This window comes from Micromonospora eburnea, from assembly GCF_900090225.1.
Lineage (GTDB): Bacteria > Actinomycetota > Actinomycetes > Mycobacteriales > Micromonosporaceae > Micromonospora > Micromonospora eburnea.
The window spans coordinates 6345209-6402379 of record NZ_FMHY01000002.1; the positions used below are offsets into that span (position 1 = coordinate 6345209).

Genomic DNA, 57171 nt, shown 5'->3' on the forward strand with positions numbered 1-57171 from the left:
CCCAGCGCACCGGCCGCGAAGACCACCTGGTCGGCGTGGATCACCTGGCGCCGCCGGCGCAGCCAGGCTCCGGTGCGTTCGGTGTGCACCGCGTACCCGCCGTCGGTAGCCGGCCGTACCGCGGTCACCGTGGTCAGCGGATGCACCCGGGCACCCAGCCGCTCGGCCAGCCAGAGGTAGTTCTTGACCAGGGTGTTCTTCGCGCCGTACCGGCAACCGGTCATGCACGAGCCGCAGTGGGTGCACCCGGCGCGGTCCGGCCCGGCCCCGCCGAAGTACGGGTCGGCCACCCGCTCGCCGGGCCGGCCGATGTGCACGCCAACCGGGGTGGCGTGGAAGGTGTGCCCCACCCCCATCCGCTCGGCCACCGCCCGCATCGCCCGGTCCGCGCCGGTGACGATCGGGTACGTGGTGACGCCGAGCATCCGCTTCGCCTGGTCGTAGTGGCGGGCCAGTTCGTCGCGCCAGTCGGTGATGTCCCGCCACTGCGGGTCGGCGTAGAACGCGTCGAGGGGCTCGTAGAGGGTGTTCGCGTAGACCAGGGAGCCACCGCCCACCCCCGCCCCGGAGAGCACCAGGACACCGCCGCCCGCCTGCCGGTCGGCCGAGCGCAGCAGGTCGATCCGCTGGAGGCCGTAACAGCCGAGCCTCGGGGCCCACAGGAAGCGCCGGACCCGCCAGGACGTCTCCGGAAACTCGTCGTCGGCGAAACGCCGGCCGGCCTCCAGAACGCCGACGGTGTAGCCCTTCTCGGCCAGGCGGAGCGCGGTGACACTGCCACCGAAGCCGGACCCGACGACGACCACGTCGTACCGCATGAACGCATCATTACCGATGAGTAGCCATAGCGCCAGCAAGAGATTTTCACGGATCATCCAGAGCGCTCGACGATGCGGGGACCGGGCGGGCGAACGCCCGGCGCCCCCGTGACACGGTCGAGCGACACCCGGGGGAAGGGGCCCACGATGACCGGCGCGAGGCCGAGACGACGGTGGCTGCTGGGGCTGGCCGCCCTGGTCGCCGTACTGCTGGTCGCCGCCGGCGCGGTAGTGCTCGCCCGGCTGGCCTCCCAACCGGGCCCCGAGGGGTCCCCGGGCCCGGTCGCCGCACCCACCTCGCCCACCGGCGCGCCCACCCCGACCCCGGCCAGCCCCACCCCGCCGCCGGGGGCCGACCTCACCGGTCCGCTGAACCTGCTGCTGGTCGGGGTGGACACCCGGGTCAGCGTGCCGGGCTGGGAGCCGCACGCCGACGCGGTGCTGGTGCTGCACGTGCCGGCCGGGCTGGACCGCGCGTACCTCTTCTCCCTGCCCCGCGACCTGGTGGTGGACATCCCGGCCTACCCGAAGGCCGGCTACCCGGGCGGCCGGACCAAGCTGACCCACGCGATGAGCTACGGCAGCCGGGTGCCCGGCGACAAGGGTCACCCCAGCACGGCCCAGGGGTACGAGCTGTTGCGCACCACGGTCAGCAAGTACACCGGCCTGCGCATCGACGCGGGCGCGGTGATCACCTTCGGCGGCTTCGACAAGCTGGTCGACACCCTCGGCGGCGTGGACCTCTACGTCGACCAGCGGGTCGCCTCGATCCACCGCCGTCCCGACGGGCGGATGAGGAACCTGACCGGCAGCACCTACACCGGACCGCAGATGGTCTACGAGAAGGGCAACCGGCACCTGACCGGCTGGCAGGCGCTGGACTACGCGCGGCAGCGCTACACGGCCGGCGGCGACTACACCCGGCAGCGCCACCAGCAGCAACTGATCCGGGCGCTGGCCCGGAAGATCCTCGACCAGGGGCTGGCCCGGGACCCGGCCCAGGTCGAGCAGGTGGCGGACGCCCTCGGCGACACCCTGGTGTACGTCGGTGGCGGACGCCGGCTGGTGGAATTCGCGTACGCCCTGGGCGGACTCTCCGCGGACGCCTTCGTCCTGGTCGGGCTCCCCGGCGACGCGGTCGGCAGCGGCGGCTCCTACCGGGGCGAGCAGCTCCTGCCGGTGGGCCGGCAGTTCCTCACCGCCCTACGCGACTCCACCGCCGACACCTTCCTGGCCGCGCACCCGAAGCTGCGCGTGCAGACCTGACCCCGCCTTGATTGCAGGGGCCCCCTGCTATGCAGCAGGCGTTAACAGGGGGCCCTTCCTTACAGCGCCTTGGGGGCGGCAGGGCGGTCGGTGCCGTAGAGCCAGGCGTCGAAGACCTTGCCGAGCTTCTTGTGCGAGATCCGCTCCGCGTGGGCCACGAACTCGGCCGTGGTGGCGTTGCCGTTCCTCTTCTCCGCCGCCCAGGTCCGCAGGATGGCGAAGAAGTCGGCGTCCCCGACGGCCACCCGGAGCGCGTGCACGGCCATCCCGCCCCGGTCGTACACCGAGCGGCTGAACAGGTTCGCCACCCCCGGTTTCCCCGGCGGCGTACGCCAGACCTGCCCCGTCGCGGTGGCGTACTTCTGCTCGAAGGTGTGCTGCACGGTGGACTGGCCGGTGTGCTCGGCCCACAGCCACTCGGCGTACGTGGCCAGGCCCTCGTTGAGCCAGATGTCCTGCCACTTCTGCAACGACACGCTGTTGCCGAACCACTGGTGGGCCAGTTCGTGCGCGACCACCCCGGTGTTGTCGCCCTGGCGGAAGAAGCTGGCCGCGTAGACCGGACGGCTCTGCGCCTCCAGCGCGTACCCGATCCGGTCGTCGGCGACCACCACGCCGCCGTACGCCTCGAACGGGTACGGCCCGAAGACGCTCTCCAGGTAGTCGGCGACCTCGGTGGTCCGGGCGATCGACCGGTCCGGGGCGCCCTCGGCCACCTTCGTGGTGACCGCGCTGTACACCGGCCGTCCCTTGTGTTCCCCAGTGGTCACCCGGAACTTCCCGATCACCACGGTGGTCAGATAGCTGGCCATCGGGGAGCCCTCCGACCAGGTCCAGGTGGTCCAGTTGCCCTTGGTGGTCCGCCCCTTCGGGACACCGTTGCTGACCGCGGTGAGCCCCTTCGGCACGGTGATCTCGAAGTCGTAGGTGGCCTTGTCGGACGGGTGGTCGTTGACCGGGAACCAGGTGCTCGCCGACTCGGGCTGGCCGAGCGCGATCGCCCCGTCCGAGGTGTGCAGCCAGCCGCCCCCGCCGAGCACGGTGTTGTCCAGCGCCGCCGGCTCGCCGTCGTACCGGATCTCGGCGACGAAGCCGTTGCCGGCGGTGAGGCCGGTGGCCGGGGTGACGACCAGTTCGTCGTCGGTGCGCGCGTGGCTGGCCCGGGCCCCGTTCACGGTGACCGACCGCACGGTCAGCCCGGCCAGGTCCAGGTTGAACGCGGAGAGGTCACCGGTCGCGGTGGCCCGCAGCGTGGTGGTGCCGGTGAGCCGGTTCTTCCCCGGGTCGTAGCGGATCTGGACGGTGTAGTGGGCGACGTCGTAGCCGCCGTTGCCGTAGCTCGGGAAGTACGGGTCGCCGGCCCCGGCCGCGCCGGGCGCGAAGCTCCGGGTGCTGATCGGCGTGGGCTGCGTCGTCCCCGGGTCGGGTCGCTCCACGCCGGTCGAGCCGCAGCCGGCGAGCAGCAGCGTGCCGGAGACCAGCAGCCCCAGCCGTCGTCGTCCGCCTCGCAGCGCCAGCACCATCGCCTCGACCCCTCCTCGGGCACGACCGTCGCGGCCCGGCCGCTCCGCCCGCGGCAGCCTACCGAGAAACGATCACGTGCGCGTCACGGCAGGGCGGGCGCGGTGGCGCCGGCCAGCCAGGCGTCGAACAGCGGGCGTAGCGGGCGGCCGGCGACCCGCTCGGCGTACCCGACGAAGTCCGCGGTGGTGGCGGTAGCGTCCCGCCGCTCGGCCAGCCACCCGCGCAGGATCCGGAAGAAGGTCTCGTCGCCGACCGCGCGGCGTAGCGCGTGCACGGCCAGTGCGCCTCGCTGGTAGACCGCGTCGCCGAACATCGCCGCCCGGCCCGGGTCCACCGACGGCTTCGTCCAGTCGGTCACCGCGTACCGGTCGGCGAAGGCCCGCGCCGCGCTGCGGACGCCGTCGTGCTCGTTCCAGAGCCATTCCGCGTACGTGGCGAAGCCCTCGTTGAGCCAGATGTCGCGCCACCGGGACAGCGAGACGCTGTCGCCGAACCACTGGTGGGCCAGCTCGTGCGCGACCACCTCCGTGTTCGGCCGGCCGTCGCGGAAGAAGCCCGGCCCGTAGACCGGGCGGGTCTGCGTCTCCAGCGCGTACGAGATGCGCTCGTCGGCGACCGCGATCCCGCCGTACGCGTCGAACGGGTACGGCCCGAAGCGGTCGGCCAGGAAGTCGGCGATCTCGCCGGTACGCGCCAGCGCGGCAGCCGCCGGCCCGTCCGGCGGCAGCCCGGCGGCGACCGCGGTGACCAGTGGTTTCCCGGCGTGCGTACCGGTCGAGACCCGGTAGTGGCCGATCACCAGGGTGGCCAGGTAGCTGGCCATCGGGGAGCCCTCGGACCAGCGCCAGGTGGTCCAGCCGTCCTGGCTGGTCCGTCCCCCGGGCACCCCGTTGCTCAGCGCGGCGAGCCCGTCCGGGACGGTCACCTCGACGTCGTAGGTGGCCTTGTCGGAGGGGTGGTCGTTGACCGGGAACCAGGTGCTCGCCGACTGGGGCTGGCCGAGCGCGATCGCCCCGTCCCCGGTGGCCTGGAAGCCGCCGTCGCCGAGTTCGCTGGAGAGCGGTCGCGGCACGCCGCCGTACGCCACCTCGACGGTGAACCGCTTCCCCGCCGGCAGGCCGTGCGCCGGGGTGACCACCAGCTCGTTACCGTCACGCCGGTGTTTCGCCGGGGCGCTGTCGACGCGTACCCGGTCGACGGTGAGGCCGGCGAGGTCGAGGTTGAACCGGGACAGACCGCTGGTGGCGGTGGCGGCGACGGTGGCCTGGCCGGTGAGCCGTTTGCCGGCCGGGTCGTAGCGGACCTTCAGCGCGTAGTGGTCGACGTCGTAGCCGGCGTTGCCGGCCCCCCGCACGTACGGGTCACCGACATCCCCCGCCCCGGCCCGAAACCGCCCGTCGTGGTCCCCGGTGCACCCCGCGCCCAGCACGGCGACACCCAACACCACCCCCGCCGTACGCCACCCCCGCCCCCGCACAGGCCGAGCCTAAGCCGGCACACCGCGGCGATCATGGAGTTGCGGCAGATGACGAACCGGAAGATCCGGGGCGTTCCGAAAGCCACAACTCCATGATCGGCGGCAGGGTCAGCGGTCCAGGACCAGGCCGACCTTCTGGAATTCCTTGAGATCGCGGTAGCCGCACTTGGCCATCGCGCGGCGCAGGCCACCGAAGAGGTTGAGCTGGCCGTCCGGCTCGTCGGCCGGGCCGAAGAGCAGCTTCTCCATCGAGCCGAGCGGCTCGCCGGCCACCTCGAACGCGCCCCGGGGCAGGGACGGGTGGCTGGCCGCCGAGTGCCACCAGGCGCCGCCGGCCGGGGCCTCCTCGCAGAGCGAGAGCGGCTCGCCGAGCATCACCGCGTCGGCGCCGCAGCCCAGCGCCTTGGCGATGTCGCCGGAGGTCTGGATGTCGCCGTCCGCGATCAGGTGCACGTACCGGCCGCCGGTCTCGTCCAGGTAGTCACGGCGGGCCGCGGCGGCGTCGGCGATGGCGGTGGCCATCGGCACCCGGATGCCGAGCACCGACTCGGTCGTCGACCAGCCGTCACCACCGACGCCGACGATCACCCCGGCGGCACCGGTACGCATCAGGTGCAGCGCGGTCTTGTAGTCGGTGCAACCGCCGACGATGACCGGCAGGTCGAGGTCGGCGATGAACTCCTTGAGGTTCAGCGGCTCGTCGGTGGTGGAGACGTGCTCGGCGGAGACGATGGTGCCCTGGATGACCAGGATGTCCACGCCCGCGTCGAGGATCACCGGGGCGAGCGCGAGGGTGTGCTGCGGGGAGACCCGGACGGCCACCGTGCCGCCGCCAGCCCGCAGCTCGCGAACCCGCTCGGCGATCAGCTCGGGGCGGATCGGCTCGGCGTAGACCTCCTGGAGCCGCCGGGTGGCCGGAGCCTCCTCGTCCAGGCCGGCCAGTTCCTCCAGCACCTTGGTCGGGTTCTCGTACCGGGTCCAGAGGCCCTCGACGTTGAGCACGCCGAGGCCGCCGAGCTGGCCGAGCCGCACCGCCGAGGCGGGACTCATCGTCGCGTCGGACGGGTGCCCGACGCAGGGGATGCCGAACTGGTACGCGTCGAGCTGCCACGCCGTGGAGACGTCGTCGACGTCCCGGGTGCGGCGGCTCGGCACGATGGCGATGTCGTCCAGGTGGTAGCCGCGTTGCGCGGTCTTACCCAGCCCGATCTCGACCACGTCACGCATGGGGGACTCCAGGTGTTTGGGGGGGGAAGGTCAGCGAGTGTGGTAGTTCGGCGCCTCGACGGTCATCTGGATGTCGTGCGGGTGGCTCTCCTTGAGCCCGGCCGCGGTGATCCGGATGAGCTGGCCACGCCGGTGCAGCTCGGGGATGCTCTCGGCGCCGGCGTACCCCATGGCGAGCCGCAGCCCGCCGACGAGCTGGTGGGCGACCTGGGCCAGCGGGCCCCGGTAGGGCACCTGGCCCTCGACGCCCTCCGGGACCAGCTTCTCGTCGCTGGTCACGTCCTGCTGGAAGTAGCGGTCCTTGGAGTACGACTTGGCCTGGCCACGGGACTGCATCGCGCCGAGCGAGCCCATCCCCCGGTACGCCTTGTACTGCTTGCCGTTGATGAAGATCAGCTCGCCGGGGCTCTCCTCGCAGCCGGCGAGCAGGCTGCCGAGCATCACCGTGTCGGCACCGGCGACCAGGGCCTTGGCGATGTCGCCGGAGTACTGGATGCCACCGTCGCCGATCACCGGCACGCCGGCCGGGCGGGCCGCCCGCGCGGCCTCCATGATCGCCGTGATCTGCGGCACGCCCACCCCGGCGACGATCCGGGTGGTGCAGATGGCCCCCGGGCCGACGCCCACCTTGACGCCGTCCGCGCCCGCGTCGACCAGCGCCTTCGCGCCGGCGTACGTGGCGACGTTGCCGCCGACGATGTCGATCGCGACGTCCTTCTTGAGCCGGGCGACCATCTCCAGCACGGCCCGCTGGTGGCCGTGGGCGGTGTCCACGATCAGCACGTCCACCCCGGCGTCGACCAGGGTGCGGGCCCGCTTGTACGAGTCCTCGCCGACGCCGATCGCGGCGGCGACCTGGAGCCGGCCGGCGGAGTCCTTGGTGGCGTTCGGATACTGCTCGCTCTTGGTGAAGTCCTTGACCGTGATCAGCCCACGCAGCTTGCCCGAGTCGTCGACGATCGGCAGCTTCTCCACCTTGTGCTGGCGCAGCAGGCCGAGCGCCTCGTCCTTGCTCACCCCGACCGGGGCGGTGACCAGCGGGGTCCGGGTCATGATCTCGCGGACCGGGGTGGCCGGGTCGGAGACGAAGCGCATGTCGCGGTTGGTCACGATGCCGACGAGCTGGCCCTGACCGTCGACCACCGGCACACCGGAGATGCGGTAACGCCCGCAGAGCGCGTCGACCTCGCGGAGGGTGTCGTCCGGGCTGGCGGTCACCGGGTTGGTGATCATGCCCGACTCGGAGCGCTTCACCAGGTCGACCTGGAGCGCCTGGTCCTCCACGGAGAGGTTGCGGTGCAGCACGCCGATGCCGCCCTGGCGGGCCATGGCGATCGCCATCCGCCCCTCGGTGACCGTGTCCATCGCGCTGGACAGCAGCGGAACGGTCAGCTCGACGTTGCGGGTGAGCCGGGTGCGGGTGTTGACCCGGCTGGGTACGACGTCCGACTCGCCGGGCTGGAGCAACACGTCGTCGAAGGTCAGCCCGAGCGGCACCACCCGGGCCGAGCCGGCCGGCAGCTCGGGCAGGTGACCGGCCAGTTCGCCGCCGTCGACGCCGGCGGGAAGGTCGGTGCTGGGCGAATTCTCCACGATTGCTCCCCTGAGCTGGTTGGACGGGTTTTGGCGAGGCGGCGCGCGCGGGCACCGGTGGGCGCCGCGTGACGGCGCATCGCTTCATCGTACCCACTGCGCTGCGCCGGCCTGGGCAGCGGCGGGCCGGGGGTAGGCCCCGCCACAGGTGCCCCAGGGGCGGACTTTCCGGTGTGTCGGGGTCTACGGTGAGGGGGTGCACGACGAGCCCATCGACCCCTTCAACGGCGACCCGGCCGATCCGGCTGCCGGCCTGCACGACCCGCGCGAGGACGACCCGCTCGACCCGCTGACCGAGGTCGAGCGGCAGGACGTCCTGGAGGATCTGGCCGACCTGGAGATCTACCAGGCCCTGCTCCAGCCGATCGGGGTGCGCGGGCTGGTCATCGAGTGCGAGGACTGCCGCGAGCCGCACTACTTCGACTGGGACCTGCTCCGGGGCAACCTGCGCCACCTGCTCGACTCCGGCCGTCCCCGGGTGCACGAGCCGGCGTACGACCCGGACCCGGACCACTACGTGAGCTGGGACTACGCCCGGGGCTACGCGGACGGCGTGCACGACACCCTGACCGAGGGCACCGAGGACGACGCCCCCGCCGAGGGCTGACCGGCCGGCTCAGGCGACCAGGCCGGCGCGGAAACCCGCTGCCACGGCGTGCGCCCGGTCACGGGCGCCCAGCTTGCGGAAGAGCCGGCGGGCGTGCGTCTTGACGGTGTCCTCGGAGACGAACAGCTCCCGCCCGATCTCCGCGTTGCTCTTGCCCTCGGCCATGCCGAGCAGCACCTGGAGTTCCCGCTCGGTAAGCCCGACCGCGCTGCGGGCGTTGGCGCGCTGCTGCGGGCCGTTGGCCGGGGCCGACTCCGGTTCGCCGCCGGCCGGGTCGGCCGGGTCGTCGCCGCGCTGCGCCGGGACCATGGTGGGGGCGCCCTCCGCGGGGCCCGCCGACCAGGCCGGCCCGCCCTGGGTACGTCCCGGTGCGGCCGGGCGGGCCGACCCGCCGACGGCGGCGGCGTCCCGGGCCGGGTCGGTGACCCGGTGCCGGGCCGGTCGCCCGGGGGCGGCGAGCAGCAGCAACGCCTTCGCGACCGCGCTGGTCAGATCGTGGTCGGCGCCCTGGATGAGCCCTCGCGCGCCGGCGCTGATGGTGGCCGCCGCCGCCTCCGACTCCTCGACGCCGAGCAGCAGCACCGCGGCCTGGGGCGCGCGGGCGAGCACCCGGCGGACGAAGCCCGCGCTGTCCGGTCGGGTGAGGGCGGTGTCGGCGAGCACCACGTCGACCGGGCGCTCGGCGAGCCGCAGCATCACCTCGGGATCGGAGACCGCCGTCCGGACCGCTCCGGACAGCCCGAGCCGCGCCGCCGCGGAGGTCAGGTGCTGGGCCGCGAGTGGTGTCCGAACGCACACGAGAACGCTACGCACAGTGGTCTCCTCTCCGCCTCAGAGCAGACCACGACGGGGTCGGCCAGGGAGGAGGTTCCGGGCAATCATCCGAACTTTTCCGGCAGATGGGGCATATGCCGCAAGTTGTCCGAGGTTTCGATCACAGATGTGTGAGCGCGGGAGCGCCGGGGTACCGAGGGGCCAGGCCGGAACGGTGGCCCGCGCGGACCGCCGCGCGGGAGGAGGGGTGCTGATGTCGAACGTACGCAGACTGCCTGGACCCATCATCGACCTCTGGGACTGGCAACGGCTCGGCGCCTGCCGCGGACGGGACAGCGCGCAGTTCTTCCACCCGGACGGTGAACGCGGCTCGTCGCGCCTGCGCCGCGAGTCCGGCGCCAAGGCCGTCTGCCGGACCTGCCCGGTACGGGCAGAGTGCGCCGCGCACGCCCTGTCGGTCCGCGAGCCGTACGGCGTATGGGGCGGCTTCAGCGAGTCGGAGCGGCTGCGCCTGCTCGCCCTCGGCTGGGAGGACCTGGCCGACCGCCGGCAGGCCCGGGTCGACGTGGCCCGGCTGGAGGCCCGCCTCGGCGCGCCGCACAAGTCCACCGTGCCGCAGCAGCAGCGCAGGATCGCCTGACCGGCCGGCCTCCGCCCGGGTGCCGCGCCCCGCTCCTCACGCGCCCGAGCCAGTGGCCGCCTGCCACGGGCCACGGAAAGTGCGTTTCCTCGCTTCCGAGCTGATGTCACAAACGATTCGACGTCCAGCGACGCTGACGCCGGGACAGCCGATGCCCAGAGTCCTGACCCCGGTCCCGCGGGGGCGGACCGGGTCTCCGTCCCTGGGCGGTCCGGGCGCCGAAAGCCGCGGTGAATCGTTTACGACATCAGGTCCAAAGGGGGTTGAGGGGACATGGTCCGCCCGCGCCGCGACCGCAGGCAGGCCCGGGCTCAGGCCACCGTGACCCGGACGGTGTGCCAACCGGTGGCCCCGTCCGGCGCGACCGGGCGGCTCTCCTCCGGCTGCGTCGCGCCGTCGGCGTCGGTGGCCCGCACCTGGAGAGTGTGCTCGCCCGGGCCGGCGTCCCAGCGCCACGACCACTGCACCCAGGTGTCCAACGAGACCGCCGGGGCGAGCGTCGCGTCCTGCCAGGGGCCACCGTCGACACGTACCTCGACCTGCTGGACGCCCCGATGCTGTGCCCAGGCCACCCCGGCGACCATGACCGGGCCGGCGGTGAGCCGGTTGCGCGGGCGGGGCGTGTCGATCCGGGACTGGGTCTTGATCGGCCCCTGCGCCGCCCACCCGCGTGGCACCCAGTACGCGTCGAAGTCGGCGAAGCTGGTCAGCTCCAGCTCGGTCACCCACTTGCACGCCGAGACGTAGCCGTAGAGCCCGGGGACGACCATGCGTACCGGGAAGCCGTGCTCGACGGGCAGCGGCTCGCCGTTCATCCCGATCGCGAGCAACGCGTCCCGCCCGTCGCGCAGCACCGCCGTCGGGGTGCCGCAGGTCCAGCCGTCGACCGAGCGGCCGACCACCTGGTCCGCGCCCTCCTCCGGGTCCGCCTCGTCCAGCACTTCCCTGATCGGTACGCCCAGCCACCGCGCGTTGCCGATCAGGTCCCCGCCCACCTCGTTGGAGACGCAGGCCAGGGTCACGTACCGCTCGACCATCGGCCGGGCGAGCAGGTCGGCGAAGCTCAGCTCGATCGGGTTGCGCACCCGGCCGTGGATGCGCAGCCGCCAGGTCGCCGGGTCCACCTGCGGCACCACCAGGGCGGTGTCGATCCGGTAGAAGCCGCTGTTCGGGGTGACGTAGCGGGCGAGCCGGGCCAGCGACAGGTCCGCGCCGGCCGGCACCGCCGGGGCGGGGGCGGACGGCGTGGGCAGGACGATCGCCTGGCGGGCCGCCGACACCCCCCGCCGGCCGGCCAGCCAGTGCCCGCCCACCCCGGCCACCGCCGCCGTGCCGGCCAGCGCGCCCACACCGCGCAGAAACCGCCGCCGGCCGTCGGGGTCGGCCTCGGAGTGTTTTTCGTCCAGGTCGCGCGCGGAGGGCGGGGACCAGGCCCACAACTCGGGCGAGAGCGGGCCGGCCAGCAGCAGCCAGAGCGTCAGCCCGCCCAGCCCGGCCCCGACCAGCGAGGGCAGCGCGTCGAAGGCGTCCGCGCCGGCCCGGGTCAGCGCGGCGGCCGCCCCGAGGGCGGCGAACGCGGCGATGCCGGCCAGGCCGATCGCCAGGCGCCGGGCCGCCAGCACGCCGACCAGCGCGGCGAACGCGGCCAGCAGCACCGCCGTCCCGACCAGCAGAGCGATCTTGTCGGACGTGCCGAAGAGCGCGATACCGAACCGCTTGAGCGGCTCGGGCACCAGGTCGACGACGAGCCCGCCGACCGCGATCAGCGGTGCCGAGCGGGGGCCGGTGAGGACGGCCACCGGTTCGGCGACCCCGATCGCCACGGCCGCGGCGGTGATCCCGGCCAGCGCGGCATGACCACGGGAGGGATTGCTCACACCCTCAGTGTTGTCGATCGGAGCGGCCCTCCGCCATCCACGTCGGCGTTCCGCGACAACACGGATCAGGGCACACCGCCCCGCGAGGCGGTGTGCCCTGATCGGCTGCCGTTACGCCCCTGGGATCAGAAGCCCGGGCCGTGCTGGTGGCCGTGCCCGTGCCCGTGGCCGTGGCCACCGGCGGCGGCCGGCTCGGCCTTCTCCGGCTTCTCCACCACCAGGCTCTCGGTGGTGAGCAGCAGGCCGGCGATCGAGGCGGCGTTGGTGACCGCGTTGCGGGTCACCTTCACCGGGTCGAGGATGCCGGACTTGACCAGGTCGACGTACTCGCCGACGGCGGCGTCGAGGCCGTTGCCCCACTCCTGGCCGGCGACCTTCTGCACCACCACGTAGCCGTCGTGGCCGGCGTTCTGGGCGATCCAGCGCAGCGGCTCGACCAGCGCCTTGCGCACGATCGAGACGCCGACCTTCTCGTCACCGGTCATACCCAGGTCGTCGTCGAGCACCGGCAGGATCTGGGCCAGGGCGGCGCCGCCACCCGGGACCGTACCCTCCTCGACCGCGGCCTTGGTCGCGGCGATGGCGTCCTCGATGCGGTGCTTGCGCTCCTTCATCTCGACCTCGGTGGCCGCGCCGACCTTGATCACGGCGATGCCACCGGAGAGCTTCGCCAGCCGCTCGGCCAGCTTCTCCCGGTCCCACTCGGAGTCCGAGGCCTCGATCTCCTTGCGGATCTGGGCGACCCGGTCGGCGACCTCACTCGCCTGGCCGGCACCGTCGACGATGGTGGTGTTCTCCTTGTCCACCACCACGCGGCGGGCGGTGCCGAGCACCTCCAGGCCGACCTGGTCGAGCTTGTAGCCCAGCTCGGGGGCGACCAGCTCGGCACCGGTCAGGATCGCCATGTCCTGGAGCATCGCCTTACGGCGGTCGCCGAAGCCGGGGGCCTTGACCGCGCAGACCTTGAGGGTCTTGCGGATCGCGTTGACCACCAGCGTCGACAGCGCCTGGCCCTCGACGTCCTCGGCGATGATCAGCAGCGGCTTGTTGTTCTGGAGGACCTTCTCCAGCAGCGGCAGCAGCTCCTCGATCGCCGAGATCTTCTGCGTGGTGATCAGGATGTACGGGTCCTCCAGGACCGCCTCCTGCCCCTCCACGTCGGTGACGAAGTTCGGCGAGATGAAGCCCTTGTCGAACTGGAGGCCCTCGGTCACGTCCAGCTCGGTGACGAGCGCGGAGCCCTCCTCGACGGTGATGACGCCGTCGCGGCCGACCTTCTCCATCGCCTCGGCGATCAGCTCGCCGATGGTGGCGTCCTGCGCGGAGATCGTCGCGACGTGCGCGATCGACTCCTTGTCGGCGACCTCGACGGCCTTGTCGAGCAGCGCCTCGGAGACCTTCCGGGCCGCCGCGTCGATGCCCCGCTTGAGGCCGGTCGGGTTGGCCCCGGCGGCCACGTTGCGCAGGCCCTCGCGGACCATCGCCTGGGCCAGCACGGTCGCGGTGGTGGTCCCGTCGCCGGCGACATCGTTGGTCTTGGTCGCCACCTCCTTGACCAGCTGCGCGCCGAGGTTCTCGTACGGGTTGGTGAGCTCGATCTCCTTGGCGATGGTCACGCCGTCGTTGGTGATCGTGGGCGCACCGAACTTCTTGTCCAGGACGACGTTGCGCCCGCGCGGGCCGAGGGTGACCTTGACCGCGTCGGCGAGGGCGTTGACGCCGTGCTCCAGCAGGTGCCGGGCGTCGTCCGAGAAGCTGAGGATCTTCGCCATCAGTATCCCTTCGAAGCGACGTTGCCCCGGCCCGGCGAGCCGGACCGGGGCAACGACACTGATCGGTTGCTTACTTCTCGATGACCGCGAGGACGTCGCGGGCGGAGAGCACCAGGTACTCCTCGCCGGCGTACTTGACCTCGGTGCCGCCGTACTTCGAGTACAGAACGGTGTCGCCGACCTTCACGTCGAGCGGCACGCGGTTACCCTTGTCGTCGATCCGGCCCGGGCCGACAGCGAGGACGGTGCCCTCCTGCGGCTTCTCCTTGGCGGTGTCGGGGATCACGATGCCCGACGCCGTGGTGGTCTCAGCCTCGTTCGCCTGGACCACGATCCGGTCCTCGAGCGGCTTGATCGCAACCTTGGTCGCGGTAGTCACGGGCATACCCTCCTGGGGTACTGGTTTCGTTGCCGGTCGGCGTGCCGACCGGCGTCAATCTGCCACATGCCACCGGGCGGGGCCGTCGTCGCGGGTGCCGGTCCGCCTGGCGTTCAACCCCCGGACACCTGGGCCCGGGCGTTGGCACCCTCAGGGTGAGAGTGCTAATCGCAGGTTATGCCTCGGCTAGCACTCCGTCAAGGAGAGTGCCAACGTGTCGCGCTCGGCCGCGATGATTCACGCCAACCCCCGCCGCCCAGGTGCCAGGCCGGCCGTGACAATGGCCGGGTGGATCTCGACCAGCTCGCCGCCCTGCGTACCCCCGAGGGGTCGGCCGCGCTCGCGGCGGCCGCCGAGGTCGCCGGCGGCGATCCGCTGGCCGCGGCGGCCCGGCTCCGCGCGGCCGGAGTCCCGGCCGGGCTGGCCGCCGCCGCGCTCACCCAGGCCGAGCTGCGCCGCCGGGCGGCCGGCAAGTTCGGGCCGGAGGCCGCCGGCATGTTCCTCACCCGCCCCGGGCTGGAGCAGGCCACCCGCCGGGTGGTCGCCGACCGGCGGGCCGCACGGCTGCGCGCCGCCGGGGTCCGTACCCTCGCCGACCTGGGCTGCGGTCTCGGCGCGGACGCGCTCGCCGCCGCCCGCGCCGGCATCCGGGTGTACGGGGTGGAGGCCGACCCGGTGACCGCCGCGATGGCCGCCGCGAACGCCGAGGCGGTTGGGCTGGCCGAATTGTTCACCGTGGAGTGCGGGGACGCGACGGCGTTCGACGTCACCCGGGTCGAGGCGGTCTTCTGCGACCCGGCTCGCCGGGCGGCCGGCACCGGCCGCCGGATCTTCGACCCGAACGCCTACTCGCCGCCCTGGGACTTCGTCACCGGGCTGGCCGAGCGGGTACCGCGCACCGTGGTCAAGGTGGCCCCGGGACTGGACCACGCGCTGATCCCGGCCGGCGCCGAGGCCGAGTGGGTCAGCGTCGCCGGCGACCTGGTCGAGGCCGCCCTCTGGTGCGGCGCGCTGGCCGAGGTCCCCCGCCGCGCCACGCTGTGCAAGGAAGGGCCCCCTGTTAACGCCTCCGGTAGAGCAGGGGCCCCCTGCAATCAGCTCACCGGCAGCGGCAACGCCGAGGCGACCGTCGGAGCCGTCCGGCGGTATGTGTACGACCCGGACCCGGCAGTGGTCCGCGCGCACCTGGTCGCCGAGCTGGCCGCGGAACTGGACGCGACCCTGGCCGACCCGAGCATCGCCTACCTCTACGCCGACGCTCCCGTGGCCACGCCGTTCGCCCGGGGCCTGGCGGTCACCGACGTGTTGCCGTTCTCGCTGAAGCGGCTGCGCGCCCTGCTCCGGGAGCGCCGGGTGGGCCGGGTGGAGATCCTCAAGCGCGGCTCGGCGCTGGAGCCGGAACGGCTGCGCCGGGACCTAAGGCTGGCCGGCGAGGCGGCGGCCAGCCTGGTGCTGACCCGGGTGGCCGGCGCGCCGACCGTGCTGATCTGCCAGCCGCTGTCCGGCTGAGCGGCGGTTTTCGGCTCGCCCGCCGCTCCGGCGCCGGGCTAACTTGTCGGGCATGGCGGGACAGGGCACTCCAGCGACGGCACTGCTGGCGAAGCGCAAGATCAAGCACAGCACCCACCCGTACGACGTCTCCCCGGACGCGCCGAACTACGGTGCGCTGGTCGCGGCGGCCCTCGGGGTGCCGCCGGAGCGGGTGTTCAAGTCGCTGGTCACCGAGGTCGACGGCGGACTGACCGTGGCGGTCGTACCGGTCACCGGGGAACTGGATCTCAAGGCGCTCGCCGCCGCGGTGGGCGGCAAGCGGGCCGGTATGGCGGATCGGACCGTGGCCGAGCGGGCCACCGGTTACGTCCGTGGCGGGATCAGCCCGCTCGGTCAGCGCAAGCGGCTGCCCACTGTGGTCGACGCGTCGGCGCTGGACCATCCGACCGTCTACGTCTCGGCGGGCCGCCGGGGCCTGCAACTGCAACTCGCCCCGGCGGATCTGGTCGCCCTGACCGACGCCGTCACCGCGCCCATCGCGGCCGCCTGATCCAGTTCGGACCACCGGCGCGGGTGTTGCCGCACCTCGCGGCGGGAGCGCTCTCAGCGGGGCAGGCGTCCGGGGACAGTGGCGTTGCTGAATTGTTACTGCCACCAACAAACTTCCGACCTCGGCAGTCTTGCGTGCCCGACGACGGGGGAATACGTTGCCGGACACAACAAAAGCACCGACCACTACTCCCCCACCCTCGGAAAGGACCCGTGCACATGCGCAAGGGCTTCCTCACCTTCGCCGCCGTCGGCCTCCTGGCCACCGGCAGCATGGCCGCCTGTGGTGACGACAGCGGCTCCGACCAGGCCGGTGGCTCGAACGACAAGAAGCCGAAGATCGGCGTCATCCTCCCGGACAGCAAGTCCTCCGCCCGCTGGGAGACCGCGGACCGCAAGTACCTGGAGGAGGCGTTCAAGGCCGCCGGCGTCGATTCCGTCATCCAGAACGCCCAGAACGACAAGAACGCGTTCCAGACCATCGCCGACCAGATGATCACCGACGGCGTGACCGTCCTGATGATCGTCAACCTGGACTCCGGCACCGGCAAGGCCGTGCTGGAGAGGGCAAAGTCCCAGGGTGTGGCCACCATCGACTACGACCGGCTGACGCTGGGCGGCTCCGCCCAGTACTACGTCAGCTTCGACAACGAGGCGGTCGGCAAGCTCCAGGGCGAGGGCCTGGTCAAGTGCCTGACCGACAAGGGCGTCAAGAACCCGGCGATCGCCTACCTCAACGGCTCGCCGACCGACAACAACGCCACCCTGTTCAAGAACGGGTACGACTCGGTGCTCAAGCCGAAGTTCGACTCGAAGGAGTACACCAAGGCCGCCGACGACTCCGTGCCGGACTGGGACAACGCGCAGGCCGCCACAATCTTCGAGCAGCAGCTCACCAAGGCCGGCGGCAAGATCGACGGGGTGCTCTCCGCCAACGACGGCCTCGGCAACGCGGCCATCTCCGTGCTGAAGAAGAACAAGCTCAACGGCAAGGTGCCGGTGACCGGCCAGGACGCCACGGCCGAGGGCCTGCAGAACATCCTCGCCGGCGACCAGTGCATGACCGTCTACAAGGCGGTCAAGAAGGAGGCGGACGCCGCCGCCGCGCTGGCCATCGGGCTCGCCAAGGGGGAGAAGAAGGACACCGACCAGACGGTCAAGGACCCGGAGGGCGGCCGGGACGTGCCGGCCGTGCTGCTGGAGCCGAAGGCGATCTACAAGGAGAACGTCAAGGACGTCGTCGATGACGGCTACGTGACCAAGGACGAGCTCTGCAAGGGCGCCTACGCCAAGCTCTGCGCCGACGCCGGCATCAGCTGACCCTTCCGTACCCGCATCAGACGACGCGCCGCCCGGCACGGATGTCCGTGCCTGGCGGCGCGTCGCCGGACGGGATCCGAGATCTTCCCTCCAGCCAAAGGAGACCCCCGTGTCCGCAACCCCCCTGCTGGAACTACGCGGGATCGACAAGAGCTTCGGTCCCGTCCAGGTGCTGCGCGACGTTGCCTTCACCGCCCACGCCGGTGAGGTGACCGCGCTGGTCGGCGACAACGGTGCCGGCAAATCAACCCTGGTCAAGTGCATCAGTGGCATCTACCCCACGGATGCCGGCCAGTTCCTCTTCGACGGGCGGCCGGTGAGCATCCACGGCCCCCGGGACGCCGCCGCGCTCGGCATCGAGGTCGTCTACCAGGACCTCGCGCTCTGCGACAACCTCGACATCGTGCAGAACATGTTCCTCGGCCGGGAGAAGCGCACCGGGATCGTGCTCGACGAGCCGACCATGGAGCAGATGGCCGCCGAGACCCTGGCCGGGCTCAGCGTCCGTACGGTGAAGTCGCTGCGCCAGCACGTCTCCAGCCTCTCCGGCGGCCAGCGCCAGACCGTGGCCATCGCCAAGGCGGTGCTCTGGAACAGCCGGCTGGTCATCCTGGACGAGCCGACCGCCGCGCTCGGCGTCGCGCAGACCGCCCAGGTGCTGGAACTGGTCCGCCGACTGGCCGACAACGGCCTGGCGGTCGTCCTCATCTCGCACAACATGAACGACGTCTTCGCCGTCTCCGACCGGATCGCCGCGCTCTACCTCGGCCAGATGGTCGCCCAGGTGAAGACCACCGACATCACCCACTCGCAGGTGGTCGAGCTGATCACCGCCGGCCGCTCCGGCAGCCTCGGCCTCCCCGCCGACCCGGCCCCGGGCAGCAACGGCAACGGCGCCGAGCCCGCCGACCCCACCCCAGGAGCCGCTCGATGACCACCACAGCCGTCAAGAAGGAAGGGCCCGCCGCGGTCGCACCGGCGCCCACCGTCGGCAGTCACCTCCACAACTACTGGGGCCGGGTACGCGGTGGCGACATCGGCGCGCTCCCCGCCGTCGGCATGCTCGTCGTGCTCTGTGTCGGCTTCTCGATCGCCCGCCCGTCCTTCCTCACCGCCGGCAACTTCGCCAACCTCTTCACCCAGGGCGCGGCGACCACCCTGATCGCGATGGGGCTGGTCTTCGTCCTGCTGCTCGGCGAGATCGACCTCTCGGCCGGCTTCGCCAGCGGGGTCTGCGCGGCGGTACTGGCCAACGTGGTGACCGTGCTCGGCCACCCCTGGTATCTGGCGCTGCTCGCCGCGGTCGCCACCGGCCTGGTCATCGGCACGCTCCTCGGCTTCCTGGTGGCGAAGGTCGGCATTCCCTCCTTCGTGGTGACCCTCGCCGGCTTCCTCGCCTTCCAGGGCATCGCGCTGATGCTCATGAAGGAGGGCGCGAACATCTCTGTGCGGGACGACGTGCTGCTGGCCATCGCCAACCGGAACCTTCCCCCCGCCGTCGGTTGGCTGCTGGCCGCCGTGGCGGTCGTCGGCTACGCGACGGTCCAGTTGCACCGGCACTGGCAGCGCTCCACCCGGGGCCTGCTGACCGACCCGATCGCGGTGGTCCTCACGCGGATCGGCGGGCTGGCGCTGATCCTCGGCGTCGCGGTTTACATCCTCAACCTGGAGCGCAGCCGCAACATCCTGATCACCTCGCTCAAGGGCGTGCCGATCGTGGTGCCGATCATCGCGGTGCTGCTGATCGTATGGACCTTCGTGCTCCAGCGCACCACCTACGGCCGGCACGTCTACGCGGTCGGCGGTAACCGGGAGGCGGCCCGCCGCGCCGGCATCAACGTCGACCGGATCCGGATCTCGGTCTTCGTGATCTGCTCCGGTATGGCGGCCATCGGCGGCATCGTGGCGGCGAGCCGGGCCAACTCGGTCGACCCGAACACCGGCGGCAGCAGCGTCCTGCTGTACGCCGTCGGCGCGGCGGTCATCGGCGGCACCAGCCTCTTCGGCGGCAAGGGCCGGGTGCTCGACGCGGTACTCGGCGGCGCGGTGATCGCCGTCATTGACAACGGGATGGGCCTGATGGGATACAGCTCGGGCGTCAAGTACGTGGTCACCGGCGTCGTCCTGCTCGGGGCCGCCGCCATCGACGCGCTGTCCCGACGGCGGGCCGCCGCCACGGGCACCCGCTGACCCGCTTACGGAAATGGCTGTGGCAATGCGCGCAGGACCGAGCCAGGACGAGATCCGCCGGCAGAACCTGGGCGCATTGCTGCGGTACGTGCACGTGCACGGCGCCACCAGCCGCGCCGAGCTGACCACCGCCCTCGGGCTGAACCGCAGCACCATCGGCGCGCTGACCGCCGACCTGGCCGGCGCCGGTCTGGTCAGCGAGGGCGCACCGAAGGAGACCGGCCGGGCCGGGCGACCGTCGCTGGTCGTCCGGCCCGAGTCGGAGCGGGTCTACGCGTACGCGTACAGCGTCGAGGTGGACCGGCTGCGGGCCGCACGGGTCGGTCTCGGCGGCGAGGTGCTCGACCGCTGGGAGCTGGACCGGCCCCGGAACCTGATCGCCGGGGAGGCCGCGCCGCTGCTGGCCGGCGCGGTCAAGAAGATGCACCCGTCGGTGCCGCCGGATGCCATCTGCGTCGGTGCCGGGCTGGCGGTCTGCGGCCTGGTCCGGCGGGAGGACGGCCTGGTCCGGCTGAGCCCGACCAACGGCTGGGTGGACGAGCCGATCGGCGCGGCGCTCGCCGCCGAGCTGGGCACCGACGTACCGATCACGGTGGGCAACGTGGCGGACGTGGCGGCCTTCGCCGAACACGCCCGGGGCGTCGCAACCGGCTGCGACAACGTCATCTACCTGTACGGGGACGTCGGCGTCGGGGCCGGCATCATCGCCGGCGGGCGGCGGCTCACCGGGCACGGCGGGTACAGCGGCGAGGTCGGCCACATGGTGGTGGTCCGCGACGGGCTGCCCTGCGACTGCGGGCGCCGAGGCTGCTGGGAGACCGAGATCGGCGAGCACGGGCTGCTACGGGCCGCCGGCCGCTCCGACGCCCGGGGCCGGGACGCGCTGCTGGCCGTCTTCGACGCCGCCGACCGGGGCGACGCCCGCGCCCAGACGGCCGTCCGGCAGGCCGGCGACTGGCTCGGCTTCGGCGTGGCCAACCTGGTCAACATCTTCAACCCGGAGATGATCATCTTCGGTGGCACCATGCGCGACCTCTACCTGGCCGCCGCCGCCCAGGTCCGCAGCCGGCTCAACGCCAACGGGCTGCCCGCCTGCCTGGAGCACGTCCGGCTGCGTACGCCGACGCTGGGCGAGGACGGGGCGCTGATCGGGGCCGCCGAACTCGCCTTCGAACGCCTCCTCGCCGACCCCCTCGACGTCGGCTGACGGCTCCCCGGACGGGCCGCCGGGGTGCGGCCGTTCAGCCGTGCCAGGAACGCCAGAGCGCCGCGTACGAGCCGTCGGCGGCGACCAGTTCGTCGTGCGAGCCCAGCTCGGTGATCCGGCCGTCCTCCACCACCGCCACCCGGTCGGCGTCGTGCGCGGAGAACAGCCGGTGCGCGATGGCGATGACGGTCCGCCCCTCCAGCACGGCGGCCAGGGAGCGTTCCAGCGCCCGGGCGGCACGCGGATCGATCAGCGAGGTGGCCTCGTCCAGCACCAGCGTGTGCGGGTCGGCGAGCACCAGCCGGGCCAGCGCGAGCTGCTGCGCCTGGGCCGGGGAGAGCGGCTGCCCGCCCGCCCCGACCCGGGTGTCCAGCCCGTCCGGCAGCGCCTCCGCCCAACCCAACGCGTCGACGGCGGCCAGCGCGGCGCGCACCTCGGCCGGTTCCGCGTCGGGGCGGATCATCGCCACGTTCTCGGCCAGGGTGCCGATGAAGACGTGGTGCTCCTGGCTGACCAGCGCGACGTGGCCGCGCAGCTCGGCCAGGGGCAGCCCGGTGAGCGGACGGCCGTCCACGGTGACCGAGCCGGAGCGGGGCGGATACACCCCGGCGAGCAGCCGCCCCAGCGTGGACTTCCCCGCGCCGGACGGGCCAACCATGGCCAGCTTCTCCCCCGGCCGAGGCACCAGGGTCACGCCGTGCAGCACGTCGTGCCCGTCCCGGTAGGCGTACCGGATGTTGTGGGCGGCCAGCCGGCCGTCGCCCCGCCCCGGCCCCTGACGAGCGGGCGCCACCGCGGCGTCGGCCGGATCGGCGGCGGGGCCGTTCGCCACCCCGAGCAGCCGGGCCAGTGAGGCGCCGCCCACCTGTAGCTCGTCCAGCCAGGCGAGGAGCCGGTCGACCGGGTCCACCAGTTGCTGCGCGTAGAGGGTGGCGGCGGTGACCTGCCCCAGGCTCGCCCAGCCCTTGAGGTGGAACCAGCCACCGATGAGCAGGGTGGCCACCGCCGGTACGACGTACCCGAACTCGGCCACCGGCCAGAAGACCGTACGCAGGTGGAGGGTGTACCGCTCGGCCGCGTACGACCGGCGGATGTCGGCGTCGGTGCGGGCCCGGCGGCGGGTCTGCTGCCGCAACGCCTCCGTGGTCCGGGCCCCCTCCACCACCTCGCTGATCCCGTCGGTGATGTCCGAGTACGCGGCGTTCTCCCGCAGGTAGCCCTCGGGCGCGCGGCGCAGGTACCAGCGGGTGCCGGCGACCAGCACCGGGACCGCGAGCAGCGCGGGCAGCACCAGCAGCGGGCCGGTCAGCAGCAGCGCGCCGAGGATCAGCAGCACGGTGACCGCCGAGATCAGCGTCTCGGGCGCGGCGAACCGCACCGTCCGGGAGAGCGCGGAGACGTCCCGGGAGGTACGGGTGAGCAGGTCGCCGGTGCCGGCGCGCTCCACGGTGGCCAGCGGCAGGGTGAGTACCCGCTCGACGAACTCCTCGCGCAGCTCGGCGAGGACCCGCTCGCCGAGCCGGGCCGAGGCCAGGTGGGCGAAGCGGACCAGCACCGACTGGACGACCACGAAACCGGCGATGGCCAGCGCGATCCGGTCGACGGTGACGGTGCCGACACCTCGCGAGATCCCCTCCACCAGGTCGCCGAGGAGCCGGGGCGCGATCAGGCCGGCCGCGGCGGCGAGCGCGTGCAGGCCGAGCGCGGCGGCCAGACCGCGCGGATGCCGGCGGATCAGGGTGCGCGCGTACCGGCGGACCTGGCCGGCGTCGGCGACGGGCAGGGCGGTGCTCACCGGTCCTCCTCCCGGCTCACCGTGGCCGCGTAGCGCGGCTCGGCGGCGAGCAGGTCCTCGTGGCGGCCCTCCGCGACCACCTTGCCGTCCTCCACGAACACCACGTGCTCGGCGCGGCCGAGCACCAGCGGACTGGTGGTGCAGACGAGCGTGGTCCGGCCGTCGCGCGCGGCGCCCAGCCGGTCGGCGATCCGCGCCTCGGTGTGCGCGTCCACCGCGCTGGTCGGCTCGACCAGGATCAGCGTCTCCGGGTCCGCGACCAGCGCCCGTGCCAGCCGGAGCCGCTGCCGCTGCCCGCCGGAGAATTCCCGGCCGCGTTCGGCCACCCGGCTGTCCAGCCCGTCGGGCAGCGCGTCGACGATGTCGGTCGCGCCGGCCGCGACCAGCGCCGCCTCGACCGAGGCCCGGTCGCCCCGGTCGTGCGGGTCCAGCTCCACGCGGAGCGGGCCGGCGAAGAGCTGCGCGTCGTTGTCGACCACCAGAATCCGCTCGCGCACCGTCGCCAGTGCCACGTCACGCAGCGGTACGCCGTGCAGCGTCACGTCCCCGTCGACGTACCGGCCGAGCCGGTCGGCGATCTCGGCCGCGTCCTCGGGCGCGGTGGCGGCCAGCGCGGTGAACCGACCCGGCCGCAGCACCAGCCCCGACCGGACGTCCACCAGTTCGCCCGGCCCGTCGGGCAGCGGCACCGGGCGGGCCGGGTCGGTGAACTCCGGGGTGAGGCGGAGCAGCCGGACCACCCGACGGGCGGCGACGTGCCCCCGGGTCAGCTTGTCGGCCGCCTCGGTGAGGTTGCGCAGCGGGCTGACCAGGAAGGCGGTGTAGCCGTAGAACGCGACGAGCTGACCGGCGCTGATCTCGCCGGCCAGCGCGAACCGGGCCCCCAGCCAGGTCACCAGCACCAGGAAGACCCCGGGCAGCAGGATCTGCGCCGCCTGGAGCAATGACTCCACCCGGGCCACCCGCAGGCTGTCGGCGCGCAGCGCCTGGGACTGCTCCCGGTAGCGGGCGCCCAGCACCGGTTCCCCGCCCACCCCGCGCAGCACCCGCAGCCCGGAGACGATGTCGGCGGCACGGGCGGTGAGCCGCCCGGTCGAGTCCCGGTACGCCGCCTGCTGTCGGTGCAGCGGCCGGATCAGCAGCGCCACCAGGCCCATCAGCAGTGGCACGCCGAGCACCACGACCAGCCCGAGCGGCAGCGACGCGGTGAGCAGAATCGCCGCGACGGTGACGATCGCCACCACCGATCCGGTGCCCCGGGCGGTGATGTCGATGGCGCTGCCGATGTGCTCGATGTCGGACGTACCGATGCTGACCACCTCGCCCGCGGCGGCCCGGCGGGGCAACGCGGCGCCGAGTCGGTTGGTGGCGTCCACCGCGACCTGCACGGTCCGGTACGCGGCGCCGAGCCAGTTGTGCACCGCGCAGCGGTGCCGGAGGATGCCGGCGGTGGCCTGGAGGACGCCCAGCCCCAGCAGTACGAGTCCCCAGCGCAGCAGCGCGTCCGGGTCACGGTGGGCGAGGCCGGCGTCGACGGCCCGCCCGACGGCGGCCGGCATCAGCGCCTGCGTCACCATCCAGACGACGCCGAGCGCGAGGCCGGCGCCGAAGATCAGCGGGTGTCGACCGGCCAACCAGACCAGGTAACGGGTGGCGGACCGGGCGTCGGGGGTGCCGGGATCGCCGGCCGGTGAGAAACGCATGACGCCCCGACGCTAGGCCGACGGCAGCCGGCCACGCCAACGAATTCCCGCCGGTCAGGGGCGGTGCCGGGTCAGCGGTCGACCTGGGTGAAGTCCCAGGTGTGCGGCGGGCGGGCGACCAGGGTCGGCGGCGGGTCGGGCAGCTCCCGCGGGTTGCTCCGCCACTTCGAGATGACCACGAGTCGGAAGTCGGTGGAGGAGAACACCTCGCTGGACAGGTGCAGCGGGTCGTGCTCGAACTCGGGCAGCACGGTCTCGCAGACCCAGGTGATCAGGTCGGCGAAGCCGTACGACTCGGCCTTCGCCTCCCACATCCGGACGATCACAGCACTCCCTCCCGCTCAGACGCTGACCACGGTCAGCGGCATCGCCGAGTCGGCGGGCAGGTCGAGGCGGCTCGGCGCGACGCCCGAGGCGACCAGGTGTGAACCCAGCGCCGCCACCATCGCGCCGTTGTCGGTGCAGAGCCCCGGCCGGGGCGTACGCACCCGGATGCCGTGCTTCGCCGCCCGGTGCTCGGCCATCGCCCGCAGCCGCGAGTTGGCCGCCACCCCACCGCCGATCACCAGCGTCTCGATCCCGCTGCTGCGGCAGGCATCCAGCGCCTTGCCGACCAGCACGTCACAGACCGCCTCCTGGAAGGACGCGGCCACGTCGGCGACCGGCACCGGCTCGCCGGCCCGCTGCCGGGCCTCCACCCAGCGGGCCACCGCGGTCTTCAGTCCGGAGAACGAGAAGTCGTAGCGGTGGGCGGCCAGGTCCTTGGGCGCGGTCAGCCCGCGCGGGAAGGCGATGGCCGCCGGATCGCCGGCCCGCGCCTCCCGGTCGATCCACGGGCCGCCGGGGAACGGCAACCCGAGCAGTCGGGCCACCTTGTCGAACGCCTCCCCGGCGGCGTCGTCGATGGTCGAGCCGAGCGGGGTGACGCCCCGGGCCAGGTCGTCGACGCGCAGCAGCGAGGAGTGCCCGCCGGAGACCAGCAGGGCGATCGCCGGCTCGGGCAGCGGGCCGTGTTCCAGGGTGTCCACGGCGACGTGCGCGGCGAGGTGGTTCACCCCGTACACCGGCTTCTCGGCGGCGACCGCGTACCCCTTCGCGGCGGCGACCCCGACGAGCAGCGCGCCGGCCAGGCCGGGGCCGGAGGTGACGGCGATCGCGTCGATGTCGGCGATCGTCACACCGGCCTGCTTCAGCGCCCGGTCCATGGTCGGCACGATGGCCTCCAGGTGGGCTCGGCTGGCCACCTCGGGCACCACGCCGCCGAACCGGGCGTGCTCCTCGACGCTGGAGGCCAGCGCGTCGGCGAGCAGGGTGTGCCCACGTACGATGCCGACCCCGGTCTCGTCGCAGGAGGTCTCGATGCCGAGGATCAGTGGTTCGTCAGCCATGCTCGTCAGTCCTCGTTGCGCTGCATGACCAGCGCGTCGGTGTTGCTCGGTTGGTAGTAGCCACGGCGCACGCCGATCGGCTCGAAGCCGTACGTGGCGTAGAGCCGTTGGGCCGGGGCGTTGTCCGCGGCGACCTCCAGCAGCGTGCTGCGCACGCCGCGCCGGGCCGCCTCGGCGAGCAGCGCCTCCAGCAGCGCCCGCCCGATCCCCCGGCGCTGGGCGTCGCGGCGGACCGCGATGTTCTGCACCCATGCCTCGTCGGGCGGCGACACCAGCAGCCCGGCGTAGCCGAGCAGGCTCCCGTCGTCGTCGGTGGCGACCAGGTAGAAGTGCCCGTTGGCCAGCTCGTTCCAGAACATCGCCGGAGACCACTGCTCGGCGCCGAAGAGGTCCTTCTCAAGGGGCAGCACCTGGTCGATGTGCCACCAGCGGAATCGCTCCAGTCGCACGCCCGTCACCGCAGGACCGGCTTGTGGCCGGTGGCCGCGACGGCGTCCGGGCGACGCAGGTAGAGCGGGGTGAGCGGCTCGCCGGGGGCACCCGCGCGGATCCGCTCGGCGGCGAGCCGGGCCAGCGCCGTCGCGTCCGGGTAGCGCGGCTCGACCCGCAGCGGCAGGCCGAGCACGTCCGCGTACCGGTGCGCGCCGTCGCCGACCGCGACCGTGACGGCCAGGTCGCGGGCGCGCTCCGCGGCGACCGCGGGGACGTCCACGTTCGGGCCGGCGATCCGCTGCCCGGCGCCGTCGTAGACCGCCCAGTAGACCTCGCGTCGCCGCGCGTCGCTGGCGGCCAGGACCGGCTCGCCGGCGGCCGCCGGGTGGCCGATCCCGTCCAGCGAGCAGACCCCGTACGTGGGGATGCCCAGCACCTGCCCCATGGTGGCGGCGGTGACCAGGCCGACCCGCAGTCCGGTGAAGGGACCCGGGCCGAGCCCGGCGACGATCGCGGCGAGGTCGCGGGGACGGGCGTCGGCGTCGGCCAGCACCGCGTCGACCTGCGGGGCGAGCAGCTCTCCGTGGGCCCGGGCGTCGACCGCACACCGCTGCGCGCGGGCCATGACGCCGTCAGCCGAGACCTCGACCAGGGCCGCGGTCACCGCGGGCGTCGATGAGTCCACCACGAGTACGAGCACGGTATGCCAGCCTAGCCGCCACCGCGGTTACCAGCGGTGACGCCCCTCCCTCCCTCGGCCGGCACCGGGCGGGGCCGGCGGGCTCAGCTCGGGGTGCGGAACACTCGCAGGAACGACGGCAGCAGCCAGGGGCGCGGACCCCCGATCCGCACCCGGCCGGTGAGCACCGCGCGGGCTCGGCTGACCCGACCGAACATCATCAGATTGAGCGTCGCCGGGTCGAAGCGGATCGTCACGTCCGGCCGCTCGTCCGGCGCGGCGAACCGCACCCGCCCGTGGTCGAGGGCGAGCGTGAGGGGCGCGGAGTGGGCCGAGGTGAACAGCACGACGATCCGGGGCCGGCGCGGCGGGTCGACCCCGTCGAACAGCCGGCCGTAGCCGTGCCGGATTATCCCGGCCAGGAACAGCTCCAGGAACAGCACAGCGTCCCGGGGTGGCAGGGTCCACGGCCGGCGGCCCGCGCGAGCGATGTCGTGGCCGTGCACCAGCAGCTCGTTGACCAGATGGGCGAGCAGGCCGGCGAGCGGCACCCGGGCGTCACCGAGCCAGGGCACCACCTCGTCGGGCCGGCGGCCCGCGCAGCCCGCCAGCAGCCGGTCGACGTCCTCACGCAGCCGGTCGAGCAGGGGCTCGGGGTCACGCTCCGTCAGGTGACGGAGCACCAGGTCGTTGGCGTCGGCCACCGTGTCGACGGTGACCAGCGGGAGCCGCTCGTCGAGGCCGGGGACCGGCAGCGGCTCGCTGGCCGGGTCGACCAGCCGGACGTAGTACCAGGCCAGTGAGACCAGGTGAGCCAGGGTGTCGGTGACCGTCCAGTCGGCGGTCACCATGGTGTCGGGCGGGACGGAGCGAGCCAGCGCGAGGAAGCGGTCGGCGTTGGCCGCGAGCGCGGCGGGCGCGGTCGACCACCCGTCCGAGGTGATGGTCGCCGACACGTTTCCTCCCCGCCTGTCGTAACCGGGGCAGAGCGTACTACCGTCCGCCACGAAACGACAACCGTGCGTCGATGGGTGCCCGAGTCCGGGCCGGGGCTGCCGGCCCGGAGTCGGCGGTCAGCCGGCTGAGCGCTCCCAGTCGATGGTGGGCAGCCCGGCGTCGGCGAGAGCCTTGTTGGCCGCGCTGAACGGGCGGCTGCCGAGGAAGCCACGCGGGTTCATCGGGCTGGGGTGACCGGCCTCCAGCACCACGTGCTGCGGGTTGGTGACCAGGGCCGCCTTCTTGCGGGCGTAACCGCCCCAGAGCAGGAAGACCACCCGCTGATCGAGGGCGTCCAGGGCCCGGATGGTGGCGTCGGTGAACTCCTCCCAGCCCTGGTTGGCGTGCGAGCCCGGCTTGGCCTCGCGGACGGTGAGCACCGAGTTGAGCAGCAGCACGCCCTGCGCCGCCCAGCCGGTCAGGTTGCCGCTCGCCGGCTTCGGCACGCCCAGGTCCTCGCCCAGCTCCTTGAAGACGTTGCGCAGCGACGGCGGCACCGACACCCCCTCGCGCACGCTGAAGCTCAGCCCGTGCGCCTGCCCCGCCTTGTGGTAGGGATCCTGCCCGAGGATCAGCACCCGGCAATCCGCCGGCCCGCACAGCCGGTAGGCGGAAAACAGGTCCTCGACCGGCGGGTAGACGGTCTGGGTCGCGTACTCCCCGGCGACGAACTCGGCCAGCGTCGCGGTGCGGGCCGGGTCGAGGTGCGGGGTGAGCACGGACTGCCAGGCGTCGGGCAGGAGCGCCAGCAGGTCGAGGGTGGGGGCGTCGTCGGGCATCGGCAACCTTCCGCCGGTGGAGATCGGTCCCGGGCACTGTAGGCGCCGGGTACGACAGTCGTCAGTCGAGGGTGGCCAGGCGTCGCGCCCAGTCTCCGCCGACCGGCTCGCACGTGACCACCCGGGTGTCGTCGTCCCGGCGGTCGATGCGGACCCGCAGATGCGCGTCGACCAACTGCTCGACCACCCCCTCGCCCCACTCGACCACGGTGACCGCCTCGTCCACCGAGGCGTCCAGGTCCAGGTCGTCGATCTCGGCGCGCGGGTCGGCGGACTCCCCCAGGCGGTACGCGTCGGCGTGCACCAGGGTCACCCGCCCGCCCCGGGCCGGATCGGGGCGGTGTACCCGGGCGATCACGAAGGTCGGCGAGGTGATGTCGCCGCGTACGCCGAGGCCGGCGCCGATGCCCTGGGTCAGCGCGGTCTTCCCGGCCCCCAACGGGCCGCTGAGCAGCAGCAGGTCACCGGCGTGCAGCACCCGGGCCAGCCGGCGGCCGAACTCGTGCGTGTCGTCGACCGTCTTCAACTCCACGACGACGGTCACAACCCCTCCAGAAAAGCTTCGAGCGCCGCGCTCACCTCGTCGGCGTGCTCCAGCATCACCACGTGCCCGCTGTCGTGGATCTTCACGAACTCGGCGTGCGGCAGCCGCCGGACGATCTCCTCGGAGTGGGTCACCGGAGTGATCATGTCCTTGTCCCCCACGATCACCAGCACCGGTGTGTCGGCCAGCGCGGCCAACGCCGGAAACCGGGAGTGGGTGGCCAGCGTACGCAGGTAGCGGGTGACCGTGTCGGCCGAGGTCCGCGAGTTCATCGTCTCGACGTACGACACCAGGGCGGGGCTGGGCCTCGATGTGCCGAAGCCGTACCTGCGGGTGAGCAGCCAGGCGACGTCGGACGTCGACTTCCGGGCCCGGTCGATCACCGTGCCGCCGTACCGGGCGGCGTTGCTCATCATGTAGAGCACCGGCGCGCCGACCCGGCCGAGCAGCGCGGGCGCCACCAGCCTGGTCTCGGCGAGCACACCTCCCGAGGTGGCCATCAGCACGGTGCCGACCACCCGTTCGCCGAACAGCTCCGGGTACAACTCGGCCAGCGCCATGATCGTCATACCGCCCATGGAGTGACCGACCAGCACCAGCGGCCCCTCCGGAGCCACCTCGTCGATCACCCGGCGCAGGGTCCGGCCCAGCGCGACCAGGTCGTAGTCGCCGGCTTCCAGCCTGCCGGAGCGGCCGTGCCCCGGCTGGTCGTACGCGACGATCCGGTAGTCGCCGCGCGCGGCGAGCATCTCGCGCTGGAAGTGGAAGGTCCCCATGTCCAGGCAGAAGCCGTGCACCAGCACCACGGTCGGGTGCCCCTCGACCGGCCGGGTCGGCTCGACCACCTCGACGTGGATGTCGGTGCCGTCCGGCATCTCCAGCCGGAACGCCTCGTCGTACCGCTGCTCGCCGAAGACCTCGTGGGCGTACGGGTCCGCGGGGTCGTTCTTGAGGCGGCGGACCAGGATCCGCTCGCCCACCACGCCGGCGGCGAGCCCGGCGGCGGCGACACCGACGGCGGCGCCGACCACCCCGGCGACCCGGCCGGCCGCGGTGCGCGGCCGGGGGACGCGGAAGCGGTGATTCACGGCCTTTCGCCGTCGTAGACGCGGGGTACCCGGACCCCGCCGAACCGGGTCACGATCTCGTAGTTGATCGTGCCGACCGCCTCGGCCCAGTCGTCGGCGGTGGGCTCGCCGTCCGCGCCGCTGCCGAAGAGCGTCGCCACGTCCCCGGCCGCCACCTCGTCGTCACCGCAGTCCAGCACGAACTGGTCCATGCAGACCCGGCCCGCGATGGTCCGCCGCTTGCCACCGAGCTGCACCGGACCGGTGCTGGAGGCGTGCCGGGGCACCCCGTCGGCGTACCCGAGCGGAACGACGGCCAGGTTGGCCTCCCGCTCGGTGACGTAGGTGTGGCCGTACGACACGCCGGTGCCGGACGGGACCCGCTTGGTCAGCATCACCCGGGCCCGGGCGGTCATCGCCGGGCGCAGACCGAACCGCTCGCCGGCCACCGGGGAGAGCCCGTAGATGGCCAGGCCGGGGCGGACCAGGTCGAAGTGGGTGTCCGGGCGGGTCAGCGTGGCGGCCGAGTTGGCCAGGTGCCGGTAGCGGGGGCGCAGCCCCGCCTTCTCGGCCATGGCCACCCCCTCCTCGAAGACGGCGAGCTGCCCGTCGATGGTGGGGTGGCCGGGCGAGTCCGCGTACGCGAAGTGGCTCCACACCCCGACCACCTCGACCAGGCCGTCGGCCTGGGCCTTCGCGGCGGCCTCCAGCAGGACGGGCCAGTCGGCGACGGTCGCCCCACCGCGCGACAGGCCGGTGTCGATCTTCAGATGCACCCGGGCCGGGCGGTCCGCCCGGCGGCCCGCCTCGACCAGCTCGTCCAGCTGGGTGAGGCTCGCGCAGCCCAGGTCGATACCGACCGCGACACCGTCGTGCAGCGGCAGCCCGGGGCGAGCAGCCAGGCCAGCACGGGCGCGGTGACCCCCTCCCGGCGCAGGGTGAGCGCCTCGTCGAGGGTGCAGACCCCGAGCCAGTCCGCGCCGGCGTCGAGCGCCGCGCGGGCGGCCGGAGCCATGCCATGGCCGTACCCGTCGGCCTTCACCACCGCCATCAGCTCGGCGCTGGTGCCCGTCCTGAGCTGGGCCACGTTCTCCCGGATCGCGTCCAGGTCGACGCGCACCTCCGACTGCCACATGCCCCCAGCCTACTTCCGCGGCTGATCATCGCGGCCGAGAGCCGTGCGGTCCGCCGACCCGGGACGCGGGACGTCGGGTCGGGCCACCGTGGTCAGCGCAGGCGGGCGAGCACCGGGCGGAGGGCGGCCGCCACGTCGGGCGCGGTCACCGGACCGCCCCGGGCCGCCTCCCGGCCGGCCAGCCCGTGCAGGTACGCCGCCGCGGTGGCCGCCCGCTCGGCCGGCAGCCCGGCGGCGAGCAGCGAGCCGAGCAGCCCGGCCAGCACGTCGCCGGTGCCCCCGGTGGCCAGCACCGGGGTACCGGTCGGGTTGACGTACGCCCGGCCGTCCGGGGTGCCGACGATCGTGCGGTCGCCCTTGAGCAGCACCACCGCGTTCATCCAGGCGGCCAGCCGCAGCGCGGCCCCCACCCGGTCCGCGCCCGGGGTCTCCCCACAGAGCCGGGCGTACTCCCGGTCGTGCGGGGTCACCACGATCGGCGCGTCCCGGCCGCGCAGCCGGTCGGCCATCGAGCCGTCGACCAGCAGGGTGAGCGCGTCGGCGTCGAGCACCACCGGCACCGGGGCGCTGAGCACCGTACGCAGCTCGGTGACCGACTGCTCGCCGGTGCCCAGCCCCGAGCCGCAGACCCAGGCCTGCACCCGGCCGGCGTCGGCGACCCGGCCGGTGGCGATCACCGACGGGTGCTCGTGCAGCACCTCGGCGCGGGCGCTGCCCGCGTACCGGACCATGCCGGTCGGGCCGGCCAACGCGCCGCCCACCGAGAGCACAGCGGCACCCGGGTACGCGGCCGAGCCGGTCGCCACCCCGACCACGCCCCGGCTGTACTTCTCCGACGTCGGGCCCGGTCGGGGCCACCAGTCGACCACGTCCGACCACTCGGTGACCCGCAGCGCCGGGGTGCCGCGCAGCCACGGCTCCAGCCCGATGTCGACCAGCTCGACGTGCCCGGCGAGCGCGGCGGCCGGGCCGACCACCAGGGCCGGCTTCAGCGCGCCGAAGGTCACCGTCACGTCGGCGCGTACCGCGCAGGGCCGGCCGGCGGCGGTGAACGGCACGTGCCCGGTGTCCACCGCGACGCCGCTCGGCACGTCCACCGCCACCACGGTGGCCCGGGCGCCGTCCCGCCCGCAGCGCTCCGCCAGGCTCGCGGCGAGCTGATCGGCGGTCTCCCGCAGCCCGCCGGTGCCCCCGATCCCGACGATGCCGTCGAGCACCAGGTCCACCGGGGCCGGTGGCCGGTCGACGAGGCGCCCGCCGGCGGCCCGCAGCGCGGCCAGCCCCTCGGCGTGCGCCCGGCCGGGGGTGAGCAGCAGGGCGGACACCGCCGCGCCCCGGCGGGCCAGCCGCGCGCCCGCGTACAGGGTGTCGCCGCCGTTGTCGCCGGAGCCGACCAGCAGCAGCACCCGGGCGCCGTAGACGCCGCCCCGGTCGGCGAGCAGCAGCGCGCAGCGGCGGGCCAGGCCGGCGGCGGCCCGCCGCATCAGCTCCCCCGGCGGGAGGGTGGCCATCAGGCCGGCCTCCGCCGCGCGTACGTCCGCGACCCGCCACACCCGTCTCATGCCACCCCGTCCCGTCCGTTCGTCGCCGGGCGGCCCGCCCGGTCGGCTCAGCGTTCCGCGACCACCATCGCCGACGCGATGCCGCCGTCGTGCGACAGCGACAGGTGCCAGCGGTTGATCCCCCGTTCGGCCGCGGCGGCGGCCACCGTGCCGGAGACGGTCAGCCAGGGCCGGCCGTCCGGATCCGGCACGACCTCGCAGTCGTGCCAGCTCAGCCCGGCCGGCGCGCCGAGCGCCTTGGCCACCGCCTCCTTCGCCGCGAAGCGGGCGGCCAGGGACTCGGGCGAGCGCGGGTTGCCCGAGCGGGTGTACCGCTCGGGCTCGCTGAAGAGGCGGTCGGCGAGCAGCGGCGTCCGCGCCAGGGCTCGGGCGAACCGGTCCACCAGCACGACGTCGATGCCGACAGCCACGATCACGCACCTCACCCTACCGGCGGTTCCGGCCGGAGATTAGCCGCCGGGTGCGCGGTGGACAACGCTTGTGGACAACCCACGGGTACGGCCACCGCCGGTTGTCCACAGGGCCGGTGCCGGCGGCCGGCTGTCCCCTAGCGTCCCCGTTGCCCGATCCGCCCGCTGCTCCGGCGCGGGCGTCCGTCATTGCCGCCGTCAGCCGTCGGCGGCCCATGCCACCCGGGGAGGTCACCGATGACCGGGGAGCCGTTCACCGTCGAGCCGGAGCTGCTGCGCGGTGTCGCACGAGGGCTGGGCGACGACGCGTACCGGCTGGCGCGGTCACTGGCCGGCGCGCACGGGCTGGTGGCGCCGGCCGACGGCTGGCGGGCCGGGGTGGCGCTGGCCGACCTGGAGGCGGCGACGCACCGCTGGTGCGGGGCGCTCGCCGCCCGGTTGGCGACCACCGCCGAGTCGGTCCGGGCCGCCGCCGACGACTACGAGGCGGCGGACGAGCGGGCCGCCCGCCGGCTGACCGGGATACCCCGTTGAGGCTCCGCGCGGGCACCCCCGGCACGACCGGCACCACCACTGGACGCGGCGCCGACCCGGGCGCGGCTTCGGCGGCCGGCTACGCCCAGCTCTGGCGGGCCGACCCAGGTGCCTGGGCCGCGGCCGGGGTGGCCTGGCGCGGGCTCGCCGATCCGCTCCGGCAACGGGCCGCCGGGCTGGACGCCCGGGTCGCCGCCCTTCGTCTCGGCTGGTCCGGCGCCGCGGCCAGCGCGGCATGCGGTCAGGTCGGCCGGCTGCGTGACGCGCTGGCCGACGTGCTGCCCGCGCTGATCGAGGTCGACCAGGCGCTCGCCGAGTTCGCCGCCCGGCTGGGCGCGGCGAAGGCCCGGCTCGCCGCGGCGGTGGCGCACGCCGACGCGGGCGGCCTGCTGGTGGACCGGGCGGGGGCGGTTCGGCCCGATCCGGCCCGCCCCCGCCCCGCCGACCGGCTCGGGCCGGCGGTGACCCAGGTCGCCGCCGAGGTACGCGCCGCGCTGGCGCTGGCCGGCGCGGCGGACCGGGAGGCCACCGCCAGGCTCGGCGAGTTGACCACGGCGGCGGCCACCGGCTGGGTGAGCGTCCCGCCCGGCTGGCGGCCGTCGCCCGCAGCCGGCCCGGCCGAGGTCAGCCGCTGGTGGGCCGGGCTCACCCCGGCGGAGCGCCGCTGGCTGACCGGGCACGAGCCGGCCCGGGTCGGCCGGCTCGACGGGGTGCCGGTGGCGGCCCGGGACCAGGCCAACCGGCTGCTGCTGGCCGGGCGGCGGGAGGAGCTGGTGGCCCGACTCCGACGGGTGTCGAAGCCGCTGCCGCCGGGGCCGCTCGAGCTGGCCAGGGTGGCCCGGCTCGCCCGGGTGGAGGCGGCGCTGCGCGGCCTCGACGCGCTGGGTCGACGGCTGGCCGTGCCGGGGCCGCCCCGGGCCTATCTACTCGGGCTGGATCCTGGCGGGGACGGGCGCGCGGTGGTGGCGCTGGGCAACCCGGACCGGGCCGGTGCGGTGCTGACGTACGTCCCGGGGATGACCGCGGACCTCGCCGACGCCCCGGGCGAGCTGGGCCGGGCCGCCCGCGTGCTGGACCGCTGCGCGTCGCTCGGGCCGGGCGAGGAGACGGCGGCGGTGCTCTGGCTGGACTACGACGCGCCGGACTTCCTGCCCGAGGCGGCCCGCTCCCGGCAGGCGGAGGACGCCGGGCCGGCGCTGCACCGGTTCCAGGAGGGGCTGCGGGCCTCACACGAGGGTCCGCCCGCCCGGCAGACCGTGCTCGGCCACAGCTACGGCTCGCTGGTGGTCGGCCTCGCGGCCCGCGACCACGGGCTGAGCGCCGACGCGCTGGTCTTCGTCGGCTCCCCCGGGGTGGGCGTCGAGCACGCGGGCGAGCTGCGGGTGCCGCCCGGGCAGGTCTGGGCCAGCACCGCACCGGACGACGTGATCCGGCTGGCCCGGCCACCGGAGGAGCTGGCCCGCCGGGCGATTCTGGCCGGGACACCACTCGGCCCGGCGGCGGCGATGCTGGACGGCCGCGACCACGAGCTGTGGTTCGGGCGCGACCCGAGCGACCCGGGCTTCGGCGGGCGGCGCTTCCCCAGCGGCCGGTACGGCCACACCGGCTACTGGGAACCCGGCAACCCGGCGCTGGACGGGATGGCCCGGATCGTGCTGGGCCGGTGAGCCGCGCGGGTGGGGATACGACGCGGCCCCTCCGCCGTCGGGCGGAGGGGCCTGGTCGGGGCGGACTACTCGACGGTGACCGACTTGGCCAGGTTGCGCGGCTGGTCGACGTCGTGCCCGCGGCCGGCGGCGATCTCGGCGGCCAGCACCTGGAGCGGCACGGTGGTCACCAGCGGCGCCAACAGCGTGGGCGTACGCGGCACGTAGATCAGGTGGTCGGCGTAGCGGACGACGGCCTCGTCGCCCTCCTCCGCGATCACGATGGTGCGCGCGCCCCGGGCCCGCACCTCCTGGATGTTGGAGACGACCTTGTCGTGCAGCATGCCCCGGCCGATCGGCGACGGCACGATGCAGATCACCGGCGTGCCCTTGTCGATCAGCGCGATCGGGCCGTGCTTCAGCTCGCCGGCGGCGAAGCCCTCGGCGTGCATGTACGCCAGTTCCTTGAGCTTCAGCGCGCCCTCCAGCGCCACCGGGTAGCCCACGTGCCGGCCGATGAAGAGCACGGTCGGCTCGGACTTCAGCTCGCGGGCGAGTTCGCGGACCGGCTCGATCCGGTCGAGCAGCTCGCGCAGCTTGCCCGGCATCTCCTGGAGCTGGGCGACGACCGCGCCCACCTCGTCGGCGAACTTGATGCCGCGCACCTGGGCCAGGTGCAGGCCGATCAGGTAGCAGGCGACGAGCTGGGTGAGGAACGCCTTGGTGGAGGCGACCGCGATCTCCGGGCCACCGTGGGTGTAGAGGACGGCGTCGGACTCACGCGGGATGGTGGACCCGTTGGTGTTGCAGATGGCCAGCACCCGGGCCTTCTGCTCCTTCGCGTGGCGCAGGGCCATCAGGGTGTCCATGGTCTCGCCGGACTGCGAGATCACCACGATCAGCGTGGAGCGGTCCAGCACCGGGTCGCGGTAGCGGAACTCGCTGGCCAGCTCCACCTCACAGGGGATCCGGGTCCAGTGCTCGATGGCGTACTTGGCGACCAGTCCGGAGTGGTACGCGGTGCCGCAGGCGACGATGAAGATCTTGTCGACGTCGCGCAGGTCCTGCTCGCTGAGGCGGACCTCGTCGAGGGCGATCTCACCGGTCTCGGTGAGCCGGCCGAGCAGCGTGTCGGCGATCGCCTGCGGCTGCTCCTCGATCTCCTTGAGCATGAACCAGTCGTAGCCGCCCTTCTCCGCGGCCGAGGAGTCCCAGTCGATGTGGAAGTCCTTGCCGGTGGCGGGCTGCCCGGCGAAGTCGGTGATCTCGATGCTGTCCGGGGTGATCAGGACGATCTGGTCCTGGCCCAGCTCGACCGCGTCACGGGTGTGCTCGATGAACGCGGCCACGTCGCTGGCCAGGTAGTTCTCGCCGTCGCCGCGGCCGACCACCAGGGGCGAGTTGCGCCGGGCGCCGACCACCGCGCCGGGAATCCCGGCGTCGACGGCGAGCAGCGTGAAGGCGCCCTCCAGCTGCTGGCAGACCAGCCGCATGGCGGAGGCGAGCAGCTGCGGGCTGTCGGCCTCGCCGGCCGCGCGCAGGCCGGTCAGCGCACGGGCGAGCAGGTGCGCTGCGCACTCGGTGTCGGTGTCGCTGGCGAACTCGACGCCGTCGTCCTCCAGCTCGGCGCGGAGCTTGGCGAAGTTCTCGATGATGCCGTTGTGGATCACCGCGACCCGGCCGTCGGGAGACAGGTGCGGGTGGGCGTTGCGGTCGGTCGGCCCGCCGTGGGTGGCCCACCGGGTGTGACCGATACCGGTGGTGCCGTCGCCGATGCCGATCGGGCTGGCGGCGCAGGACTCCGGGTCGCTGGCGGCCCGCTCGGCGAGGACCTTCTCCAGGTTGGCCAGCTTGCCGGCCTTCTTCTCGATCAGCAGCTCGTCGTCGCAGACGACGGCCACGCCGGCCGAGTCGTAGCCCCGGTACTCCAGCCGCCGCAGTCCGTCGAGCACGATGCCGAGCGCCGGGCGCGCGCCGGCATAACCCACGATTCCACACATGGTCCGCAGCCTAACCCAGTTTCGCTCACCATGGGTGCTCGGAAGCCGGGTAAACGATCACTGAATTTGAGCGAACGGGTGGACGCAGGTCGCGGATCGGATAAACCACCCAGGGCAGGCATCGGTGGAGCGGAGCGCGGGGTATGGGGACGAGCCACCGTCACATACATTGAAGTCCCTGCTCCGATCGGCTGCCCGATCCGGACGTGCCCATCCCTCTCGCGGACGTGTCCGCGCCCGTCCCCTGCGAGCTGACCTGATGTCCGAGGCAACGCCGTCCCCCGATCCGCTGCCCGGCGGGAGCCCGACCGATCCCACCGCGCCACCGGCCGTCCCGACGTCCACGCCCTGGGCGCCGCCGGACCCGCTGGCCGCCCCGGCGCCCTGGGCCTCGCCGGCGCCCTGGGTACCCGCCGACGAGCCGGCCGCCACCGGCCTACCCGGCCCGCCCGGGCACCCGGCCGCCACCGGCCTGCCCGGCGGCACCGGCGCGCCCGGCACGCCCGGCCCGGCCGGGTACCCGGCCCCGACCGGACCGGCGGATCCGTTCGGCGGGCCGTCGCCGGTGCCGGGCGGCGTCACCCCGCCGCCCCAGCACCCCTGGCCCGGCTACCCCGCGCCGGCCTGGCCTCCGGCCGGCTACCCGCCGCCGTACGCGTACCCCGGACAGACGCCGCCGCCCCGGACGAACAGCGGCCGGACCGTGGCGATCGTGGTGAGCGCCCTGGTCGCCGTTCTGGTGCTCGCCGTCTGCGGTTGCATCGGCCTGGGCGCGTTGGGCAGCGTCTACGACGAGGAGGTCGGTTCCAGCGAGTCCTACGAGCCCGGCTACGGCGTAACCGACGACGACGGGGTCACCTCGTTCCCGCCGCACCGCAGCCCGGCCACCACGCCGTCGGGCGGGGTCGGCAGCCTGACGGTCAGCTACGAGGTGACCGGCAGCGACTCGGCGTACGTCCAGTTCTACGACGCCAACGGGGACTTCTTCCAGGTCGAGGATGTGCAGACGCCATGGCGGATGGCGTTCACCTCCAACGACCGCGAGCGGGTGCAGATTCTCGCGTCGCCCTCCCAGTCGGGCGAGGTGAGCTGCAAAATCACCATCAACGGGAAGGTCGTCTCCGAGGACTCGGGCGAGTACGGAGCGACCTGCTTCGGCTGGTGACGCCGACGGCTGGGGCACGACGGTCTTGCGGTGCCGGCGGTGGGCCGTAGGCTGGCCGCGTGACGATGACGACCGATGCGTTGGTGGCCCGGATGCGGCCGTTCGGCACCACCGTCTTCGCCGAGATGTCCGCGCTCGCCGTACGCACCGGCGCGGTCAACCTCGGGCAGGGCTTCCCGGACACCGACGGCCCGCCGGAGATGCTCGCGGCGGCCGCCGACGCGCTGCGCTCCGGGCACAACCAGTACCCGCCGGGGCCGGGCCTTCCGGTGCTGCGCGCGGCCGTCGCGGCCCACCAGCGCCGGTTCTGGGGCCTCGAATACGACCCGGACGGCGAGATCGTGGTGACGGCGGGCGCCACCGAGGCGATCGCGGCCAGCATCCTCGCCCTGTGCGAGCCGGGCGACGAGGTGGTCTGCTTCGAGCCGTACTACGACTCGTACGCCGCCTCGATCGCGCTGGCCGGTGCGGTCCGTCGACCGGTCACCCTGCGGCCCGCCGCCGACGGCCGGTACGCCGTGGACCCGGCCGAGCTACGCGCCGCGTTCGGGCCGCGTACCCGGCTGGTGCTGCTGAACTCCCCGCACAACCCGACCGGAAAGGTCTTCACCCCCGACGAGCTGGCCCTGGTCGCCGAGCTGTGCCAGGAGCACGGCGCGTACGCGGTCACCGACGAGGTGTACGAGCACCTGGTCTTCACCGACGCCGCCGCCGCGCACGTGCCGCTGGCGACGCTCCCCGGCATGCGGGAGCGGACGTTGCGGATCTCCTCGGCCGGCAAGACCTTCTCCTGCACCGGCTGGAAGGTCGGCTGGGTGAGCGGGCCGGCGGCGCTGGTCTCCGCGGTGCTGCGGGTGAAGCAGTTCCTCACCTTCGTCAACGCCGGGCCGCTGCAACCGGCGGTCGCGGTGGCGCTCGGGCTGCCGGACGCGTACTTCGCCGAGTTCGCCGCCGGCATGCAGCGCCGACGGGACCAGCTCGTCGCCGGGCTCGCCGACGCCGGGTTCGACGTGCTCACTCCGGAGGGCACGTACTTCGTCACCGCCGACGTCACCCCGCTCGGTGGCCGGGACGGGGTGGAGTTCTGCCGGTCGCTGCCGGAACGCTGCGGCGTGGTGGCGGTGCCGACCCAGGTCTTCTACGACCACCCGGAGGCGGGGCAGCAGCTGGTCCGGTTCGCGTTCTGCAAGCGGCCCGAGGTGCTGGCCGAGGCGGTGACCCGCCTACGCCGCCTGGAGGGGGAACGCTGACCGACACCCCGCCCGAGATCGTGCTCGATCTGGGAAGTGGTGTCCTCGTTCGCCGTGACACCACTGTTTTCCGGGAGTGAGCATGCCTCGGCGCGGGTCTGCGGGCCCGCGCCGGGGCGTGCGAGGTGCGTGAACGTCAGCCGGCGGGGCTGGCGGTGCGTACCTGCTCGGCGATCCGCTCCGCGACGGAACGGGCGGTGGCCTCGGTGGCCGCCTCGACCATGACCCGGACCAACGGCTCGGTGCCGGAGGGGCGGAGCAGCACCCGGCCCGTCTCGCCCAGCTCGGCCTCGGCCCGCTCCACCTCGGCGCGGACGGCCGGCGCGGCGGAGCCCACGGTCCGGTCGCCCACCGGCACGTTGATCAGCACCTGGGGCAGCTTGGTCACGACGGAGGCCAACTCGGCGAGCGACTTGCCGGTGGCGGCCATCCGGGCCATCAGGTGCAGTCCGGTGAGCACCCCGTCACCGGTGGTGGCGTACGCCGGCATCACGATGTGTCCGCTCTGCTCGCCGCCGAGGGCGAGGCCGGACGCACGCAGTTCCTCCAGCACGTACCGGTCGCCGACCTTGGTCTCGACCAGCCGGATACCCTGCGCGGACATGGCCAGACGCAGGCCGAGGTTGCTCATCACGGTGGCGACCAGGGTGTCCTCGGTCAGCCCGCCGGCCTCGCGCATCGCCAGGGCGAGGATCGCCATCACCTGGTCGCCGTCGACCTCGACGCCGTCGGCGGTCACCGCGACGCAGCGATCGGCGTCCCCGTCGTGCGCGATGCCCAAGTGCGCGCCGTGCTCCACCACGGCGGCCCGCAGCGCGTCGAGGTGGTTGGAGCCGCAGTCGTCGTTGATGTTGAGCCCGTCCGGCTCGGCGCAGATCGCGATCACCTCGGCGCCAGCCTCCTGGTAGGCCGCCGGGGCGACCTCGGCGGCGGCGCCGTTGGCGCAGTCAACCACCACCTTGATCCCGTCCAGCCGGTTCGGCACGGTGCCGACCAGGTGCTGGACGTAGTGGTCGGCACCGTCGAGCAGGTCGTGCACCCGGCCCACGCCGGCGCCGACCGGGCGATCCCAGGCGGTGGTGGCGTTCGCCTCGACGGCCGCCTCGATCCGCAGCTCGATCTCGTCGGGCAGCTTGTGCCCGCCGGCGGCGAAGAGCTTGATCCCGTTGTCCGGCATCGGGTTGTGCGAGGCGGAGAGCATGACGCCCAGGTCGGCCTTGGCCTCGGCGGTGAGGAACGCCACCGCGGGCGTGGGCAACACGCCGACCCGAACCACGTTGGCGCCGGCGCTGGTGAGCCCGGCCACCACGGCGGCCTCCAGCATCTCGCCACTGGCCCGGGTGTCCCGACCGACCACGGCGAGCGGCGGATGGCTCTTGTCCGTCTCGGCCAGCGTGTGGGCGGCGGCGACCGCCACCGCGAGCGCCAACTCCGGGGTGAGATCCGCGTTCGCGCGCCCGCGTACGCCGTCCGTGCCGAACAACCGGCCCATACCCGCCAACCTCCGATGGAAGTGCCGTTGAGAGAGAAAGCGAAACGGCCGGGCCCGCCTCCCTGGATAGAGAGGCAGACCCGGCCGTCAGAAGTACAAGGTGCTGATGATCAGCGCTTCGAGTACTGGGGAGCCTTACGGGCCTTCTTGAGACCGTACTTCTTGCTCTCCTTGACCCGGGCGTCACGGGTCAGGAAGCCGGCCTTCTTCAGGGCCGGGCGGTCGTCCGGCTCGCTCACGATCAGCGCCCGGGCGATGGCGAGGCGCAGCGCGCCGGCCTGGCCGGTGGTGCCGCCGCCACGGAGGTTGGCGATCACGTCGAACGCCTCGGCCTTCTCGGCGGTCACCAGCGGGTCCTTGATGAGCTGCTGGTGCACCTTGCTCGGGAAGTAGGCCTCGAGGTCGCGGCCGTTGCAGGTGATCTTGCCGCTGCCGGGGACGATGCGGACCCGGACGATGGCCTCCTTGCGCCGACCCACGGTCTGGATCGGGCGGTCGCCACGAGGCGCGCGGGCGACGGGCGCCGGCGCCTCGGTGGCCTCGGGGGCAACCTCGGTGACGGTGATGTCGGTCATGCTGCTTCCTTCGCCCGCGCTCACTGCGCGATCTGCTTGATCTCGAACGGCACCGGCTGCTGCGCGCCGTGCGGGTGCTCGGCGCCAGCGTAGACCTTCAGCTTCTTGATCAGCTGACGGCCGAGCTTGTTGTGCGGGAGCATCCCCTTCACGGCCAGCTCCACGGCCCGCTCGGGGCGCTTGGTGAGCAGCTCGTCGTAGCCGACCTGCTTCAGACCACCCGGGTAGCCGGAGTGGCGGTAGGCGATCTTCTGCTGGCGCTTGTTGCCGGTCAGCGCGACCTTGCCCGCGTTCACGATGACGACAAAGTCGCCCGTGTCGACGTGCGGCGCGAAAGTCGGCTTGTGCTTGCCACGCAGCAGCGTGGCGGCGTGGGTCGCCAGGCGGCCCAGCACGACATCAGAGGCGTCGATGACGTGCCACTGACGCTCGATCTCACCCGGCTTCGGGCTGTACGTACGCACAGGTCTACCTTGTCTCGTCGTCGGTCTGGGGTCGCGCGCCGAGGTGACCAGGGCTTCCCAGTCGAACCAGCGCGCACGAACGACCAAGCGTACCTGATGCGGCACGCCTCTGAATGTCGTACAACAGCAGGCAACGATACCCGGCCGCCCGGTGGCAGGTCAAAACGGGGTGCCATCCCGCATGGCCAGCGATTTCGGCATGGCAGAGGTCACACGCGCGGACAGCTTACGCGGCCTCGACGCGCGGGCGGCCGGCGCGGTGCCCGCCGCGCGTCGAGGCGGAAACGGAGCACGGCACGGCCCCGCGGAACCGGTGGGTGAGCCGCTCAGAGCTCCTGGAGGATGCGCAGCGCCCGGCCCACCCGCTGCATGGTCTCGGTGTCGGCGACGTCCACGCACTCGGTGAACCACTTCTTCATCGGCGAGGAGAGCCGGTCGGGCATCACCACGTACTCGCCCATCGACACGGCGAGGGGCGAGTCCCGCAACAGTGATTCCTCGACCACCTCGGCCACGATCACGATCGGCACGTCTGTGGAGTTGTAGACGTCGGAGCTGATGACGAGCCCCAGGCGTTCCCGAGCGCCGGCGATGCGCCAGATCTCTCCCCTACGCAGCACGCGGTCGCCCACCGCCGAAGAGGGCGTCGTCGACCATCGCGGCCTCCTGGGCGTCGGCCAGGGCGGCGGCCTCCAGGTCGAGGCCGGCACGGCTGACGGCGGCGGCGTGCGCGGTGAAGACCTCGCGCAGCGCCTTCTCCCGCGCGGCCTGGTCCATCCAGGCGGAGAGGGACAGCCCCTCCCGCTTCGCGAACCGGCGCGCCTCTTCGATCGTCTCGTCGGAGAACGACAACGTCACCTTGGCGGTCATGCCGGACAGACTACCCACTGGTATGACCACCAGTCATCCCCCATCGCGCCGTTCGGCGAACCGGACAGCCGGGGCCCGGCCGCCCGCCCTCAGCCACGACGGCCGCCGAAGACGGCGAAGCGCCACTCCTTGAAGAAGCAGTCGACGTCGACCAGACCGGCCTCGGTGAGCCAGCGGCACTGGTCGGCGACCGTCGCCGGCCGGTCGTGCCGCATCCGCTCCCGGGCGGCCGCGATCTCCTCGGCATCCGAACCCAGCTCGGTGATCCGGGCCGTCCAGACCTCGTCGTAGCGCCGGTCCAGTGCCGGGGTCGGCCCGGCCACCTGCTCGGCGTTGACGAACACCCCGTCGGGCGCCAGCGCCTCGGCCGCCCGCCGGTAGAGGGTGCGCTTGCCCGCGTCGGGCAGGTGGTGGATGGCCAGGGCGGAGACCACCGCGTCGTACCGGCCGGCGGGCAGCGGGTCGGCCAGGTCGGCGAGGACCGTGCGGTGCGGGACACCCCGGGCGGCCAGGTGGCCGGTGGCCACGGCGAGCATGCCCGGCGCGGCGTCGACCAGGGTCAGCCGGACCCCCGGGACGGCCGCGGCCAGCAGCAGGGAGAGCAGGCCGGTGCCCGCCCCCAGGTCCAGCACCTCAGGGGTACGCCCCGACGCCAGCGCCGCCCGCAGCGGCGGCGCTGCCACCTCGATCGCCGAGCCGTAGAACGCGTCGAAGCAGGGCACCAGGCGGCGCCGAGCCTCGTCGTAGCTCCCCGCCACCGCGTCGAACGCGTCCGCCACGCTCATCGCGCCTCCCGGTATTCAGGATTTCTGTCTCAAATCCTAAACCACCGGCGCGGTCACGCCGAGCCGCTGATCCGGCACGGGTGCCGGTGAGCGCGCCGAGCCGGGCGCGGCTCGGCGCGCTGGTCCGGACGATCGTCGACGAACTGCCCTGCCGCACGGTCACGGTGAAGGCGGGTGGGCACCTGCTGACGCTGCGAAGGACACGCGGCGGTGGTCGACGGGGAGCTGCCGCCGCCCGCCCAGGCACCGATGGCGGTGCTGCGGGCGCTTGCCGCGTCGCCCGGCAAGGTGCTGTCCCGCGCCGTGCTGCTGCGTACCCTGCCCGGGGGCGCGGACGAGCACGCGGTCGAGATGGCGGTCGCCCGGCTGCGGGCCCCGCGGTTGGCGCAGACCGTGGTCAGGCGCGGCTACCACCTCCGTGTGGATCGACCTCGCCCACGCGGGACCTGAGCGCCGGAGCGCTCAGCCGACCGAGGCCGGGTAGCCGCGCTCGTGCTCGGCCTGGAGACGGAGCATGGCGTGCTCGACGACGGTCACCAGCACCTGCTTGACCGACTCGCGGTTCCGGGCGTCGCACCACACCATCGGCACGTCCGGCGAGATCGCCAACGACTCGCGGACCTCCTCCGCCTCGTACAGCGGGGCGCCGTCGAACCGGTTCAGCGCCACCACGTACGGCAGCTTGCGGTTCTCGAAGTAGTCGAGCGGGGCGAACGCGTCGGTGATCCGGCGGGTGTCCACCAGCACGGCCGCGCCCACCGCGCCCCTGATGATCTCGTCCCACATGAACCAGAAGCGGGTCTGGCCCGGCGTGCCGAACAGGTAGAGGATCAGGTCCTGGGCCATGGTGATCCGGCCGAAGTCCATGGCGACCGTGGTGGTCTCCTTGCCGGGCACCTTCGACGGGTCGTCGATGCCCACGCCGGCCGCGGTCATCAGCGCCTCGGTGGTCAGCGGAGTGATCTCGGAGATCGCACCGACCAGGGTGGTTTTACCCACCCCGAAGCCACCCGCGACCACGATCTTCGCGGAGATGATCTCCCGGCTGCGGCTCGCCCCCGCGGGGTCATAGTTCGCGAAGTCCACTTAGCACCCTTCCAAGCAGGTTCATCCGCTCCTGGAATCCCGTCGCGGGAGCGGCAGTGTGTAGCGTCAGCAGGCCCTCGGCCACCATGTCGGCGACCAGCACCCGGGTGACACCCAGCGGCATCCGGGTATACGCGGCGATTTCCGCCAGCGACTGCGCCCGGCCCTCACAGACCGTGGCAATGCGGTACTTGTCGTGCCCGGCGAACCGTGCTTCGGCCGACTGGGTGAAAGTGCACGACAGCACCGCCTCGAGCGCGATGTTCTGCAACGGCTCGGTGCGGCCACGGGTGACCGCATACGGTCGCACCAGCGCCCCACGCGGATCCCGCCGTGGTTCCATCTCGCGATCACCTCCCCTTCCGTACGGAGCCGGGCCGGCTCCGGGTCACCACTTCACTTCCCACCGACATCAGGACCGGACGGCGTCCCTGGGCAGTGGAACCAGGGCCTGGCCGACCCGTTCCACCAGCAGCGCCATCTCGTAACCCACCTGTCCCACGTCGCAGCTACGGGCGGCCAGCACCGCCATCGACGAGCCGTCGCTGATGGACATGAGGAACAGGTATCCGCTGTCCATCTCGATGACCGTCTGGAGCACCCCGCCGGCGCTGAACATCCGTGCGGCGCCCTCGGTCAGGCTCACCACGCCCGAGGTGATCGCGGCGAGCTGGTCGGCCCGGTCCGCCGGCAGGTCCCGGGAGGAAGCGAGCAGCAGCCCGTCCGCGGACACCGCCACCACGTGGGCGATGCCCGCCACGCTGTCGGCGAAGTTGGTGAGCAGCCAACCCATGTCCTGCATGGCCGCTGGCCTGTTCATCGGTTCGTCTCCTTGGTCGAGGTGCTGTTGAGGTCCGCGCCGGCCGTCCGGCCCCGCTGCACACCGCGGTGGTAGGCCGACAGCAGGCCGCGTACTTCGTCCGGGGTGCGCCGGGCCCGGGACCGGCCGCCCTTGGGCTCGATGCCGCCGGGCACGAGCTGGGCCTGCGGAACCCGCTTCGGCAGCCCGGAGCGGGTGGTGCCGGCGTTGGTGGGCTCCGCGGCCTGGCTGGCCCGCGACCAGCCCTCGTCGGCCGCCGTCCGCCAGGCGTCCGGATCGGTCGCCGCCGGCGGCGGCGACGGAGGTACGGGGGCGGCCGGGGGCACCGCCGGCGGCGTGTACGGCGGCGGCGTGGTCAGCCCCGACGCCTGCGCACCCGGGGTACGGGTCGGCAGCCGCGGCGGCGGGGAAGCCGGGGCGACCGGCTGCGAAGCCGAGGCGACCGGCTGGGCCGCGGCGGGCGGCGGCTCCTCGTCGAACTTCGGTCGAGCGAAGATCGTCGTCTCGTCGTTGCCGTGCGAGCGGAACCAGACCGCCTCCATCTCCCGGAAGATCGGCGCCTCGGCCGGCTGCTCCGGCTGGGCGACCACGGGCGCGGGCGACGGCGCCGCCGAGACCGGCTGGTACGCGGGCGGGGTCGCCGGCGCGGCCGGAGCAGCCGGCGCGGCCGCCTCAGTGCCCGGACTCCGCCTCGGCAGCGGGTCGAGCGCGGGGTACGAGACGGTGGGTCCACCGGCCGACCAGCCGGTGCCGGAGACGGGGGTCGACGGCGCGGGCGGGGCCGAGGCCGGCGTCGGCGCGCTCGGCAGCGCGCCGGTCACCTCGCCCAGCTGTACGGCCGGGCCGGTGTCCCGCGCCTCGGCCTGCCAACGGGCGGGCGGCGGCGTGGCGGTCGTGGCGGAGCGCCACTGGTCGGTGAGGGTGGCGGTGGTGCCCCGCTCCGCGCCGGCCAGCGGGTCGGTGCCCGAGCCGAGCTGGCTCAGCGGGGCCTGCTCGACGGCGAGCGGCTGACGTGCCCGAGGCAGCGAGGCCTGGCCCCGGTTGGCCGGCAGCACCACGGCGGAGTTCGGCAGCGTCACCTGGGCGACCGTGCCCCCTCGACGTTGCGCCGCAGCTCCACCCGGATGCCGTAACGGGAGGCGAGCCGGCTCACCACGGCGAGACCCATCAGCCGGAACGCGGCCACGTCGACCGTGGGCGGGGCGGCCAGGCGCCGGTTCAGCGAGTCGAGCTGCTCGTCGCTCAGGCCGAGACCGCGGTCCTCGACCTGGATCAGCACGTAGTCCCGGATCCGTCGGCCGTCGGCGACCACCGTCGTGTTCGGCGGTGAGAACCGGGTGGCGTTGTCGAGCAGTTCGGCGACCAGGCGGACCACGTCGTTCACCGCGTGCGCGGCGACCGAGATGTCGGTGTCGACGGTGCCGAACTCGATCCGGTTGTAGAGCTCCACCTCGGACTGGGCTGCCCGGAGCACGTCGACCAGGAGCGCGTCGTCACGACGCGGCACGGCCGAGTCGGCACCGGCCAGGACCAGCAGGTTCTCGTCGTTGCGGCGCATCCGGGTGGCCAGGTGGTCGAGCTCGAAGAGCTGGGCGAGCCGCTTCGGGTCCTCCTCGCCACGCTCGATCGCGTCCAGCTCGCCGATCATGCGGTCGACCAGGTTCTGCGAGCGCCGGGCCAGGTTGAGGAACATCGCCGAGACGCTGGTCCGCAGCGCGGCCTGCTCGGCCGCCACCCGGACCGCCTCCCGGTGGACCACGTTGAAGGCCGCCGCCACCTGGCCGACCTCGTCGCGGTTGTTCAGCTTGATCGGGTCCCGGACCTGCTGGACGATCTCGTCCACGCCGCCGTCGCCGATCGCGTTGACGTTCTGCAGCCGGCTCACCGCGTCCGGCAGGTCGTGGTTCGCCACCGCCAGGGCGCCCTCACGCAGCCGGCGCAGCGACTCGTTCAGCGAGCGGGCGAGCACCACGGCCAGCGTCACGGCGATGGCCAGCGTGAGTAGGACGAGCAGGCTCTCCACGATGGCCTGCTGGATGACGTCGGCGCGTACCTCGTCGGCCGCGGTGAGCAGCCGCGCCTGGAGCTGGATCTCGGCCCACCGCATCAGGTCGTTGACCGCGCCGATGGCGGCCGCCGCGTTGTCGCGGGTGACCAGCGGGGCCTTCCCGATCGAGCGGGACAGGTCGTTGGCCACCCGGTCGGAGAGCTGCACCGCGTCACCGGAGACCGTGCTGTTCACCAGGGACCGCTGAGCCGGATCGGCGGCCCGGGAGAAGGAGAGCAGCGCCTCCTGCTGGGCGGTCAGGGTGGCCAGGAACGAGGAGAACTGCTCCTCGTCGATCCGCCCGGTGGAGAGGGCGGTGAAGACGACGGCCTGCTCCTCGGCGACCTCCGCCTTGGCGTGGGCGAACGCGGCCACCGCGCGACGGGCGTCGGCGATGCTCTCCGCACCCGGCTGCTGGGCCAGGGTGTCGCCGTACGCGACGAGGTCGTCGAGGATGATGCCGTAACGCAGACTCACCTCGGCCACCGGCATCTGCTGGCGGTCCAGCACCTCCTGCCGGGTGCCGTTCAGCGTGGACAGGTGGTCGTCGATCACCTTGAGTCGGCTCCGGACCGAACCCGGCACGTCGCCGAGCTGCTCCCGCTCGCTCCGGTACGCCGCGATCCGCTCGTCGGTACGCCGTACCCGCAGGTTGTAGTCGTCCGGCTCGCGGTTCGGCACGGCCAGGTAGGTGGCCGCCGCCATCCGCTCCTTGTGCAGGTCCTGGGTCAGCGCCGAGATGTCGATCGACAACGCGGTCAGCGACCGGATTTGGGTCGCCTCGTACGCGCCCTCGCCGATCGACACGAGTCGGATAGCCGCCAGTGCGATGACAGCCGCGACCGGAACGACCAGGATGAGGGCAAGCTTGGACCGGATGCGCGCATCACGAAGCCGAGGCAGCCCCCGTCGCCGCTTTCGCTGATCGGCATCGGGGCTCTCGGGCAGGGTCGTAGGTCCGGTGCTCACGACATCGCCTCCGTCGTATCTTCCACGCCCGCCCCGCCGACCCGTGCCTGGTACGGCGGCCGGCGCCACGCGCGGCACGGCCGCGATTTCATCAGAGAAGATCCCGTTTGGGAAGCCGCAGCGGGGCAGGAAACGGTCGGCGGTCGTTCAACCCGCGATCCGGTCAACTAATACCTTCATTTCCCCAGGCTCCTGAACTGGGCATGTCACCCCAGCGTGGCCGGTCGTATCTGTGCAGTGATCATTCATCGACAATCCGCATCCCCAATATGTGGGATGGGTGTCCCGAAAACTACTCCCGACATCCGCGCTTGACCGCAGGGCCCGGCATTGGCAAGGTTTTGCAGGCTTCGCGCACACCGTACGGCATACTAATCCCGTCACTCCAATGAGGACGGTCAAGCGGCGGTGACCGGGCGTACGCCCGCGCCGCACCTGGAGGACTGAGTTGAGCCCCATCCGCTCCGCGAGCATCGCGGCGCTCGCATCGGCCGTGCTGGCCACCACGCTCACCGGATGCCAGTTCGGCGCCGAGCAGGAGGACACGAGCCCGATCGTGATCGCCGCGGACCTCGAACTCTCCGGCGCCTCCGCGCCCGTCGGCAAGGTATACCAGCGGGCGCTGGACCTGAGGGTCGAGCAGTTGAACGCCTCCGGCGCACTGGGCGGCCGGAAGATTAAACTCAAGGTGAAGGACAACCGATCCGACGCCGCCGAGTCCTTGCGCAACATCAACGATTTCAGCGCCGACTCGAGCGTGAGTGCCATCATCATGGGCGGCTGCAACGAATGCGCGGTCGGTGCAGCCCGGACGGTCGGCGAGAAGCGGGTTCCGACCATCGCGCTCGCCGCGTCCGCCGCCGTCACCGAGCCGTTCACCGACCGCCGCTACATGTTCAAGCTGGCTCCGAACGCGGCCGACAGCGCCGCCGCCCTCACCGTGGAGCTGGGCCGGGACAAGATCCGCAAGGTGGCCGTGCTGCACAGCGACGACAGCTACGGCCGGGAGGGGCGCGCAGCGCTGGGGCGCGAGTTCGGCAAGGCCGGCATCAAGCTGCTCCTCGCCGAGGCGGTACGCCCGACCGACACCGACGTCAGCGGCCAGGTCGCCGATCTGGTCGCGAAGAAGCCCGATGCGCTGATCGTGTGGGCCTCGTCCGAGCAGGCCGCGCTGGCGGCCGCCAGCGCCCGGCAGGGCCACTTCGACGGCGCGCTCTACTTCGACGCGGCGGCGGCCGGTGACCTGTTCCTCGGCGCCTCGGCCCGCTCCACCGAACGGGCCACCCTGATCTTCACGCAGACCATGGTGATCGACGACGTCATCGCCACCACCCCGGCCAAGGCCGCACGCCGGCAGTGGTTCCAGGACTACACCGCCCGCTTCGGCGGCTACCACGGCTCCTCGTCGTTCGCCGCCGACGCCGTCCAGCTCATCGCGGACGCCGAGCTGCGCGCCGGCAGCGCGCCCGGCAAGGTGGACCGGGACGCCCTGCGCGACGTCCTGGAGACGTCACAGCTCGACGGGCTCTCCGGACCGATCCGGATGACCCCGGACAACCACTCCGGCCTGATGCCGCAGGCGCTGACCCCGCTGGTGGCGCGGGGCGGGCGCTGGCGGCTCGCTGGCTGAGATTGCTACTCGCGGTGGTGCTGTGGCCCCACCGCAACCGGCTCCAGGCGGTCAGGCTTGATCCCCTGCGCCGGTTGCGGTGGGGCCACTGTCTATGGTCGACGCCGGGTCACCTGGCCGAGGTGGTGGCCTTGACCCAGGGCAGGGCGAGCCGTTCGATGAGGCTGAGGGCCGAATAGAGCAGGATGCTCATCAGGGCGACCAGGACGATCGCCGCCCACGCCGTCGAGAACTCGCCGATGCCGTTGTACTGGAGGATCTGGTAGCCCAGCCCGGGCAGGTCCGAGTAGAACTCCCCGATCACGGCACCGATCGCGGCGAGCGGCATCGCCACCTTCAGCCCGACGAAGATCTGCGGCAGGGCAGCCGGGAGACGTACCTTGCGGAACGACTGCCACCACGACGCGTTCAGGGCCCGGGCCAGCTCGGCCAGGTCGGCCGGCGTGGTGGTCAGCCCGGTCGCGGTGGAGAGCACGACCGGGAAGAAGCACAGCAGGAACACCATGGTCAGGATGGGCTTCTGCCCCCAGCCCACCGCGACCACCAGCAGCGGCCCGAACGCGATCTTCGGTACCGCGTTGACCGCCACCAGCAGCGGCGCGAACATCCGCTCCACCCGCCGGGAGGCGGCCAGGGCCATCCCGATGAGTACGCCGGCGACCGCCGACAGCAGGAAGCCGGCCAGCGTCATCCAGGCGGTGCGCAGCAGCGCCGGCAGCAGCACGTCGGACGTCCTGGTCATCGAGGCCCACACCGCCTGCGGCGGCGGCAGCGCCGCCGGGGGGAGCAGGTTCAGGCCCGAGGTGACCAGCCACCAGGCCGCCACCGTGATCACCAAGCCGAACGCCGGCAGCCCGATCACCGCCGGACGTACCCTGGGCCGGCTCGGCGCGCGCGCGGCCTGCGGCGCCGCCCCCGCCGGGGCCCCGGTCAACTGCGTCAACGTGTCCTCCTCTCGGCCGGCCCAGACGACCGGCACGCGAAGGGGGTGCGACCCACCGGAACGGCGGGACGCACCCCCGATGTCGAGCCGACCGGTCAGGCCTTCGGCGCGAGGTTGAAGTCGATGATCTGCTCGGGGGTGAGGTCGTTCTTGAGCGCACCCGCGCCCTGGAGCAGGGCGATGCTCTTGGCGACCCGGCCGCTGTCCAGCGTGCCGATCGCCGTGCCGGAGTTGCTGGACCGAACGTACGCGGCCATCAGCTCAAGCTCGGCGGCGGCGGCGGCCGGGTTGGTGGCGGGCACGTTCTTCTTCAGGATGTCCGCCGCCTCCTGCGGGTTGGCCAGAGAGTACTCGAGGCCCTTGAGCAGCGCCGTGGTGAACTTCTTCACCATCTCCGGCTTCTCCTTCGCGATCTTCGCGGAGGTGATCAGCGCGTTGCCGTAGAGGTCCTGCATGACGTTGCTGTAGGGCAGCATCACCGGCGTCTTCTTGGTCACCGCCTGAACCGTGGGCTGACCGACGACGAACTGGCCGATGCCGTCGACCGAGCCGGAGCCGAGCATGCCCATGAGGTCCTGCGCCTGACCGTTGACCCAGGTCACCTTGCTGCCGTCCACGCCGGCCAGCCGCGCGTACGTCGGGAAGAGGTTGCGCACGACGGAGCCGGGAGTGTCGGCGAGCTTCTTGCCCTCCAGGTCCTTCGGGGTGGCGATGTTCTTGCCCTCGACCGAGACGATCGCGGCCATGGTCCGCTGCTGGATCGCGGCCACCGCGACGAAGTCCTTGGCCTCGCCGTTGCCCATCTGCAGGATGCCACCGGTCAGGTCGATCGGGCCGAACTCGGCCTGGCCCCCGGTGATGGCCCCGATGACCCCGTTGGTGCCCTGGCCGGGCTTGATCTCGACGTCGAAGCCGGCCTCCTTGAAGAAGCCCTTCTCCTTCGCCACCCAGGCGTACGAGTCACGGCCGAAGTTGCCGAACGAGGTGAGGTAGGTCACCTTCTCCAGCGCGCCACTCGTGCCCTTGGCGTCCTCGGCCTTGTCCGAATCGCTGCTGCAGCCGGAGACCAGGGCGAGGGCGGCGGCCAGCGCGGCGGCGGCGACCGTACGGGTCAGCCTTCTCATCTGTGCACCATGTCCTTTCCGACCAGGGCGTGTTCGCCCGGACGGGTCGTGTGTCAGACGGTGTCGGCAGGGGGGAACGCCGACAGGACCGTCGTGAGGGGACTCTTCGCGCGCAACAGCGTACGAGAAGGTCAGTGGACACCGTCGGGCGTACGGGTTGCGGAAAGGAAACGAACTTGTCCGACGGAAAGCGGAGGCCGCCACCCCTGACCGTGCACTGGGGAACGACCCGCTACGCTAGCCCGGCTCTGGTTCACGACGTGGAAGGAGCCAGCGGGCGATGATCCGACTGTCCGGTGTGTCCCGCACCTTCGACGGCCGCTCCGGGCGGGTCGAGGCGATACGCAACATCGACCTCGATGTGGCAGAGGGCGAATTCGTCGCCGTCCTCGGCCGTTCCGGCTGCGGCAAGTCCACCCTGCTCCGCATGATCGCCGGCCTGCTCCCGGTCACCGGGGGTGAGATCACCGTCGGCGGCACGCCGATCACCAAGCCGCGCCGCGACATCGCCATGCTGTTCCAGCGGCCGGCGCTGCTGCCCTGGCGCTCGGTGCTGGACAACGTCCTGCTTCCGGTCGAGATCTTCGGCATGAGCCGGGCGAAGCACCGCGACCGGGCCCGCGAGCTGCTGGCGATGGCCGGGCTGGGCGGCTTCGAGAAGCGCCTGCCGCACGAACTCTCCGGCGGCATGCAGCAGCGTGTGTCACTCTGCCGGTCACTGATCGCCGCACCACGCGTGATGCTGATGGACGAGCCCTTCTCGGCGCTCGACGCGCTCACCCGGGAAGAACTCTCCGGCGAACTCCAGCGGGTGCACATGGAGACGAAGGCGACCATCGTCTTCGTCACCCACTCGATCGACGAGGCGGTGCTGCTCGCCGACCGGGTGGTCGTGCTAAGCCCGCGTCCCGGCCGGATCCGCAAGGTGGTCGAGGTCGACGTACCCCGGCCGCGCACCCTGGGTCGCCACGCGCACCTGGCCGACGTGGCCCGGATCAGCGCCGACCTGCACGAGCTGCTGATGGAACGGAACGCACCGGACGTACCCGCACAGCCCGACCCGGCGGGGACGCCAGCCCGGATCGGGGCCGGGGAGCGCTGACCATGCGGGTGACGGTGTTCACCGAGCCGCACCGCGGGGCCAGCTACGACGACCAGCTCCGGTTCGCCCGCCAGGTCGAGGAGACCGGCTTCGAGGGCTTCTTCCGGGCCGACCACTACCGCTCGATGGGCGACGAACCGGGGCTGCCCGGCCCCACCGACGCCTGGCTGACGCTCGCCGCGCTGGCCCGGGAGACCTCCCGGATCCGACTCGGCACCCTGGTCACCTCGGCCACCTTCCGGCTGCCCGGCCCGCTGGCCATGCAGGTGGCCCAGGTGGACCAGATGAGCGGGGGCCGGGTCGAGCTGGGCATCGGCGCCGGCTGGTACGAGCGGGAGCACAGCGCGTACGGCATCCCCTTCCCGCCCATCGGCGAACGGTTCGACCGGCTGACCGAGCAGTTGCAGGTCATCACCGGGCTGTGGGGCACCCCGTCGGGCGAGACGTACAGCTTCAAGGGCGAGCACTATCAGCTCGTCGACGCGCCCGCGCTGCCCGAGCCGGTGCAGCGGCCCGGGCCGCCACTGATCATCGGCGGGCGGGGGCCGAAGCGCACCCCCGAGCTGGCCGCCCGGTACGCCGACGAGTTCAACGTGCCGTTCAAGGGCGTCGCCGAGACCGCCGACGCGTACCAGCGGGTACGGGAGGCGTGCGACCGGGTCGGACGTACCGCGTCGGGGCGTACGCCGCTGGTGCTCTCCACCGGGATCGTGGTGGCGGTCGGGCGCACCGACGCAGAGGCGCAGCGCCGCGCCGCTCCCCTGCACGTCAAGAGCGCCCTCCCGCCGGAGGATCCGGTGGTCGGCTCCCCCGCGCAGCTCGTCGACCGGCTCGGCGAGTTCGCCGCGATCGGTGCCACCCGAGCCCACCTGCGCCTGATCGACTTCGCCGACCTCGACCACCTGGAGCTCATCGCCACCGAGGTGCTTCCCCAACTGGACGGGACCCGATGACCGACCTCTCCGCCGACCTCGAACTCGGTCCCGTGGGCCAGGAGATCGTCTACGAGAACGACAGGGTACGCGTCTGGCACATCCGCCTGGAGCCGGGCGAGCGGCAGCCGCTACACCGGCACGACCACCCCTACCTGGTGATCGCGATCCAGGGGGCCAGGAACGTCGTGCAGACCATCGACGGCACCACCATCGACGCCGACGAACCGACCGGCGGCGTGGTCTACCGCGACCCGGGCGCGGTGCACATGCTGACCAACGTCGGGGACACGACCTACCTGGCCCGCCTCGTCGAGCTGAAGTAGCCACCCTCGGTAGTCGCGCCGACGCGCCGCGCCGCGCTGTCATTTGTGGCGATCGGGGTCACCGGGCCGTAACGTGCCCGACATGGCCTTTCGGACGTGGAGCAGGCTGCTGCTCACGGCGCTCGGGGCGAGCGTGCTGGCCGGGGCCGGTCAGCTCGGCATCGCGTACGGGTTCGGCGTCGTGCGCCTCGACGGCGCGTTCACCGACGGTGCGATCAACCGGTGGCCCGCCCAGCTCGCCTGGGTCGGCTGGTTCGCGGCGGTCGCCGCGGTGGCCGGTGCCGTCGGCACCGAACGCCTCGCCCGCCGGGACGGGATCCCGGGTGGCACCACGGAACAGCTCAGCGTCGCCGGCGCCGCCGCGCTGGGCGCGGCCGTGGTCGCACCACTGTGCATGCAACCGGCCCGGACCGCCGAACTCGGCGGCACCGTCGACCCGGTGTGGGCGGTCGGCATCTGCGCGATCCTCGGCGCGCTCATCGGGGCGGGCGCCGCGATCGTCGTCCTGCTCAAGCCGCCCTTCGGGTGGAACATCGCACTCACCGCGGGGGCCGTCTGGCTACTCGCGCTGATCTCCGCCGCGCCGTCGGTGTCCTCGGCCGGGCCGCTGGTCACCGTACGCCTCGGGGTCCTCGAACCATCCTGGCTGGATGCGGCGACCGCGCAGCGCCTGGCCATGCTGCTCCTGCCCCTGCTCGCCCTGCTCGCCGGCGCGGCGGTCGGCGCGCTGGCCCGCCGACGCGGCCATCTTCCGCTGGTCGGCGGGGCGGCCGGGGCGGCGGGGCCGGTGCTGCTGGCCTTCGCGTACCTGACCGCGGGCCCAGGCAACGCGGCCGACCGCTACCAGCTCGCGCCCTACTACGCGGCACTGATCGCGGTCGCCGCCGGCGCGCTCGGCTCGACGGCCACCACGGTGCTGCGCCGGCCGGCCGCGGAGCCGGAGACCGCCGCGCTCGAACCCACCGACATCCTCCAGCCTCTCCCACCATCGCCCGCCACCCCTGGGTCGGACAGCGGCCGTGCGGCACCGGCCGATCAAGGAGTTGGCGTCAGAGTCGATCTCCAATCAGACGGGAATTCCTTGATCAACGGGGTGGGGCGTCGGGCGGCAGAGACGATCCCGACCGCGGCCGCGGCCCCCGCGCACTGGGACTGGCCGGTCCCCTCGGGTCTCGCGCCGGCCCGCAAGTCCGGTGCCGCCCGGACGGCCCCCGGCCACACCACCGCCGAGGCGCGCCAAGCCGCCGCCGCGCCCATCTCCCTCGCCGATCACCCGACGTCCGGCGTGCCCGCCTCCGCTGAGCCCGCCGCTACGCAGCACCCGACGTCCGGCGTGCCCGCCTCCGCCGAGCCCGCCGCTACGCAGCAGAACCCCGGTGAGCACCCCTCCGCCGAGGCCATCCCCGCCGCCGACCACCCGACGTCCGGCGTGCCCGCCTCCGCCGAGCCCGCCGCTGGGCAGCAGGCCCGCGCCGACGAGCCGGAGCCGATGGCCGGGCCCACCGTGGCGCAACCGGCTGCTCCGCCGAGGACGACCGACGCGGCCGACACCGACGAGCCGGTCGCCGATCAGGAGGCCGACGCTCTGGCGCGGAACCTGCCGGTTCCGGGGCTGCTGCCCCCGGGGCGGCGTACCTCCGCCATCGACGTACTCGCCGCCGGCCGCCCGGCCCCGCAACCGCCCGCCGAGCCGGGCATCTCCGCTCCGGACCCTGCCCCGGCCTCGGCCGCTGCTGATCCGGGCCCGGCGTCCGGCTCGGGATCGGACTCGCCCGTGGCGGCCGGCCCGGACTCGCCGGTGGCGGGCGACGCCGATCCCGCCTCGACCCAACCCCGGCCGGACGGACGGTCCAGGCGCGGTCGCGGGGTTCGCACCGGCCCGGCCACCACAGCGGCTGACGCACCGCCGATCGAGGCGACACCGACCGAGGCAACGCCGACCGGAGCAACGCCGACCGAGGCGGCACCGACCGAACCAACGCCGACCGAGGCGGCACCGACCGAACCAACGCCGACCGAGGCGGCACCGACCGAACCAACGTCGGTCGAGGAGACGCCGGCCGAACCCAAGCCGGTCGAGGAGACGCCGGCCGAGCCGGCTCCCGTCGAGCCGATCCCGGCCCAGGCGGCGATGGCCCGGACGGCACCTGCCCAGGCGGTGCCGGCCAAGGCGAACCCGGTCGAGCCGGCCACGGGCCAGGCGGCCCCGG

At 73.2% G+C, this 57171-nt stretch carries 51 protein-coding genes and 3 pseudogenes (2 of these 54 only partly in view); 19 read left to right on the forward strand and 35 right to left on the reverse strand.

What is annotated here, in order from left to right; all coding sequences use genetic code 11:
• Positions 1-818, reverse strand: the start of a protein-coding gene (locus GA0070604_RS27530; RefSeq protein WP_091124940.1) for an FAD-dependent oxidoreductase. 877 nt of this gene lie to the left of the window's left edge; 818 of the gene's 1695 nt are visible here — the first part of the coding sequence; its start codon is at positions 816-818; its stop codon lies off the left edge, out of view.
• Positions 819-965: 147 nt separating this feature from the next.
• On the opposite strand from GA0070604_RS27530, the gene GA0070604_RS27535 reads away from it, so the two are divergent.
• Entirely contained in the window at positions 966-2084 is a 1119-nt protein-coding gene (locus tag GA0070604_RS27535; RefSeq protein WP_091124945.1) for an LCP family protein, read from the forward strand.
• Between the two features lie 59 nt (positions 2085-2143).
• On the opposite strand, the gene GA0070604_RS27540 is transcribed toward GA0070604_RS27535, so the two are convergent.
• The 4 genes from GA0070604_RS27540 to guaB all read right to left on the reverse strand — a co-directional run bounded on the left by GA0070604_RS27540 (position 2144) and on the right by guaB (position 7905).
• Positions 2144-3607: a M1 family metallopeptidase gene (locus GA0070604_RS27540; protein WP_167363586.1), complete on the reverse strand. Its 1464-nt coding sequence runs from the start codon at positions 3605-3607 to the stop codon at positions 2144-2146.
• Between the two features lie 83 nt (positions 3608-3690).
• Positions 3691-5085, reverse strand: coding sequence for a M1 family metallopeptidase (locus GA0070604_RS27545; protein WP_244162098.1), 1395 nt, complete (start codon positions 5083-5085; stop codon positions 3691-3693).
• 108 nt (positions 5086-5193) lie between these two features.
• Positions 5194-6312 (reverse strand): GuaB3 family IMP dehydrogenase-related protein, encoded by a 1119-nt coding sequence (locus GA0070604_RS27550; RefSeq protein ID WP_091124950.1) that lies wholly within the window; start codon positions 6310-6312, stop codon positions 5194-5196.
• A gap of 30 nt (positions 6313-6342) precedes the next feature.
• A complete protein-coding gene (guaB, locus tag GA0070604_RS27555; protein WP_091124953.1) occupies positions 6343-7905 on the reverse strand; it encodes an IMP dehydrogenase in 1563 nt (520 codons plus the stop codon).
• 196 nt (positions 7906-8101) lie between these two features.
• Between guaB and GA0070604_RS27560 the strand changes: the two genes are divergently transcribed.
• Entirely contained in the window at positions 8102-8512 is a 411-nt protein-coding gene (locus tag GA0070604_RS27560) for a DUF5319 domain-containing protein (protein ID WP_091124957.1), read from the forward strand.
• A 9-nt stretch (positions 8513-8521) separates the two neighbouring features.
• Here the strand turns inward: GA0070604_RS27560 and GA0070604_RS27565 are convergent, their stop codons facing one another.
• A complete protein-coding gene (locus GA0070604_RS27565; RefSeq protein ID WP_091124961.1) occupies positions 8522-9325 on the reverse strand; it encodes a helix-turn-helix transcriptional regulator in 804 nt (267 codons plus the stop codon).
• Between the two features lie 214 nt (positions 9326-9539).
• Between GA0070604_RS27565 and GA0070604_RS27570 the strand changes: the two genes are divergently transcribed.
• Positions 9540-9926 (forward strand): WhiB family transcriptional regulator, encoded by a 387-nt coding sequence (locus GA0070604_RS27570; protein WP_091127459.1) that lies wholly within the window; start codon positions 9540-9542, stop codon positions 9924-9926.
• A gap of 311 nt (positions 9927-10237) precedes the next feature.
• Here the strand turns inward: GA0070604_RS27570 and GA0070604_RS27575 are convergent, their stop codons facing one another.
• The 3 genes from GA0070604_RS27575 to groES all read right to left on the reverse strand — a co-directional run bounded on the left by GA0070604_RS27575 (position 10238) and on the right by groES (position 13960).
• Complete coding sequence (locus GA0070604_RS27575; RefSeq protein WP_091124965.1) at positions 10238-11803, reverse strand: molybdopterin-dependent oxidoreductase; 1566 nt, start codon at positions 11801-11803, stop codon at positions 10238-10240.
• Positions 11804-11928: 125 nt separating this feature from the next.
• Positions 11929-13575, reverse strand: a complete 1647-nt coding sequence (groL, locus tag GA0070604_RS27580; RefSeq protein WP_091124968.1) for a chaperonin GroEL — start codon at positions 13573-13575, stop codon at positions 11929-11931.
• A 70-nt stretch (positions 13576-13645) separates the two neighbouring features.
• Complete coding sequence (gene groES, locus GA0070604_RS27585; RefSeq protein ID WP_089005269.1) at positions 13646-13960, reverse strand: co-chaperone GroES; 315 nt, start codon at positions 13958-13960, stop codon at positions 13646-13648.
• Between the two features lie 282 nt (positions 13961-14242).
• Here groES and GA0070604_RS27590 point away from each other — a divergent pair, with 282 nt between their 5' ends.
• The 6 genes from GA0070604_RS27590 (at position 14243) to GA0070604_RS27615 (ending at position 20711) form a co-directional block, all read left to right on the forward strand.
• A complete protein-coding gene (locus GA0070604_RS27590) occupies positions 14243-15463 on the forward strand; it encodes a THUMP-like domain-containing protein (RefSeq protein WP_091124971.1) in 1221 nt (406 codons plus the stop codon).
• Positions 15464-15515: 52 nt separating this feature from the next.
• Positions 15516-15995 (forward strand): Cys-tRNA(Pro) deacylase, encoded by a 480-nt coding sequence (gene ybaK / locus GA0070604_RS27595; RefSeq protein WP_091124974.1) that lies wholly within the window; start codon positions 15516-15518, stop codon positions 15993-15995.
• Positions 15996-16213: 218 nt separating this feature from the next.
• Complete coding sequence (locus GA0070604_RS27600; RefSeq protein WP_091124978.1) at positions 16214-17314, forward strand: sugar ABC transporter substrate-binding protein; 1101 nt, start codon at positions 16214-16216, stop codon at positions 17312-17314.
• A 109-nt stretch (positions 17315-17423) separates the two neighbouring features.
• Positions 17424-18248 carry an ATP-binding cassette domain-containing protein gene (locus tag GA0070604_RS27605; RefSeq protein ID WP_091124981.1) on the forward strand — a complete coding sequence of 275 codons (825 nt, stop codon included), beginning with the start codon at positions 17424-17426 and terminating at the stop codon, positions 18246-18248.
• Positions 18245-19504 carry a sugar ABC transporter permease gene (locus GA0070604_RS27610; RefSeq protein WP_091124985.1) on the forward strand — a complete coding sequence of 420 codons (1260 nt, stop codon included), beginning with the start codon at positions 18245-18247 and terminating at the stop codon, positions 19502-19504. The genes GA0070604_RS27605 and GA0070604_RS27610 overlap by 4 nt, the downstream gene beginning before the upstream one ends.
• Positions 19505-19529: 25 nt before the next feature.
• Positions 19530-20711: an ROK family protein gene (locus GA0070604_RS27615; protein ID WP_091124989.1), complete on the forward strand. Its 1182-nt coding sequence runs from the start codon at positions 19530-19532 to the stop codon at positions 20709-20711.
• Between the two features lie 34 nt (positions 20712-20745).
• On the opposite strand, the gene GA0070604_RS27620 is transcribed toward GA0070604_RS27615, so the two are convergent.
• From GA0070604_RS27620 to GA0070604_RS27680, 13 genes and pseudogenes are all read right to left on the reverse strand, one after another.
• Positions 20746-22506 carry an ABC transporter ATP-binding protein gene (locus tag GA0070604_RS27620; protein WP_091124992.1) on the reverse strand — a complete coding sequence of 587 codons (1761 nt, stop codon included), beginning with the start codon at positions 22504-22506 and terminating at the stop codon, positions 20746-20748.
• Positions 22503-24209 (reverse strand): ABC transporter ATP-binding protein, encoded by a 1707-nt coding sequence (locus GA0070604_RS27625; RefSeq protein ID WP_091124996.1) that lies wholly within the window; start codon positions 24207-24209, stop codon positions 22503-22505. The genes GA0070604_RS27620 and GA0070604_RS27625 overlap by 4 nt, the downstream gene beginning before the upstream one ends.
• 71 nt (positions 24210-24280) lie before the next feature.
• Positions 24281-24535, reverse strand: coding sequence for a hypothetical protein (locus GA0070604_RS27630; RefSeq protein WP_091125000.1), 255 nt, complete (start codon positions 24533-24535; stop codon positions 24281-24283).
• Between the two features lie 15 nt (positions 24536-24550).
• Entirely contained in the window at positions 24551-25597 is a 1047-nt protein-coding gene (gene tsaD / locus GA0070604_RS27635) for a tRNA (adenosine(37)-N6)-threonylcarbamoyltransferase complex transferase subunit TsaD (RefSeq protein WP_091125003.1), read from the reverse strand.
• Between the two features lie 5 nt (positions 25598-25602).
• Positions 25603-26055 carry a ribosomal protein S18-alanine N-acetyltransferase gene (gene rimI / locus GA0070604_RS27640; protein ID WP_208602178.1) on the reverse strand — a complete coding sequence of 151 codons (453 nt, stop codon included), beginning with the start codon at positions 26053-26055 and terminating at the stop codon, positions 25603-25605.
• Positions 26052-26729 (reverse strand): tRNA (adenosine(37)-N6)-threonylcarbamoyltransferase complex dimerization subunit type 1 TsaB, encoded by a 678-nt coding sequence (tsaB, locus tag GA0070604_RS27645; protein ID WP_091125007.1) that lies wholly within the window; start codon positions 26727-26729, stop codon positions 26052-26054. The genes rimI and tsaB overlap by 4 nt, the downstream gene beginning before the upstream one ends.
• Before the next feature lie 83 nt (positions 26730-26812).
• Entirely contained in the window at positions 26813-27664 is an 852-nt protein-coding gene (locus GA0070604_RS27650) for a maleylpyruvate isomerase N-terminal domain-containing protein (protein WP_091125011.1), read from the reverse strand.
• Positions 27665-27781: 117 nt separating this feature from the next.
• A complete protein-coding gene (gene ung, locus GA0070604_RS27655) occupies positions 27782-28483 on the reverse strand; it encodes a uracil-DNA glycosylase (RefSeq protein ID WP_091125014.1) in 702 nt (233 codons plus the stop codon).
• 61 nt (positions 28484-28544) lie between these two features.
• On the reverse strand, positions 28545-29027 hold the full coding sequence (gene tsaE / locus GA0070604_RS27660; protein WP_091125018.1) for a tRNA (adenosine(37)-N6)-threonylcarbamoyltransferase complex ATPase subunit type 1 TsaE: 483 nt from the start codon (positions 29025-29027) through the stop codon (positions 28545-28547).
• On the reverse strand, positions 29024-30115 hold the full coding sequence (locus GA0070604_RS27665) for an alpha/beta fold hydrolase (RefSeq protein ID WP_091125022.1): 1092 nt from the start codon (positions 30113-30115) through the stop codon (positions 29024-29026). The genes tsaE and GA0070604_RS27665 overlap by 4 nt, the downstream gene beginning before the upstream one ends.
• A pseudogene (alr, locus tag GA0070604_RS27670) lies at positions 30112-31229 on the reverse strand (alanine racemase). Before alr ends, GA0070604_RS27665 begins: the two are co-directional and overlap by 4 nt.
• A 92-nt stretch (positions 31230-31321) precedes the next feature.
• Positions 31322-32791: an NAD(P)H-hydrate dehydratase gene (locus GA0070604_RS27675; protein ID WP_091125026.1), complete on the reverse strand. Its 1470-nt coding sequence runs from the start codon at positions 32789-32791 to the stop codon at positions 31322-31324.
• Between the two features lie 47 nt (positions 32792-32838).
• A complete protein-coding gene (locus GA0070604_RS27680) occupies positions 32839-33207 on the reverse strand; it encodes a holo-ACP synthase (RefSeq protein ID WP_091125028.1) in 369 nt (122 codons plus the stop codon).
• Between the two features lie 231 nt (positions 33208-33438).
• On the opposite strand from GA0070604_RS27680, the gene GA0070604_RS27685 reads away from it, so the two are divergent.
• Both GA0070604_RS27685 and GA0070604_RS27690 read left to right on the forward strand, forming a co-directional pair.
• The gene (locus GA0070604_RS27685) at positions 33439-33735 is read left to right on the forward strand and encodes a type VII secretion target (RefSeq protein ID WP_091125032.1); all 297 of its coding nucleotides are present in this window, start codon (positions 33439-33441) and stop codon (positions 33733-33735) included.
• Complete coding sequence (locus GA0070604_RS27690; RefSeq protein ID WP_091125036.1) at positions 33732-35402, forward strand: alpha/beta hydrolase; 1671 nt, start codon at positions 33732-33734, stop codon at positions 35400-35402. The genes GA0070604_RS27685 and GA0070604_RS27690 overlap by 4 nt, the downstream gene beginning before the upstream one ends.
• Positions 35403-35467: 65 nt before the next feature.
• On the opposite strand, the gene glmS is transcribed toward GA0070604_RS27690, so the two are convergent.
• Positions 35468-37381, reverse strand: a complete 1914-nt coding sequence (glmS, locus tag GA0070604_RS27695; protein ID WP_091125039.1) for a glutamine--fructose-6-phosphate transaminase (isomerizing) — start codon at positions 37379-37381, stop codon at positions 35468-35470.
• Between the two features lie 259 nt (positions 37382-37640).
• Here glmS and GA0070604_RS27700 point away from each other — a divergent pair, with 259 nt between their 5' ends.
• Complete coding sequence (locus GA0070604_RS27700; protein ID WP_091125042.1) at positions 37641-38546, forward strand: MmpS family transport accessory protein; 906 nt, start codon at positions 37641-37643, stop codon at positions 38544-38546.
• 65 nt (positions 38547-38611) lie between these two features.
• Positions 38612-39796, forward strand: coding sequence for a pyridoxal phosphate-dependent aminotransferase (locus GA0070604_RS27705; protein WP_091127461.1), 1185 nt, complete (start codon positions 38612-38614; stop codon positions 39794-39796).
• 136 nt (positions 39797-39932) lie between these two features.
• Here the strand turns inward: GA0070604_RS27705 and glmM are convergent, their stop codons facing one another.
• The 6 genes from glmM to GA0070604_RS27735 all read right to left on the reverse strand — a co-directional run bounded on the left by glmM (position 39933) and on the right by GA0070604_RS27735 (position 43982).
• Positions 39933-41288: a phosphoglucosamine mutase gene (gene glmM, locus GA0070604_RS27710; RefSeq protein ID WP_091125046.1), complete on the reverse strand. Its 1356-nt coding sequence runs from the start codon at positions 41286-41288 to the stop codon at positions 39933-39935.
• A 110-nt stretch (positions 41289-41398) separates the two neighbouring features.
• A complete protein-coding gene (gene rpsI / locus GA0070604_RS27715; protein ID WP_089005246.1) occupies positions 41399-41863 on the reverse strand; it encodes a 30S ribosomal protein S9 in 465 nt (154 codons plus the stop codon).
• A 20-nt stretch (positions 41864-41883) separates the two neighbouring features.
• Entirely contained in the window at positions 41884-42327 is a 444-nt protein-coding gene (gene rplM / locus GA0070604_RS27720) for a 50S ribosomal protein L13 (RefSeq protein ID WP_091125049.1), read from the reverse strand.
• A gap of 326 nt (positions 42328-42653) precedes the next feature.
• A complete protein-coding gene (locus GA0070604_RS27725) occupies positions 42654-42959 on the reverse strand; it encodes a type II toxin-antitoxin system PemK/MazF family toxin (protein ID WP_208602179.1) in 306 nt (101 codons plus the stop codon).
• Complete coding sequence (locus tag GA0070604_RS27730) at positions 42937-43197, reverse strand: DUF6364 family protein (RefSeq protein ID WP_091125053.1); 261 nt, start codon at positions 43195-43197, stop codon at positions 42937-42939. The genes GA0070604_RS27725 and GA0070604_RS27730 overlap by 23 nt, the downstream gene beginning before the upstream one ends.
• An 89-nt stretch (positions 43198-43286) precedes the next feature.
• Positions 43287-43982, reverse strand: a complete 696-nt coding sequence (locus GA0070604_RS27735; RefSeq protein ID WP_091125056.1) for a class I SAM-dependent methyltransferase — start codon at positions 43980-43982, stop codon at positions 43287-43289.
• On the opposite strand from GA0070604_RS27735, the pseudogene GA0070604_RS27740 reads away from it, so the two are divergent.
• A pseudogene (locus tag GA0070604_RS27740) lies at positions 43923-44432 on the forward strand (uroporphyrinogen-III synthase); the annotation flags it as partial. The gene GA0070604_RS27735 and the pseudogene GA0070604_RS27740 overlap by 60 nt on opposite strands.
• A gap of 12 nt (positions 44433-44444) precedes the next feature.
• Here the strand turns inward: GA0070604_RS27740 and GA0070604_RS27745 are convergent.
• The 4 genes and pseudogenes from GA0070604_RS27745 to GA0070604_RS27760 all read right to left on the reverse strand — a co-directional run bounded on the left by GA0070604_RS27745 (position 44445) and on the right by GA0070604_RS27760 (position 48904).
• Positions 44445-45068 (reverse strand): GTP-binding protein, encoded by a 624-nt coding sequence (locus GA0070604_RS27745; protein WP_091125060.1) that lies wholly within the window; start codon positions 45066-45068, stop codon positions 44445-44447.
• Positions 45049-45411: a DUF742 domain-containing protein gene (locus GA0070604_RS27750; RefSeq protein ID WP_091125064.1), complete on the reverse strand. Its 363-nt coding sequence runs from the start codon at positions 45409-45411 to the stop codon at positions 45049-45051. Before GA0070604_RS27750 ends, GA0070604_RS27745 begins: the two co-directional genes overlap by 20 nt.
• Before the next feature lie 69 nt (positions 45412-45480).
• On the reverse strand, positions 45481-45888 hold the full coding sequence (locus tag GA0070604_RS27755; protein ID WP_073834895.1) for a roadblock/LC7 domain-containing protein: 408 nt from the start codon (positions 45886-45888) through the stop codon (positions 45481-45483).
• Positions 45885-48904: pseudogene (locus tag GA0070604_RS27760) on the reverse strand (sensor histidine kinase). Before GA0070604_RS27760 ends, GA0070604_RS27755 begins: the two are co-directional and overlap by 4 nt.
• Before the next feature lie 448 nt (positions 48905-49352).
• Between GA0070604_RS27760 and GA0070604_RS27765 the strand changes: the two are divergent.
• Positions 49353-50534, forward strand: a complete 1182-nt coding sequence (locus GA0070604_RS27765; RefSeq protein WP_091125068.1) for an ABC transporter substrate-binding protein — start codon at positions 49353-49355, stop codon at positions 50532-50534.
• Between the two features lie 109 nt (positions 50535-50643).
• On the opposite strand, the gene GA0070604_RS27770 is transcribed toward GA0070604_RS27765, so the two are convergent.
• Together GA0070604_RS27770 and GA0070604_RS27775 are read right to left on the reverse strand one after the other, a co-directional pair.
• Positions 50644-51477 (reverse strand): ABC transporter permease, encoded by an 834-nt coding sequence (locus GA0070604_RS27770; protein ID WP_208602180.1) that lies wholly within the window; start codon positions 51475-51477, stop codon positions 50644-50646.
• Between the two features lie 95 nt (positions 51478-51572).
• The gene (locus GA0070604_RS27775; protein ID WP_091125071.1) at positions 51573-52601 is read right to left on the reverse strand and encodes an ABC transporter substrate-binding protein; all 1029 of its coding nucleotides are present in this window, start codon (positions 52599-52601) and stop codon (positions 51573-51575) included.
• A 280-nt stretch (positions 52602-52881) separates the two neighbouring features.
• Here GA0070604_RS27775 and GA0070604_RS27780 point away from each other — a divergent pair, with 280 nt between their 5' ends.
• The 4 genes from GA0070604_RS27780 to GA0070604_RS34035 all read left to right on the forward strand — a co-directional run.
• Positions 52882-53703, forward strand: coding sequence for an ABC transporter ATP-binding protein (locus GA0070604_RS27780; protein WP_091125075.1), 822 nt, complete (start codon positions 52882-52884; stop codon positions 53701-53703).
• A 2-nt stretch (positions 53704-53705) separates the two neighbouring features.
• Complete coding sequence (locus GA0070604_RS27785) at positions 53706-54656, forward strand: LLM class F420-dependent oxidoreductase (RefSeq protein ID WP_091125077.1); 951 nt, start codon at positions 53706-53708, stop codon at positions 54654-54656.
• The gene (locus GA0070604_RS27790) at positions 54653-54961 is read left to right on the forward strand and encodes a cupin domain-containing protein (RefSeq protein ID WP_091125079.1); all 309 of its coding nucleotides are present in this window, start codon (positions 54653-54655) and stop codon (positions 54959-54961) included. The genes GA0070604_RS27785 and GA0070604_RS27790 overlap by 4 nt, the downstream gene beginning before the upstream one ends.
• 82 nt (positions 54962-55043) lie before the next feature.
• Positions 55044-57171 carry the 5' portion of a hypothetical protein gene (locus tag GA0070604_RS34035; protein WP_091125081.1) on the forward strand. 875 nt of this gene lie beyond the right edge of the window, so 2128 of the gene's 3003 nt are visible here — the first part of the coding sequence; it begins with the start codon at positions 55044-55046; its stop codon lies off the right edge, out of view.

Excerpts from the sequence above, each read along its gene's own strand:
- glmM (WP_091125046.1), bottom strand. The coding sequence starts at position 41,288 with ATGGGCCGGTTGTTCGGCACGGACGGCGTACGCGGGCGCGCGAACGCG.
- GA0070604_RS27685 (WP_091125032.1), top strand. The coding sequence starts at position 33,439 with ATGACCGGGGAGCCGTTCACCGTCGAGCCGGAGCTGCTGCGCGGTGTC.
- GA0070604_RS27550 (WP_091124950.1), bottom strand. The coding sequence starts at position 6,312 with ATGCGTGACGTGGTCGAGATCGGGCTGGGTAAGACCGCGCAACGCGGC.
- GA0070604_RS27610 (WP_091124985.1), top strand. The coding sequence starts at position 18,245 with ATGACCACCACAGCCGTCAAGAAGGAAGGGCCCGCCGCGGTCGCACCG.
- rpsI (WP_089005246.1), bottom strand. The coding sequence starts at position 41,863 with ATGACCGACATCACCGTCACCGAGGTTGCCCCCGAGGCCACCGAGGCG.
- GA0070604_RS27750 (WP_091125064.1), bottom strand. The coding sequence starts at position 45,411 with ATGGAACCACGGCGGGATCCGCGTGGGGCGCTGGTGCGACCGTATGCG.
- GA0070604_RS27705 (WP_091127461.1), top strand. The coding sequence starts at position 38,612 with ATGACGACCGATGCGTTGGTGGCCCGGATGCGGCCGTTCGGCACCACC.
- tsaD (WP_091125003.1), bottom strand. The coding sequence starts at position 25,597 with ATGGCTGACGAACCACTGATCCTCGGCATCGAGACCTCCTGCGACGAG.
- GA0070604_RS27755 (WP_073834895.1), bottom strand. The coding sequence starts at position 45,888 with ATGAACAGGCCAGCGGCCATGCAGGACATGGGTTGGCTGCTCACCAAC.
- GA0070604_RS27600 (WP_091124978.1), top strand. The coding sequence starts at position 16,214 with ATGCGCAAGGGCTTCCTCACCTTCGCCGCCGTCGGCCTCCTGGCCACC.
- GA0070604_RS27730 (WP_091125053.1), bottom strand. The coding sequence starts at position 43,197 with ATGACCGCCAAGGTGACGTTGTCGTTCTCCGACGAGACGATCGAAGAG.
- GA0070604_RS27700 (WP_091125042.1), top strand. The coding sequence starts at position 37,641 with ATGTCCGAGGCAACGCCGTCCCCCGATCCGCTGCCCGGCGGGAGCCCG.
- GA0070604_RS27535 (WP_091124945.1), top strand. The coding sequence starts at position 966 with ATGACCGGCGCGAGGCCGAGACGACGGTGGCTGCTGGGGCTGGCCGCC.
- glmS (WP_091125039.1), bottom strand. The coding sequence starts at position 37,381 with ATGTGTGGAATCGTGGGTTATGCCGGCGCGCGCCCGGCGCTCGGCATC.
- GA0070604_RS27615 (WP_091124989.1), top strand. The coding sequence starts at position 19,530 with ATGCGCGCAGGACCGAGCCAGGACGAGATCCGCCGGCAGAACCTGGGC.
- GA0070604_RS27785 (WP_091125077.1), top strand. The coding sequence starts at position 53,706 with ATGCGGGTGACGGTGTTCACCGAGCCGCACCGCGGGGCCAGCTACGAC.
- ung (WP_091125014.1), bottom strand. The coding sequence starts at position 28,483 with ATGCCCGACGACGCCCCCACCCTCGACCTGCTGGCGCTCCTGCCCGAC.
- groES (WP_089005269.1), bottom strand. The coding sequence starts at position 13,960 with ATGCCCGTGACTACCGCGACCAAGGTTGCGATCAAGCCGCTCGAGGAC.
- GA0070604_RS27790 (WP_091125079.1), top strand. The coding sequence starts at position 54,653 with ATGACCGACCTCTCCGCCGACCTCGAACTCGGTCCCGTGGGCCAGGAG.
- GA0070604_RS27675 (WP_091125026.1), bottom strand. The coding sequence starts at position 32,791 with ATGAGACGGGTGTGGCGGGTCGCGGACGTACGCGCGGCGGAGGCCGGC.
- GA0070604_RS27540 (WP_167363586.1), bottom strand. The coding sequence starts at position 3,607 with ATGGTGCTGGCGCTGCGAGGCGGACGACGACGGCTGGGGCTGCTGGTC.
- GA0070604_RS27735 (WP_091125056.1), bottom strand. The coding sequence starts at position 43,982 with ATGAGCGTGGCGGACGCGTTCGACGCGGTGGCGGGGAGCTACGACGAG.
- GA0070604_RS27775 (WP_091125071.1), bottom strand. The coding sequence starts at position 52,601 with ATGAGAAGGCTGACCCGTACGGTCGCCGCCGCCGCGCTGGCCGCCGCC.
- ybaK (WP_091124974.1), top strand. The coding sequence starts at position 15,516 with ATGGCGGGACAGGGCACTCCAGCGACGGCACTGCTGGCGAAGCGCAAG.
- GA0070604_RS27625 (WP_091124996.1), bottom strand. The coding sequence starts at position 24,209 with ATGCGTTTCTCACCGGCCGGCGATCCCGGCACCCCCGACGCCCGGTCC.
- GA0070604_RS27570 (WP_091127459.1), top strand. The coding sequence starts at position 9,540 with ATGTCGAACGTACGCAGACTGCCTGGACCCATCATCGACCTCTGGGAC.
- groL (WP_091124968.1), bottom strand. The coding sequence starts at position 13,575 with ATGGCGAAGATCCTCAGCTTCTCGGACGACGCCCGGCACCTGCTGGAG.
- GA0070604_RS27780 (WP_091125075.1), top strand. The coding sequence starts at position 52,882 with ATGATCCGACTGTCCGGTGTGTCCCGCACCTTCGACGGCCGCTCCGGG.